The organism is Pseudomonas nitroreducens NBRC 12694 (genome assembly GCF_002091755.1).
GTDB lineage: Bacteria > Pseudomonadota > Gammaproteobacteria > Pseudomonadales > Pseudomonadaceae > Pseudomonas > Pseudomonas nitroreducens.
The window spans coordinates 556,541-613,119 of the sequence record NZ_BDAI01000003.1; the positions used below are offsets into that span (position 1 = coordinate 556,541).

Sequence of the window (56,579 nt, forward strand, 5' to 3'; positions counted from 1 at the left end):
GGCCAATATGGCCGACTACCTGGGCCTGAAGGGCTACACGGTGGATTGCGCCCAGGACGGCCTGTCCGGATTGCACCTGGCGGCGACCTCCCATTACGACCTGATCGTACTGGACGTCATGCTGCCGGGGTTGGACGGTTTCACACTGTGCCGTCGGCTGCGCGAAGACGCGCGCCGCGACACGCCGGTGATCATGCTCACCGCCCGTGACCAGTTGGACGACCGCCTGCAGGGCTTCCGCTCGGGCGCCGACGATTACCTGCTCAAGCCCTTCGCGCTGTCCGAGCTGGCCGCTCGCATCGAAGCGGTGCTGCGCCGCAGCCAGGGTGGTGGTCGTCGCGAGTTGCAGGTCGCCGATCTGAGCTACAACCTCGATACCCTCGAAGTGAACCGTGCCGGCAAACCGCTGAAACTCAATCCCATCGGTCTCAAGCTGCTGGCGGTGCTGATGCAGAAGAGCCCGCACGTCGTGCGACGCGATGTGCTCGAGGAAGCCGTCTGGGGCGACGACTGCCCGGACAGCGACAGCCTTCGCAGCCACGTGCACCAGCTTCGCCAAGTGATCGACAAGCCCTTCGCATCCTCCCTGCTGCATACGGTCCACGGTGTCGGCTACAAGCTGGCAGAGGAAACGCATGGAGTATAAGCAGAGCCTTTCCCGCCGGATTGTCTTTGCCTTCGTACTCATGACCGCCGCCGTCGGCGGCCTGTTCTCGGTGGGAATCGTCGGCGTCGTTCACATCGTCGAGGAGCGCCTGATTTCCCGCGACCTGGGTGGCGAACTGGATCGCATCATCAATGAGGACCTGGGCAACGGCCAGGCTCCCAAACTCGATCCGGGCATGCGTTTCTTCATCAGCGACGGCGTGGGCGTCTACGCCATGCCACCGGCACTGCGTCGGCTGGATGAGGGGTTCCACGAAGTCTTCGATGGGGAGTTGTCCTTCCATGCGCTGGCGCGCGATGTCGATGGTCGCCGCTTCGTCCTGCTGCAGGACCAGAGCGACTTCGAAGCACGCGAGCAGATTCTCTACGCGGCCGTGGTCACCGGCTATGTCCTGAGCCTGGCTTTGTCCGGGGTCCTGGGCTGGCTGCTGGCGCGCAAGGTCATGGAGCCGGTTGCACGCCTGGCGCGGCAGGTCCGGCATCGCGACCAGTTGCTCGAGCTGGCGCCGCCCATGTCGCCGGATTACGCCAACGACGAAGTGGGTGAGCTGGCGGCGGCTTTCGATTACGCCATGGGGCGGCTGCACGACGTGCTGACTCGGGAAAAGCTCTTCACCAGCGATGTCAGTCATGAATTGCGTACGCCACTGATGGTGATCGCCACCAGCTGCGAGCTGTTGGCAGAGGAGCCGGGGCTCAGCGCGCGGGCTCGTGCTCAACTGGCGCGCATGAACAGTGCCTGCGAGGAAATGCGCGATCTGGTGCAGACCTTCCTCATGCTGGCCAGGGCCCAGCGCAAGGACATGGCCATCGTTTCGCAGGCCGGGCTGCGGCAGATCGGGGATGAATTGGTAGCGCAGTGGCGTGGCCCGATCGAAGCGAAAGGTTTGACGCTGGTATACGAGGCAAACCAGGAGATGCCCGGGCAATTCAACGCGCCGTTCCTGCGCTCGGTGATGAGCAATTTATTGCGCAATGCCATGCATTACACCGAAAGCGGCAGCATCCGCTTACAACTTGGGCCGAACGGATTCTGGGTCGAAGACACCGGCGCCGGTATCCCGGAAGAACAGCGAGAACGGGTCTTCCAACCGTTCGTTCGAGGCCAGAACCCGCGTGGTGAGGGGCTTGGGCTCGGGTTGTCGCTGGTCAAGCGGATCTGCGCCTCCGAAGGCTGGGACGTCACGCTGCGTCCCGCGGAACCCCACGGCTGCCGCTTCGAAGTTCGCCTAGCCGTAGTTTGACAAAATCTTCACAAGTGCATGACCCGGCTGTGACAGGCTGATTTGTATCGTTCGCCCTGAATTCGGGAAAGGTAATAATCCGATGACTGAAAAACCCGTCAACCTGGAGTTCTCCCAGAAGTACGACCGCCAGCATGCGCAGCGTTACCTGCGCAAGCACCAGGCCGGACTGTCCCGGAAACTTTCCCATTGGCGCGATGTCCAGATAGCTCGCCAGGCACTCAAGCTTGCCGGCCAGCCTAACCTGGTACTCGACCTGCCATGTGGCGCCGGACGCTTCTGGCCGATGCTGGCCGAGAAGGAGAACCGGGTGATCATCGGGGCGGACAATTCGCCTGACATGATCGCCGTGGCCTGCGCCGGTCAACCGAATGAGGTTGTCAAACGCGTTCGACCTTTGCAGACTTCGGCGTTTGCCATTGATCTGCCGGACAACGCCGTCGATAGCATCTTCTCGATGCGTCTGATGCACCACATCGGCGAATCTGATGATCGTTTGACGATGTTGCGCGAATTTCACCGCGTAAGTCGCGATTCGGTGATCCTGTCGCTGTGGGTCGATGGCAACTTCAAGTCCTGGAAACGCGCGCGCGCCGAGTCGACCCGCAAGAAACACGCCTACCAGAACCGCTTCGTGATTCCCGCCAAGACCATCGAGGCGGAGTTCCGCCAGGCCGGTTTCAAGGTCCAGGATCACATTGATTTCGTCCCGCTCATCCATATGTGGCGGGTCTACATTCTGCGTAAGGAGTGATGGATGGCCGTTGATCTGGCTTCGCTGCAGCAAATTTCCGGTGAGAACGCCATCGACCGTTGGCTCCAGGTGCCCGGCAAATGGGTCGAGGAACCCAACCGTCGGCGCGGCGGCGAAAGTGGCGTGCAGCGAGTCCTGACTTCCGACGGCCGTATGCTCTACCGCAAACAGCAGATGGGGCATATCTACCGTGACCTGCTGCATCCCTTCGGCTACCCGACCGCCATTCGCGAGCGTAACGCCCTCAAGGCCGCCGAGGCGCTGGGCGTTAAAGTGCCGACCCTGGTCTATGCCGGTTGCCGCAAGGTGGATGGCGAATGGCAGGCGCTGCTGGTGACCGAATCCCTGGATGGTTTTACCAGCCTCGAAGACTGTTACGCCCGCGGCGACCAGGATCGCTGGGGTGAAGCCCTGCACCAAAGAATTCTGCAACATTACGGCAGTACCCTTGCAAAACTTAACGCCGGCCGCTGGCAACACGGCTGCCTCTACCTCAAGCACGTGTTCGTGAAGGTGGACGGCGAGAAGATCGAAGTGGCTCTGATTGACATGGAAAAAGCTCGCCAGCGCTTCAGCGCTCAGCGTGCTGCGCGTCATGATCTTCGCCAGGTGAAACGCCGCTCGTCGTGGACTGAGGCGCAATGGCAGGCCTTTGTCTATGGTTACCAAGCGGCGTTTGGCAGCGCCATCAAAGGGTTGCAGACATGAAGTTAGAAATTACGCGAGGTTTGCTCCTCGTTGGCGCGCTCGGGGTGGCAACCCTGGCGGCGGCGGCCTGGCATGAGCCGGGGCCTTCGGTCATCACCGGAAAAGGTGGCTTGGACAGCTGCCCCATCCCGCCCAACCTGCGCGCCAAGCAACAGGACATCCGCCCGGACGATGACCTGCTGCTTTTCCTCTTCGGGATGTCGCAGAGCAAAGCACGCTGATTTCTGATTCGAACTCAAAACCCCGCCTCGGCGGGGTTTTTTGTGGGCGGCCGGTTTAGACTGCCGATTCGAAGCCTGCAATGAGACGAGCATGAGCGACAGCGCATTTTCCCGGCGGATCGTGCAGAACCTGCTGGATACCGATTTCTACAAGCTGAGCATGATGCAGGCAGTGCTGCACAACTACCCCAACGCCGAGGTGGAGTGGGAGTTCCGTTGCCGCAATGAAGAGGATCTGCGCTCCTATCTGGATCCGCTGCGCGAGCAGATCGAGCGCCTGGTGGAGCTTTCCTTCGCGCCGCAGGACCTGGCCTTCCTCGAGCGCATCCCGTTCTTCAAGCCGGACTTCATCCGCTTCCTTGGCCTTTTCCGCTTCAACCCCAACTACGTCCGACTGGGTGTGGAGAATGAGGAGCTGTACCTGCGGCTCAAGGGCCCATGGCTGCACGTGATCCTCTTTGAAGTACCGCTGCTGGCAATCATCAGCGAAGTGCGCAACCGACATCGCCATCCGGGCGCCACGCTGACGATGGTCCGCGAGCGGCTGCAGGAAAAGTTCGACTGGTTGCGCGGGGAGGCCGGCGCGGAAGAACTGGCCGGCTTCAAGATGGCCGACTTCGGCACTCGCCGACGCTTCTCCTACCCGGTGCAGAAGGCGGTGGTGCGGGACTTGCGCGACGGCTTCCCGGGGCATTTCGTCGGCACCAGCAACGTTCACCTGGCGCGCGAGCTGGGCGTCAAGCCGCTGGGCACCATGGCGCACGAATGGCTGATGGCGCACCAGCAGCTCGGCCCTCGGTTGATCGACAGCCAGGCCGCCGCGCTGGACGCCTGGGTGCGCGAGTACCGTGGACAACTGGGCATCGCCCTGACCGACTGCATCACCATGGATGCCTTCCTGGCGGACTTCGACCTGTACTTCGCCAAGCTCTTCGACGGCCTGCGCCACGACTCGGGCGACCCGCTGGAATGGGCGGAAAAGGCTATCCGGCACTACGAGCGGCTGGGCATCGACCCGCAGACCAAGACGCTGGTGTTCTCCGATGGCCTCAACCTGCCGCGTGCCCTGGAAATCTATCGCTCGTTACGCGAGCGCATCGACGTCAGCTTCGGCATCGGCACGCATTTCACCTGCGATGTGCCGGGCGTGCAGCCAATGAACATCGTGCTGAAAATGACCGCCTGCAATGGCCATCCGGTGGCGAAGATCTCAGACGCGCCAGGCAAGACCCAGTGCAAGGACGAGAACTTCCTTCGCTACCTCAAGCACGTCTTCAAAGTACCGGGGTAGCCGATTGCGCGGCGCGCCGGGACGCGCCACTCTTGCTCAAGCACTCATCGCGACAGGCTTGCTGGCGCGACAGGCCCACTGAAGGGGAACAACGGATGTCAGCCACGAACGAACTCATCATCGGCGCGGGTCCCGACGGGCAGCCGGTCGGCCAGTCCTGGAAGCTCGCCAACCGCCACGGCCTGATCGCCGGCGCCACCGGCACCGGCAAGACGGTGACCCTGCAGCACCTCGCCGAGTCTTTCAGCGATGCGGGTATTGCGGTGTTCGCTGCGGACATCAAGGGTGACCTGTGTGGTATCGCCGCCGCCGGTAATCCCCAGGGCAAGGTGGCCGAGCGCATCGCCAGCATGCCGTGGCTGAACTACAAGCCCCAGGCCTACCCGGTCAGCATCTGGGACGTGGCCGGCAAGACCGGTCACCCGCTGCGCACCACGCTGTCGGAGATGGGCCCGCTGTTGCTGTCCAACCTGCTGGAACTGACCGAGAGTCAGCAGGCCGCGCTGTTCGCCGCGTTCAAGGTGGCTGATCGCGAAGGCCTGCTGCTGCTCGACCTGAAGGACCTCAAGGCGCTGCTCAACCACTTCAAGGAACACCCGGAAGTGCTCGGCGAAGACCGAGCGCTGTTCACCGCGGCTTCGTCCCAGGCGCTGCTGCGGCGCCTGGCGCTGCTGGAGCAGCAGGGTGCCGAGGACTTCTTCGGCGAACCGGCACTGCAACTCGAAGACCTGCTGCGCCCCGAGGCCGATGGTCGCGGGCGCATCCACTTGCTGGATGCCAGCAAGCTGGTACACGACGCGCCCAAGGTTTATGCCACCTTCCTGCTCTGGCTGCTCGCCGAGCTGTTCGAACAACTGCCCGAGCGCGGCGATGCGGACAAGCCGATCCTCGCGCTGTTCTTCGACGAGGCGCACCTGCTGTTCAACGGCACGCCCAAGGCTTTGCAGGACCGCCTGGAGCAGGTGGTGCGGCTGATCCGCTCCAAGGGCGTGGGCGTGTACTTCGTCACCCAGTCGCCCAGTGACCTGCCGGACGACGTGCTGGCGCAACTGGGCCTGCGCATCCAGCACGGCCTGCGTGCCTTCACGGCCAAGGAGCAGAAATCCCTGCGCGCGGTGGCTGATGGCTTCCGCCCGAACCCGGCGTTCGACACCCTGAATGTGCTCACCGAACTGGGCATCGGCGAGGCGCTGGTTGGCACGCTGGAAGAGAAGGGCACTCCTGCAATGGTCGAGCGCGTGGCCGTTGCGCCGCCGCAGTCGCGCATTGGCCCGCTGACCGATGCCGAGCGTGCGGACGTCATCCGTCGCTCGCCGCTGGCCGGGCGTTATGACCAGCCGATCGACCGCGAGTCTGCCTACGAAAAGCTCACCGGCCGCGCCGACGACAAGATGGCGCCGACGCAGGGGAAGGAAGAGAAGGGCACCGACTTCGGCGGTATGGCCGGCGAGATCCTCGGTTCCCTGGCCAGCCAGGTCAGCAAGACCGTGGTGCGCCAGGCGGCGAACCAGATCGGCCGGCAACTGGTGCGAGGGCTGATGGGCGCGCTGTTGGGCGGTAGCAAGCGGCGGTAGACCTCATTTCGATGCACACCCAAAAGGCGCCTGAAGGCGCCTTTCTTGTTTTCCGCTGCAGTCAGATGCGGAAGCTATCCACCAGGTGCCGCAGGCGGCCGGCCTGGTTCTCCAGGTCGGCGCAGGCGCGCAGGGTGGCCTGCAGGTTCTCCACGCCTTCCTGGTTGAGGGTGTTGATCTCGGTGATGTCCATGTTCAGCGAGTCGACCACGGCGGTCTGCTCTTCGGTGGCTGTCGCCACGGACTGGTTCATCGAGTCGATCTCGCCGATGCGGTGGGTGACGCTGGCCAGGCGCTCGCCGGCGCGATTGGCGATCTCCACACTTTCCAAGCTGTAGCGCTGGCTTTCGGTCATGGTGTCCACGGCTTCGCGGGCGCCGACCTGCAGTTCCTCGATCATCTTCTGAATCTGCTGGGCCGATTCCTGGGCGCGGTGGGCGAGGTTACGGACCTCGTCCGCCACTACCGCGAAACCACGACCGGCTTCACCGGCACGAGCGGCTTCGATAGCAGCGTTGAGAGCCAGCAGGTTGGTCTGCTCGGAGATGCCTTTGATCACCTCCAGAATCTGCCCGATGTTCACCGTGCGGCTGTTCAGCGCCTCGATGTTGGCGCAGGCCGAGCTGATCTTGTCGGACAGCAGGTTCATTGCGCTGATGGTCTGTTCGACTACCTGGCGGCCGTCGCCGGCCTGGTGCGAGGCGTCGGTGGCGTGGTGCGAGGCGTCGGCGGCGTTACGGGCGATTTCCTGGGCGGCGGCGCCCAGTTCGTTGATCGCGGCGGCGACGCTGTTGGTGCGGTTGGATTGCTCGTCGGAGTTGCTCATGGAGGAGTTGGAGGCATTCACTACCAACTGCGAAACGTCGTGCAACTGGCGCGCGGTGGAGGCCACCTCACGGATGGATTCGTGAATACGTTCGACGAAGCGGTTGAAGGCATTGCCCAGTACGCCGAACTCGTCGTTGCTGGCGACCTTCAGGCGCTTGGTCAGGTCGCCTTCGCCCTGGGCGATATCTTCCATGGCGCGGCCCATGGTGGTCAGCGGCTGCATCAGCACGCGGATCAGCATGCCCAGCAGGAGCAGGATGGCGACGATGGCGATGGCCGCGGCAACGATGGCCGAGGCGCGGAACTTGCTCAGCATGGAGTAGGCGGCGTCTTTGTCGATGGACAGGCCGATATACCAGTTCACCGACGGCAGGCCCTTCACCTGGGTGAAGCTGAGGATGCGCGTCTGGCCGTTGAGCTCGGCCTCGCTGAAGCCGCCGCCGATCTTCGGGGTGTTCTGCGGGTAGATGTCGGCCAGGGACTTCATGATGAAGTTCTTGTCCGGGTGCACCAGGATCTTGCCGTCGCCGCTGACCAGGAAGGCGTAGCCCATGCCGCTGAAGTCCAGCGAGTTGATGATCTGCACCAGGGTTTGCAGGCCAAGGTCACCACCGACCACTCCCAGGGTCTTGCCGCCGGCCCGGGCGGGGGTGGCGACGGTCATGATCAGTTCCTGGGTGGCGGCGTCGATGTACGGCTCGGTCAACGTGGTGCCGCCAGCGGCGACGGCATCCTTGTACCAGGGACGGGTGCGCGGGTCGTAACCGTCAGGCATGGCGCTGTTGGGGCGCATGGTGAAGGTGCCGTCTTCCTGGCCCAGGTAGGTGAAGTTGAAGGTCTTGCGCAGGGTGTCCTGTTCCAGCTGGGCGGCCAGGTGCTCCGGCGCGCTGTCGCGCGCCAGGGTCTGGGCGGTGCTCTCGATCAGCAGGATCCGGCCGCTGAGCCAGTTCTGGATGTTGCTGGCGCTCACGTCACCCATTTCCCGCAGGTAATCCTCGAGGTCTTCGCGGATCGCGTTGCGCTGCAGGTAGTCGTTGTAAAGGGTGAAGAGGGCGAATGCCGAGAAAACCACAAGAGAAGCGGCCAGGAGGATCTTATGGCTGAATTTCAGGCTCTTGATCATGCTGCGTCGAGTCCGGAAGTAGAGGGATGCCAGAACGGCGTTGGTCCGGGGCGACAGGTCCGATGTCGCCGCAGGGCGCCCGTTCCCGTGGTGTGAAACGGACGGCGCCGGCACGGCGGGTAGCCGGGCGGGCTTGGCCGGAACTCCCTTGTCCCGGCAGTGAAGACAGGCCCGGTTTGTTGGTTGCTATCAAAGGCCTTCACCCTTGATTTCGGCGTGGTCGGGGGAAGCTTGAAAGAGTCGGACGAACGGTAGGTGTGGCTCTGTGGCGGGTGTTTCAGTGGTGATACAGGTGGTGGCAGGCCTCCTGCAGGAGCGAGCTTACTCGCGAACAAAAAAGGCGCCCGTAGGCGCCTTTTTCGTTTCGCCGTAATCAGATGCGGAAGCTGTCCACCAGGTGGCGCAGGCGGCCGGCCTGGTTCTCCAGGTCGGCGCAGGCGCGCAGGGTGGCCTGCAGGTTTTCCACGCCTTCCTGGTTCAGCGTGTTGATCTCGGTGATGTCCATGTTCAGCGAGTCGACCACGGCGGTCTGTTCCTCGGTGGCAGTGGCGACCGACTGGTTCATCGAATCGATCTCGCCGATACGGTGGGTCACGCTGGCCAGGCGTTCGCCGGCGCGGTTGGCGATCTCCACGCTTTCCAGGCTGTAGCGCTGGCTTTCGGTCATGGTGTCCACGGCTTCACGGGCGCCGACCTGCAGCTCCTCGATCATCTTCTGGATTTCCTGCGCGGACTCCTGGGCGCGGTGCGCCAGGTTGCGCACTTCATCCGCCACCACGGCAAAGCCGCGGCCGGCTTCACCAGCACGAGCGGCTTCGATGGCGGCGTTTAGAGCCAGCAGGTTGGTCTGCTCGGAGATGCCTTTGATCACTTCCAGAATCTGGCCGATGTTCACCGTACGGCTGTTCAGCGCCTCGATGTTGGCGCAGGCCGAGCTGATCTTGTCGGACAGCAGGTTCATCGCGCTGATGGTCTGCTCGACTACCTGGCGGCCGTCGCCGGCCTGGTGCGAGGCGTCGGTGGCGTGGTGCGAGGCGTCGGCGGCATTGCGGGCGATTTCCTGGGCGGCGGCGCCCAGCTCGTTGATGGCGGCGGCGACGCTGTTGGTGCGGTTGGATTGCTCGTCGGAGTTGCTCATCGATGAGTTGGAGGCGTTCACCACCAGCTGCGAAACGTCGTGCAGGCTGCGCGCAGTCGAAGCCACTTCACGGATCGATTCGTGGATACGCTCCACGAAACGGTTGAAGGCGTTGGCCAGCACGCCGAATTCGTCATTGCTGGCGACTTGCAGACGCTTGGTCAGGTCACCGTCGCCCTGGGCGATGTCCTGCATGGCGCGGCCCATGTCGGTCAGCGGCGCCATCAGCACGCGGATCAGCATGCCCAGCAGGAACAGGATGGCGACGATGGCGATCACGGTGGCGATGATCGCGGTGTTACGGAAGTCGCTCAGCATTGCGTAAGCGGAGTCCTTGTTGAGCACCAGCGCAACGTACCAGGTCACGCCCGGCAGGCCTTTCACCGGGGTCATCGACACCAGTTGCTCCTCGCCGTTGATGCTGACTTCCTGCACACCCGGCTGCACCTTCGGCGCACCTTGCGGGTAGACCTCGCCGAGGGATTTGAAGATCTGGCTGCTGTCCGGGTGCAGGAGAATCTTGCCGGCGTCGCTGACCAGGAAGGCGTAGCCGTCGCCGTCGAATTTCAGCGAGTTGATGATCGCGGTGATGGTTTCCAGCTTCATGTCGCCGGCGGCCACACCCACCAGTTGGCCGTTGCGCATGACCGGCATGGACATGGCGAGGATCTGCTCGTTGGTGCCGGCATCGAGGAAGGGCTCGGTGACGATCAGCCGGCCGGCGGCCACGGCGTCCTTGTACCAGCCGCGGGTGCGCGGGTCGTAGCCGTCGGGCATCGGCGCATAGGGGCGCATGGTGAACACGCCGCTGGCGGCTTCACCCAGGTAGACCGATTCGAAGTTCTTCTGGAACACCGCCTGTTCCAGCACGTGCTGGATGCGCTCGGGCGTTGGTTCGCCATCGGCCAGCTGCGCGGCTTCGGCCTCGACCAACTGGATGCGGCCTTCCAGCCAGCTCTGGATGTTGCTGGCGGTCAGGCTGCCGACTTCGGTGAGATAGGACTCGGTGTCGGAGTGGATCGCCTCGCGCTGGCGGAAGTCGTTGAAGAGGATGAAGCAGGCGAAGGCGAAGGTGACGACGAGGGAGGCTGCCAGGAGGATCTTCCTGGAGAAGGACAGCGAGCGAAGCATGGGCAAAGCATCCTGCAGGTGGAACAAGGGTTAGGCAGGATGTATCGGCTGTCTAGCGCGGGACTTTAGCGGGGAATATCTGAAACGGAGCGACAGTGTTCCGCTCCGTTCCAGCATCTGACTCAGGTAGCGCCAATCGCGTTACGGATGATGTCCATCAGAGCGCCAACGCGGGTACCGATGGGAGTGGCGGCCAGTATGACGGCGATGGATATAAGCCCGGCGATAACGGCGTATTCGATCGCCGTAGCACCTTCGCGATCCAGGGCAAAAGTTCGGGCACGGCGGTAAAGGCGTCGAATCAGCGAAGGGATATCGAGGTCTCGGCTTTCCATGACTGAATCCTCTGAGGCGAACAGCAATGGCGAGGCTTTGCTTAGCCTCGCCCGATACCAAAAGCTCCAGTACGGGTCAGGCTGCGCCGATGGCAGTCTTGATTGTATTCATCAGTACGCCGATGCGCGCACCAATGGGCGTCGCTGCGGTGAGCACCGCAATGGAAATAAGCCCGGCGATGACCGCGTATTCAATCGCGGTGGCCCCTTCGCGGTCACGCAGGAAGGACTTGGCTTTGCTGAGGATATTCTTCGAAAGTTGTTTTGCTGAGGTTTTGATCTTCATGGCCGTCGCTCCGTGCACGCCCGACTACAAACAGGGCGGTTGCCCTGACTTCATCGTCAGGCTAGGCGCAGTGTGGCCGAATGCAATTGATCAAATAGCGCTAATACCAAAGTTATAGTTACGGATAAGTATAACTAACTGGAGATTGGAAATTTGCAGTTAGCATTTGACGCTATTACCGCAGCTACTAAATTCTGCTTTGGAACAAGTAGAGCCTGATTATCAGGAAAGGTTCTTATCGAACTTTCCTGTTCGGCCGAAATAACAATAAAGGTCTGAAGGATGTACTCCGGCAGGCATTTGTTTCGCGGAGTCGGGCCGGCGGCACGACTTCCCACTTGTGCACAAGGATGGGTTCATGAATAGCAAGGTGCTGATGGTATTCGCCGGGCTGTTGTTGGTGTGCGCAGGGGTAGTGGGTTACCTCGGGCTACAGATCGGCAAGCCGGCTCAGCCGGCAGTGGGTGTGGTCCAGGACATGGCGCCCGCGGCAGTGGCCGAGGCCGACAAGCTGCAACGCACGCCGGTGGTCGTCGCCGCACGCGATCTGCCGGCGCTGGCGGTCATCGGCAAGGAAGATCTGGCCGTCGAGCAGCTGCGCACCGCGCCCAGTGGAAGTTTCCCCAAGCCTGAAGCGCTGATCGGCCAGCGCGTCTGGGTCGCGGTGCCGGCCGGCAGCATCATTTCCTCCTCGATCACCGAACCGGGCGGGCCGCTGGCGCGGACTATCCGCCCTGACGAGCGCGCCATGGCCATCGCGGTAGACGAAGTCATCGGCGGCGGCGGCTTTGTCCTGCCCGGCGACTATGTCGATGTGATGCTCTTCGTCCAGGACCAGCAGACCGGCGAGCGCAACGTCAGCGCCCAGGTGGTGCTGCCCGGCGTGCGCGTGCTCACCTACGGCGAGCAGATTGCCGTGGCGAAGGATGGCCAGGCGCGCAACGCCGGCGACCCCAAGGACCAGACTCCGCGCCCGCCGCGCACTGCCGTGCTGGCCGTGCCGGCCGAGGCCACCTCTCGGCTGATGCTGGCCAGCCAGGCCGGCTCATTGCGCCTGGCAGTGCGCAGCAAGGACGAAAAGCTCTACGAGAAGGAACAGGAGGGCCGCTACCTCCAGGCCTCCCTGGGAACGGGCAGCAGCCAGCCGATCACCCTCGAACAACTGATCGGCAAGCCGCGGCCGACCACGGCGCCTGCCACTCGCCAGATTTCCGCGCCGGCGGTGAGCCAGGGCGTGGTGGTCTATCGCGGTACCGAAGTCACCCGTGAAGCACATTGAGCAAGGAGTGCATCGATGTCCAAGCGCTTCATTCTGTCCCTCGCCGCCCTGCTGGCCTGCGCCGCTCACTCCACTGCGCAGGCCGTGCCCAGCGCCTGCGCCGGGCTTGCCGGCCAGCAGCTGAATCTCGATGTGGAGCAGGGCGCCCAGCGCGACCAGCAGCTCCCGGTGCCGATCAAGCGCCTGGCCATCGGCGACCCGAACATCGCCGACGTGCAGGTGCTGGACAAGCGTGACTTCCTCATCACCGGCAAGGCCGAAGGCCTCACCAGCCTGCTGATCTGGACTACCTGCGGCGACCAGCCGCTGCGCAGCGTGGTGCGCGTGGGCGGCCGTGCAGTCGGCGATGTCGCCGGTGCAGCGGGCGTGGCCGCCAGCGGCCTGCCCAACCAGGTGCAGACCGACATCCGCTTCGTCGAAGTCAGCCGCAGCAAGCTCAAGCAGGCGAGCACGTCGCTGGTGCGGCGCGGTTCCAACACCTTTGTACTCGGTGCGCCGGGCAGCCTGGGAAACCTCGAGGTTGGCGTCGACGGCGGCCTGGGCGGCAACTTCGGCACCAACCAGAGCGGCTTCAACATCATCTGGGGCGGTGGCAGCAGCAAGTGGCTGGGCTTCATCAATGCCCTGGAAGGCAGCGGCTTCGCCTACACCCTGGCGCGCCCCAGCCTGGTCGCCACCAGCGGACAGAGCGCATCGTTCCTGGCCGGGGGCGAGTTCCCGATCCCGGTGCCCAATGGCGATAACAACAACATCACCATCGAGTACAAGGAATTCGGCGTGCGCCTGACGCTGACGCCCACGGTGATGAACGACAAGCGCATCGCCCTGAAGGTCGCCCCCGAGGTCAGCGAGCTGGACTTCTCCAACGGCATCCGCACCGCCGACATCACCGTGCCGGCACTCAACGTTCGCCGCACCGACACCAGCGTGATGCTCGCCGACGGCGAGAGCTTCGTGATCAGCGGCCTGATCAGCAGCAACACCATCAGCAACATCGACAAGTTTCCGTTCCTGGGCAGCATCCCGGTGATCGGCGCGCTGTTCCGTTCCTCGAACCTGGACAAGGACGACCGCGAACTGCTGATGATCGTCACCCCGCACCTGGTCCAGCCGCTGGCCGCCAATGCTGCACTGCCGAGCCTGCCAGGCGAGGGCCTGCGCAACTATGACCCGGGCTTCGCGGAGTTCTACTTCCTCGAAGACGGCCGGTTCGACCGGCGCAAGGCCAACAGCGGGATGTCGCGCTGATGGATACCTACGAAGCGCTGACCCGCCACAGAGCGGGAGGCAAGGCAAAGCAAGGGAGCATGGGCATGAGTCAGACGTTCGTGGCACTGATCCAGCATCCTGGCGAGCAGGAATGGTTGCAGAGCAGCCTGGCCGGGTGCGGGCAGGTGGTTCTGGCCAACAGTGGAACCCTGGAAGAGTTGTTGTCGCTGCTGGACGTCACCGGCGCGACGGTGCTCTTCACCAGCCTGAACAAGGCCAATCTGGTTGCCCAGGGTTCGCTGATCGAGGGGCTGGTTTCCGCGCGTCCGCTGCTGTCGGTCGTTGCCGTCGGCGATGGCCTGGACAACCAGCTGGTGCTCGCCGCCATGCGCGCTGGCGCAAGGGATTTCGTCACCTACGGTGCCCGCGCCAGCGAGCTGAGCGGGCTGGTCCGGCGTCTTGGTGGGCGCCTGCCCACGGTACCGGTGAGTGCCACCCAGCAGGGCGAGCTGATCAGCCTGGTCAGCGCCCGGCCCGACGCCGACGGCGCCTTCGTCGCCCTGCACCTGGCGCTGGCGCTGCAACGCCAGCCCGAGCACCGTGTGCTGCTGGTGGACATCGGCCAGCCTACCGGAGAAGCGCTGGCCATCCTCGGCATGGAGCCGGCCTTCACCTTCGCCGACGCCATGCGCAACCTGCGGCGCCTCGACCAGACGCTGATCGACAGCGCCTTTACCCGCCACGAATCCGGCCTGCGGGTGCTGAGCCTGTCCGACGAGCCCGGCGTGCTGGAGCGCGTCACCACGGCCGAGTTGTACCTGCTGCTGGGCAACCTGCGCAGCGCGTTCAGCCACATTCTGGTCAACCTGACGGGCGTTGCCGAGGGCGAGTTGAGCTCGCAGTTGCTTGGCCAGGCCAACCGCGTGCTGTGGCTGGTGGACCAGAGCGTGCCGTCGTGCAAGAAGGGGCTGGAGCGCCTTCGTCGCTTGCGTGAGCGCAGCCCGATGCTGCCACGCATGGAGCTGCTGATCGAACGCTACTGGCCCTCGGTACCGCCGGATGCGCCGGCGCTGGGCAAGATGTTCGGGCTGGAACTGTTCGGTGTGCTGCCGGCATCCCCCGAAGCGCGCCTGCGTTCGAAGAATGTCGGCCAGAGCCTGTTCGAGCTGTCGCCGCGCGATCCGCTGACGGTCAAGCTGCGTGACCTCGCAGAGGGACTGGGCGCCGGCGTCGTGGAGAAACGCGGCCTGTTCGGCTGGATCGGTCGCGCCAGGGCCGTGCGCCCATGACCCAGCATTACGGCGGCAGCGGCCACGGCGCAAACCACGACCGGGATCTGCAGGCGCTGAAGATGCGCCTGCACCGCTACATCATCGACGAGATCGACGAAGACGGCATGAACCTGCTGGAGGGCGCGCGGCCGGCGGTGGCGCAGTACGTCTCCGAGAAGGTCAGCGAATATGCTGCGCGCCGCCAGTTGGCGATTTCCCGCTATGAACTGGACCGCCTCGCCGAAGAGGTGGTGGACGAGCTGACCGGCTTCGGCCCGCTGGAAATCCTCCTGCGCGATCCGGGCATCTCGGAAATTCTGGTCAACGGCCCCGACCGCGTGTTCATCGAGCACGAAGGCCGGCTGTACCAGAGCGACCTGCGCTTCATCGACGACCACCATGTGCAGCGCGTGATCCAGCGCATCCTCGCGCCGCTGGGCCGGCGCCTGGACGAGTCCAGCCCGATGGTGGACGCGCGCCTGCCCGATGGCAGCCGGGTCAACGCCATCATCCCGCCGGTGGCGCTGGACGGTCCGTGCCTGTCGATCCGCAAGTTCAGCAAGGACCTGCTCAAGAGCGCCGACCTGCTGGGCTACCAGAGCGTCAACGAGGAGATGCTGGCGTTCCTCCGCCAGGCCGTGGCGAGCCGTTGCAACATCCTCATCAGCGGCGGCACCGGCACCGGCAAGACCACGCTGCTCAACGTCATGAGCAGCTTCATCGACGAGCGTGAGCGCATCGTCACCATCGAAGACACCGCCGAGCTGCAACTGGGCCACGACCACGTGGTACGCCTGGAAACCCGCCCGCCGAATGCCGAGGGTTTCGGCGAAGTCACCGCCCGCGACCTCATCCGCAACGCCCTGCGGATGCGCCCGGACCGCATCATTCTCGGCGAAATCCGCGGCGTGGAAGTACTTGACGTGCTGCAGGCGATGAACACCGGCCATGACGGTTCGATGAGTACGGTGCACGCCAACTCGGCCATGGATTCGCTGCTGCGCCTGGAAATGCTCGTCGGCCTCACTGGCCAGCGCGTGCCGGAGCAGACCCTGCGGCAGATGCTCTGCTCGGCGCTGGATGTCGTCGTGCAGATCACCCGCCTGTCCAACGGCCGCCGCTGCATCAGCGAGATACTCGAAGTGCTGGAAGTGCGCGATGGCGTCTACGTCACCAACTCGCTGTTCAGCCTGGATCGGCGCGGCACCGGGCAGTTCGTCCGTACCGCCCAGCCGAGCGGGCTGAAATTCCGCCAGGTGCTGTTGTGAACGGCGCGCTCTGGCTGATTCTCGCCAGCCTGGCGCTGGCGGCGATCGGCGTCGTGCTCAGTGGCATGAGCTGGCGCGCTCGGCACAACGAGCAGGTGATGCGTCGCTTGAGCGGCGAGCCCATCGTGCAGAGCGGACGTGGCCGCAGCAGCCACTGGCTGGCGCGACGCATGCGCCGCGCAGGCATCGCCGACATGCGTATCTGGCTGCTGGGCGCGGCCCTGGCGGCGTTCCTGCTGGGGGTGCTGTGCGAGCGCATCCTCGGGCCAGTCGGCCTCCTGTGCGGCGTCGGCCTGGCCCTGGCGGGTTTCCACATCCTGCTCAACGCGCTCTACCAGCGCAGGTTGCAGAAGATGATCCGGCAGATGCCCAATTTTCTTGACCAGGTGGTGCGCAGCCTGCACTCGGGCCGCACCCTGGGCGATGCCATCTCCCAGGCGGTCAGTGCCGCCGACGATCCGCTGCGGGAAATCTTCTCGCTGGTCACCCATCACGTTCAGTTGGGCATCAGCCTGCCCGAGGCGCTGCAGGAAGTCGCCGAGCTCTACGACGTGGAGGAGTTGCACGTGTTTTCCCTGGGCGTCGCGGTGAACCACCGCTACGGCGGCAACACCACCGACCTGCTGGAAAACATCATCAAGGTCATCCACGAGCGCGAGAAGCTCAGCCGCCAGCTGCGCGCCATGACCGGCGAAACACGCCTTAGCGCCTTCGTGCTGGCGGTGCTGCCGATCAGCCTGGGCGGCTACATCCTGTTCACCAACCCGGGCTACCTGATGAACATGTGGCTCGACAGCGGCGGCCGCTGGATGCTGCTGACGTCCCTCGGCCTGCAGGTGCTGGGCGTCTACACGCTCTGGCGCATGCTCAAGAGCATATGAGGAGTTCGCCATGCCACTGATGTACGGCCTGATGGCGCTGATCCTGCTGCTGGCGGCGGTCCTGCTGATGCTCTCGCAGAGCCGTGCGGCGGGGCGCGAGCAACGACTGATCGAGCAGCGCCTGGGCGGCCAGCCGCTGCCGCGTTCCGGCAATCGCGTGGCGGACCTGTTCGACCGCCTCGGCAGCAGCGGGCTGGGCAAGCGCCTGCACCTGCGCGACGAGGAAGTCCGCGTGCTGCTGCACCAGGCCGGCTGGAGCGGCAGCACGCCGCGCAGCGTCTACCTGATGACCCTGATCGCCTGCCCGTTCGTGCTGATGGGGATCACCATCGTCTACCTCGCCATGCAGGGCCACGCCGCTACCTCGCCGGTGGTGCCGCTGCTGTTCGCCGCGGGCATCGGCTTCCTGCTGCCCAAGCGGGTGCTGGCCTATCTCGCCGAGAAGCGCCGGACGCGCCTGGCTGGCGAAGTGATCCTGTTCATCCAGCTGATCCGCATCCTCTTCGACTCCGGCCTGACCGTCGAGCAGAGTCTGCGGGTGGTCTGCCGCGAAGGAAGGAACATCGTCCCGGTGCTGGCCTCGGAGCTGGAAACCGTGCTGGCCCACACCGACAGCGGCCTGGAGCTGGCCGAAGAGCTGGAGCAACTGAGCCGCCGCCTGATGGTCGGTGAGCTGACCGACTGCTGCAACGTGCTGCGGCAGATGGTGCGCCAGGGTGGCAGCGCGCGCAGCTCGTTGCTCACGCTCAAGCAATTGTTCGAGGACCGCCGTCTGACTGCCCTGCAGGAAAAGGTCAGCAAGCTGTCGGCGAAGATGAGCCTGGTGATGATGGTGCTGTTGTTCCCGGCACTGCTGATCATCCTCGCCGGGCCCGGGTTCCTCGCCATTACCAAGGCCATGGGGGGTATGGGATGAGAAATGCCTGCGCGATCGGACTGTTGAGCCTGGCGCTCGGCGGTTGCGCCAACTTCGACACGCTGGGCGGCCCGACCGTCGGCCAGCGTTGCGACGAGAACCTGGGCCAGTCGGTGGAACTGCAACTCAATCTGGCTCGCGAAATGCTCGACAACGGCCGCGCCCACGCTGCGCTGGCCAACCTCGAAACCCTGCCGCCGAACTCGCTGGAAGTGCGCGAAAGCAAGGCCCTGGCCCTGCGTCGTATCGGCGACCCCAAGGCGCGGATCGTCTATGAAGGCCTGCTCGGTACCTGCAAAACCGCCGAGGCCCACCATGGCCTGGGGCAGATCGCCATGCGTGCCGGCAATACCGTGGAGGCCGAGCGCGAGTTGCGCGAAGCGGCACGCCTGCAGCCTACCGACAGCGCTCTGCGCAATGACCTGGGTTACGTCCTGCTGCGCCGTGGCGAGCTGGAGAAGGCGCGTTTCGAATTCATCACCGCTATGGAACTGGACGAGCACGACAAGCTGCCGGCGACCAACCTGCTGAGCCTGATGTTCATGCAGGGCGAGACTCCCGAGGCGACTCGCCTGATCCAGAGCGTCGGTCTGTCGGCCGAGCAGGTGCGTGCAGCGCAGGATCAGGCGCGTGACCTGGGCCATGGCAGCCCGGCAAGCCAACCCAAGGTGGAGGCGGACACCGTCAGTTACGTGGACGAGCCCGTCGTCGATGCGCATCCGGCGCTGGCCGACTCTACGCCCGCCGTGGCGCACGATGCGAAGTTGCTGTTCAAGGCTCGCTGAGGCGAGCAGGGAGAATGCGATGAAGGCATGGATTCTGGTCGGCGCCCTGCTGGCTGCGCCGATGATGACGCTGGCCGCCGAACGCGCAGCGGTACCCACCAAGGCGGGCACCACGGCCCGCGACCAGCAGGAAGTTCTCAGCTGGCTGGAGTTGCAGTCCAGTGGGCGCGCCGCCTCGGCCAATCACCAGAGTGCGACGCCAGCCGAGCGTGACCGCGCCTACCAGCGCTACCTGAAGAGCTATACCCGCGAAATCCCCGAGTATCTGCTCGACGACAACAGCTTCAGCACCGACAAGAAGTAATCCTTCGGGAGCGTGCCATGGGACGCGAACGGCAGCGGGGCGCGATTGGAGTCATGGCGGCCGGCACCTTGTTGCTGGCGCTGATCTGCCTGGCGCTGGTGATCGACACCGGGCGTTTGTACTACGAGCAGCGCAAGTTGCAGCGGGTCGTCGACATGGCGGCCCTGGAGGCGGCGTCCCAGGGCGGGTTGTGTGGATTGCCGTCGGGCGTGCAGGGGTACGTCACGACCAGCGCGGCCCGGAACGGGTTCGTCCCGGCCACCGGCGATTCCCTGGTGGCGACGCTGGGCAGTGTGACCTTCGATGGCGGCTATGGCTCGGCGTCGTCGCGGCGGACGTTCATCGCCGGTGGCGACCCTGGGGACTCCGTGCGCGTGCAGGCGACCCACACGGTGCCCTCCAGCTTGCTGCTCAATGTCGCCAGCCTGTTCAGCGGCGCGAGCAGCAATACCGTGCTCAGCGCCCAGGCGGTGGGCCGGCGCACGGCGATGGCGGGGATTTCCGCCGGCAGCGGCGTGCTGAGCCTGGACTCGACCAACTCGCCGCTGCTCAACGCGTTGCTTGGCGGCCTGCTCGGCACCACGATCAACCTCGACCTGGTGACCTACCAGGGCATTGCCGGTGCCAACGTCTCGCTGCTTGCCCTTAGCCAGCAACTCAAGGCGGCTGGCGTGAACCTGGAGCTGGGCAAGATCGACAGCCTGTTGGGCGCCAACGTCACCGCCGCGCAGTTGCTCCAGGCGATGGTCAACGCGGCGGACGCCTCACAGCTGGCCAACGTGAATACCTCCCTGCTGCGCACCGCGCTGGCGAACATCAACGTGCCGACGGCCAACCTGACCCTCGGACAGATCCTCAGCGTGGTGGCGCCTGACAGCGTGCGCGATACGGCGCTCAACGCGGGGGTCAATCTGCTGGACCTGCTGATGGCGACTGCAATGGTGGCGAACAAGAACAACGCGGTGAACGTCGACCTCAAAGGCAAGAACATCGCCGGCGTGGTGCCGACGGTGAAACTGCAGGTCATCTCGCCGCCGACCATCGCCATCGGCTATCCCGGCAAGGACAGCGCGGGGAATTGGCGAACCGTCGCCAAGAATGCCCAGGTGCAGATGATCGTCGGCGCCAACGCCAACCTGCTGGGGCTGAACCTGGTGAACCTGGCACTGAACCTGAGGGTGGGCGTGGCGGAGGGCTATGCGGCGCTGGATAGCATCCAGTGCGGCGGCGTCGGCCAGCCGACGACGGTCAACGTCAAGGCGCGGCCGGGGGTGGCGAGCGCCAATATTGATGCCAACGTCAGCCTGCTGTCCGGCGCCAGTGGCAGTTTGCTGGGGGTGACGATCACCAATACCGCGACCGGGGCGAGCGGCAGCAGCGCCTCGGCCGGCACGCAGTTCGCCATTCCTGGCGAGCAGTCGCTGAGCTTTACGGTGAACGGTCCGTCGGATCTGCCCAGCGCGGTGACGCGGGTGCAGAGTCCACTGGGCTCTTCGCTCGGGGCGGGGCTGGCCAGTCTTGGAAACTCGCTGAGCATCAAGGTCACTGCGGGTGGTAATTGCAATGCCATTATTCTCGTCAGCTGGTTGCTCTGTGCGCTGAGCAGTATCGTCAACTCGCTCGCTGACCTGATGCTCAACCTGACATCGGGGTTGGGAACGCTCGTCAGTGCCCTCGGCCAGCAACTGATCGACCCGCTGCTGTCGCTGCTCGGCATCCAGACCGGCATCCTCGACGTACGCCTGATCGACCTCCAGACCGGCGGGGCCGAGCTGCTGATCTGAAGGTCGTCAGGAGCGGCGCGGTGCTCAGTGCACCGCGCTGCTTTGGGAGGCGCTGGGGGAAATGGCGAGGGCAAGCTGCGTGCGGTTGTGCATGTGCATCAGCCGCAGCACCTGCGAGACGTAAAGCTTCACGGTGTTCTCGGTGATCCCCAGGTCGTAGGCGATCTGGTAGTTGGTCAACCCCTTGCTCACCAGGCGCGCCACCGCCTGCTGGCGCGGCGAGAGCTTGTTGAACAACGGGTTGTTCACCACTGGCGCGATCTGCTCGGCGTTGTTCGGCGCGGCGCTGGCCGCAGGCTCGGTTTGCTCCTGCTTGAGCGCGCCGCCGCCGGCGGGCTGGCCGCCACCGTGAACCTCGTACTTGATCTTGTGGATATCCCGCGAAATTGAATTGAGCGATTCGGCCAGGTACTCCAGGCGCTGGTTCACATGGCTCAGGCTGAGCTGGCTGCGAATGCGCTCGTGCAGGCGCGCCTCCAGGCGCTCCAGGCCCTTGAGCAGGTCCATCGGCGCCACCGGCTTCTGGTAGTAGTCGGCAACGCCCACGCGCATGGCCTCTATCACTTCCTGGCTGCCCTGCTGGCCGGTGAGGATGATGGTTTCGAAGAACCGCGCCGTGCCGGCCGCCTCCTTCAGCGCCTCGACCACTCGGATGCCGTTGTCGCGCCCCAGGCCCAGGTCGCAGATCACCAGGCCGATCGAGGGATCGTCGCGGAATTTCTGCAGGGCGCTGTCCTTGCTGTCGCTGACCACGCAGTGGTAGCCGCTGTTTTCCAGCAACTCGGAAAGCTCGGAAGTGACCTGCGGCTCGTCATCGATGACCAGCACGCTGAAACGGCGATTGGCCGTTTTGTCCATGACTGCACGCTCCTTGAAAATACATATCCATTATTTTTATCGTCCGGTTGTTCGATAACCGCAGCCGGATCGTTCCATCAGGCGATGGGTGGTATTAACCCTTAGCATATAGTCGTTAAGTTTGCATCGCGCCAATAAAAGGCGAGGCATCAGTAAGGCAAGGAAAAGGCCGTCAGAAGACCGACGAATAGCGTGAATATGAAAGGGAATGACTTGAACTTTGACGGTTGCAGTCTGGCTAATTTCTTTTTGCAATTAATCGCCACGCTGTCCGAATCAATCAAAAGTTTGCTGGCGAGCATCAGCAGTACGCAGAACAGGCTGGCCAGGGCCAGGGTATAGAGCACCGTCAGCGGGTCGCTGGCCAGGCCCAGAGCGACCAGCAGCTTCACGTCGGCCGCGCCCAGCTTCCCCAGCCAGTAGCCCGGTACGGTGAGCGCTGCCGCCAGCAACGCCGCCAGTGCCGCGGTCTGTGGGGTGTGTCCGGTCAGCGTGTGACCGGTGGCCAGCAGGAACAGCAGGGCGAGCAGGGCGCCGCCAAGGGTCAGCCAGTTGCTGACCCGCAGCCGGGTGAGATCCTGGTAGGCACAGACCGCGAACCAGGCCAGAAGGCAGAGTTTGAACAGCATCGAGAATATCCTCATCCCGGAGGCGGCGATGTCGAAGCAGATACGAAGAGTCTTAAGGTATTCGCTATTGCAGCGCTATATTGCAATTCAAGCCAGATAAATTCGAATTTGGCTCGCAACGTTAACCCGACAGGACATCCGGCGAATCCCGGAAGACCGCCTAGTATTGCTGGGTAGCGGTAATTATCCGACGGCGCGTATCTTCAGCAAAGTTTAGCCGTGCCGATAAGTTGAACGATCATTCAAGTTGCATGTTGGTCCGGGAGTATTGCGCATGAACGGAGTCGGCGGTCGCAGCACGCAGCGGGGCGCGGTAGCTATCGAGTTCGCCGCCGTGTTCGTTCTGTTCTTCGCGGTTCTTTACGGGCTGCTGGGTTATTGCGTACCCCTGCTGATGCTGCAGTCCTTCAACGATGCGGCGGCGGCCGGCGCGCGGGTGGCCGTTTCGGTGAATCCACAGGCGGCGGGCGGTTATAACGCCGCGCTCAAGGCTGCCGTGGACAGCGCCGTGACCCAACGCCTGAGCTGGATGCCGACGAGCTGGCGCAATGGCTGTTACGGCGGGCAGTTCATGGATACCCCGGTGACGCAAACGGTGTCGGGCCGCCAGTACACCCGTGTGCAGGTTTGCATCAGCTATCCCTATGCCACCTCGCCCATCGTGCCCCTGCTGACCCTGCCAGGGATCGGCACCGTGCCGCGCTTGCCGGACGTGCTCAGCGGCACGGCCAGCGTCCTGCTCTGAGGCGCTGGATGTTCGATTTCTGGCGCTCCAGGCCCCGTGGCCAGCATGAGATGAACGAAAACCCGCTGCCAAGCCGGCCCCTGGCCGCACGGCGGCGCCCGGCTCTGCCGGCGGAAGAGCTGGCCGAGCCCGTGGTGACCGGCCACTGCGACCTGTGGCTGGAGCTGGACAGTCGTGACCGCGTCATCGCCCGTGGCGGCAGCCAGGCGCACAGGTTGCTGCCGCCGGTGCCGGGCAATGGGGATCTGCCAGGCCTCGGCGATTACCTGGACCGCCGAATTCCCGGCGGCATGCAGGTCTCCAGCCTGCGCGGCGGCGAGCGCCTCGACCTGGTGCTGCGCAGCACCGGCGACCTGCCGCTGGTCTGCCGCTTCCGCGCCGTCCTGCAGGCCAACGAGCATTGCCTGTTGCTGGGTACGGACATCTCCGACCTGAACTGGCAATCCGACAACCAGCAGCACAAGTTGCAGTGCCTGAGCCTCAGCAAGCTCCTGCTGGCGCGCCTGCGTCATAGCTCGCAGCGTCGCCTCAGCGAGGCGGTCGGTGAGGTACTGGAGGCCTTCTGCAGCAACTTCCACATGCGCAGCATGGCACTCTTGCTGGAAGCTCCGGACCAGAGCCTGAGGGTCTTCGCCTGCTATGTGCAGCCCGGATTCGACAGCCTGCTGCGGGAAAACCTTGCGCTGCCAGGCGACGAGCTGCGCGCGGCCAGCGGTGCCTGCCTGCTGGGGGCGGATGACAGGCCATCGGAGCTGCTGCGTACCCTGTGCTGCGCCCAGCTCTACCTGATTCCGGCGCCCGTACGGGGCGGGCGCCTCGCCGGCCTGCTGGCCGAACCCATGGAGCACGGCGGCACCTGGCCAGGGCTGGCCCCGAGCGACTGGCAGTACCTGGCGGAAATCCTCACCAACCTCGTTCACGAGCGCACCGAACTGCACAGTCTGCGCGATAGCAGCCGACGCCTGAGCCTGTTGCAGGACATGGTCGGTGGTGGCTGGTGGCGGTTACGGGTCGACGAAAGCATGTTCGAACTGTCGCCGGCCGTCGCAGCGAGCCTCGGCCTGGCGGAAGGGCAATTGCAGCTGGCACTGGCCGACCTGTTGGCCCTGCTGCACCCGGCCGATGCCGACGAACTCAGCCTGCGCCTTCGCAACCTGCAACCGGGCGGGCGGCTGGTCCAGGATCTGCGCCTGCGCAGTGCAGCGTCGACCCAGACGCGCCGATGGCTGCGCCTGCAGGGACGACGACAGGCCCGCGTCGGGGACCAGCTGATGGACGGCGTGCTGTTGGACATCAGCGAGGGCAAGTTGCAGGAAGAACAGGCGCTGGCGGCCCATGCCCGGCTGCGCAACCTGATCGACAGCGCGCCGGTGGTGATCTATGTGCAGCGAGTGGAGGAGGGGCACCTGATCCCCGAGTTCTACAGCGAGAGCGCGGGCAACATTCTCGGCCTGGACCTGCAGGGGCAGAGCTGGCAGGCGCTGGCTGAACGGGTGCATCCCGACGATCTGGAGGCCTTCCTCGACCGTGGCCGCGAACTGCTGCGCGAAGGCCGCGTCCGCACCGAGTACCGCCTGTGCGACAGTAGCGGCGAATGGCACTGGCTGTATGACGAGGCCAAGCTGCTGCGGGATATCCAGGGCATTCCGCAGGAGGCTGTCGGCCTCTGGCTGGATGTCACCGAACAGCGTCTTGCGGCGATGCAGATCGCCGAAAGCGAGGAGCGCTACCGCGTATTGGTGGAGGATTCGCCGGCGCTGATCTGCCGCTACGACCCGGACCTGAGGCTGACCTTCATCAACCGCACCTTCGCCCAGGTGCTGGGCGAGCCGGTGGACGCATTGCTCGGTCGACGTCTGGACGAGTGGCTGTCGCAACAGGATTGCAGCGCCTTGCGAGCGCGCCTGGTGGGCGGTGGCCAGGGCGCGGCCGACGATTCCTGGGAGCTGCGTTTCTGCCTGCCCGGCCAGCGCAATCTCTGGTTGATCTGGTCGGACCGGCCGCTGCTGGATGCCGAGGGCCGGCTGGTGGAAGTCCAGGCCGTAGGTCGCGATAACACGGCCGTGCGCCATGCACAGCAACAGTTGGCCCAGGGCGCGAAGATGGCCAGCCTGGGCGAGATGGTCAGCGGCATGGCCCACGAGATGAAGCAGCCGCTGCACGTCTTGCGCATGTCCCTCTACAACGCCCGGCAGAAGCTGGGCGAACCGGAATACCTGAAGGAAAAACTGGAGCGTGCCGACGCACAGATAGACCGCCTGTCACGGGTGATCAGCCATATGGGCGTGTTCAGCCGTAAATCGGAGCTGGAAGCCGCGCCGTTCGATCCCTACGACGCCTGCGAAGGCGCCATTGCGCTGCTGGGCGAAAGCCTGACCCAGCAGGGCATCAGTCTGGAGTGCCGGCCGCCGGCCCAGCGGGTGGTGGTGCGCGGCTACTCCGACCAGCTCGAGCAGGTGCTGATCAACCTGCTGGCCAACGCGCGCGACGCGCTGCTCGGGCGCGGCGAGGAGGGCGCCCGCTGGGTCGGCGTGGCGCAGGAGCCGTGCACCGACACCGATTGGGTGGAATTGCACGTGCGCGACAACGCTGGCGGTATCGACCCGGCGGTGATGGAGCGCATCTTCGAGGCCTTCTTCACCACCAAGCCTATCGGCAAGGGCACCGGCCTGGGCTTGTCGGTGAGCCACGACCTGATTCGCAACATGGGCGGCAGCCTGTCTGTGGATAACTACAAGGGCGGTGCTCGCTTCATCATCCGCCTGCCGCGGCAGGTCGTGAGTCTGTGAGGGATCGGAAATGAAAAACGCCTGCGGATGCAGGCGTTTTTCGGGGGGGCGTGTCGCGGAGTCAGCCGATGAAGCGCGAGGACAGCCAGAACAGGCCCGCAGCCAGCGCGATCGACACGGGCAGGGTCAGTACCCAGGCCATGAGGATGTTGCGGATCGTGCTACCTTGCAGGCCGCTGCGGTTGGCCACCATGGTGCCCGCCACGCCCGAGGACAGCACGTGCGTCGTGGAGACCGGCAGGCTGTAGATGTTGGCCATGCCGATGGCGGCGGTCGCGGTGAGCTGGGCGGCGATGCCCTGGGCATAGGTCATGCCCTGCTTGCCGATCTTCTCGCCGACGGTGAGCACCACGCGCTTCCAGCCGACCATGGTGCCGATGCCCAGGGCCAGGGCCACGGCGATGATCACCCAGAAAGGTGCGTACTCGGTGGTGCTGGTCAGGTCCTTGCGCAGCTTCTCCAGGTCCGCCTTTTCGCGGGACGGCAGCTCGGACAGCTTGCCGACCTTCTTCGCGGTGTCGTCCAGGCACAGCAGATAGCGGCGCACCTGCACGCGCTCATCGTCGTTCAGGTCGGTGTAGCTGGAAACGCCGTGCAGGTCGCTCAGCAGACCCTTGAGGGTCGCCTCGGTCTGCTTCGGCTCGCAGCGGTACAGATCGGGCAGGTCCGTTTCGCTGGCCTTGCCCAGGGCGAGCATCTCGCCGAGGGTGTCGGAATGGCGGTTGTAGAACTGCTGCAGGTGGATGGCGGCGTCGCGGGTGCGCTCGATCTGGTAGGTGGTGCTGTTCAGGTCGAGGACGAACTTCGCCGGGACGATGCCGATCAGCACCAGCATGATCAGGCCGATGCCTTTCTGGCCGTCGTTGGAGCCATGCACGAAGCTCACGGTCATGGCCGAGATCACCAGTACCAGGCGGTTCCAGAACGGCGGGTGCTTCTTCTCGTCGACGTCGCGGCGGGTTTCCGGCGTCTTGTGCATCTTCGACAGCGGATACAGCCACTTCAGGCCGATCAGCAGGGCGCCGGCGACCAGGAAGCCGGCCAGTGGCGAGAAGATCAGCGACAGGCCGATGTCGATGGCCTTGCCCCAGTTGATCCCGTCGGCCACCGGCACGCCGGTGATCAGAGCATTCGCCAGGCCCACGCCGAGGATCGAGCCGATCAGGGTGTGCGAGCTGGAGGCCGGGATGCCGAAGTACCAGGTGCCCAGGTTCCAAGTGATGGCCGCGGCAAGCAATGAGAACACCATGGCCAGGCCGTGGCCGGTATTCACGTTGATCAGCAGTTCCACCGGCAGCAGGTGGACGATTGCGTAGGCGACGCCAACGCCGCCGAGCAATACGCCGAGGAAGTTGAAGATGCCGGAGAGGATCACCGCGCGGTACGGGGACATGGCCTTGGTATAGATGACCGTGGCCACCGCGTTGGCGGTGTCGTGGAAGCCGTTGATGAACTCGAAGGCCAGGACGAATGTGAGTGCCAGCACCAGGCTGATACCCACCCAGACATCGAGTCCGCTGAAGAGATCGAACATGAAAATTCTATGACCGGTCGGAGACGGGGCGGCGATTATGCCAGAAGCTTGGAGCACCGTATTCAGCCTGAAACGGTTTCTCCAATTTGCGCGACGCCACGTCGCACGGCGCTTTCAGGCAGGGTGGAAAAAGTTTGCAATGCTTCCACGCGGGCCGCCGGCCCATCGGATGAGTGTTTGCAGGCCAACTGGCGGGCTCCCCCACGGAGCACTGCTCGCCCATCGCCTCGAGATTTTCCCCAACGGATTCCGGGGGGAGTCTCTTGGCCTGGGGCCGTACCTGCGATTAAAGGGACGGGGCTTCCAGATCCTTTTTCAGTCGTTCTTCTTCGATTCTTTCCAGCTCCCGGTCGAAGGCCTTGTCCTGCACGCTGGGTCGCTTGCGCCAGGGTTTCTTGCCGGGTTCGGGCTGAGCGGCATAAAGGGTCACTTCGCCGCCTTGTTCATCCTTGAAACGTTGCTCCTGGCGCTCCAGTTCCGCGCGCAGTTCGTCTTTGGTCACGATCATTCCTGATGAATAGCTGATGACTTGAAGCTTTGAAGATGGGCCTCGCACGGGCAATCCACACCGAGCCGGGGTGTCGTCCTGGCAGTGTAGACGTTCAGGGGGCGCTGGCGTGCCGGCCGGAAAACGGCGCGGATTATAACCTTTGCCGGGGGGCGACCGGGCGAGAAGCGCCGACGGACGGTTTCAGCCCAGCGCCGGCGCGGGCTGAAACCACCTCAGCCGGTGCGGCTGAGGTTCAGCTCGCCGATCTTCTCCAGGCGCGCCCGGACGATGTTGCGGCTGATGCCCAGCAGACGGCCGGTCTGCAGCTGGTTGCCGTGGCAGAAGTGGTAGGCGGTGCGGAACAGGACCTCTTCGACATGCTCGTAGAGGTCGGGCTTGTTGCTTTCGAACAACTCCAGCAGCGCCTGCTCCAGCGTCGCCTCGACTCGCGGGGCGAGGGCGTGGGGGAGGTGGTCCTGGCGCAGCAGGTCGTGGCGCGGAGCGGAGGGCAGCTCGGCCAGTTGCAGATCGCCCGGCTGCACCTGCTGGTTGCGGCACACCAGCAGGGCGTGGTGGATCGCGTTCTCCAGCTCGCGGATGTTGCCCGGCCAGGTGTGGCCCAGCAGCTTGCGTTCGGCCTCGGGGCTCAGCGAGGCACGGTTGTAGCCCAGGCGCTGGCAATGTTCCTCGAGGAAGAACTCGGCCAGCGGCAGGATGTCGCCGGGGCGCTCGCGCAGTGGCGGCAGGCGAATGGTCGCGACGTGCAGGCGGTAGAACAGGTCCTCGCGGAAATGCCCGGCTACCACGGCGTCGGCCAGGTTGACGTTGGTCGCGGCAACCACCCGCACGTTGATCGGTACCGGCGTGCGCGAACCCAGGCGCACGACTTCGCGCTCCTGCAGCACGCGCAGCAGTTTCACCTGCATGTTCAGCGGCAGGTCGCCGATCTCGTCGAGGAACAGGGTGCCGCCGTTGGCCGATTCGAACCAGCCGGCCTTGCTGCTGGTGGCGCCGGTGTAGGCGCCTTTCTCGTGGCCGAACAGCTCGCTTTCCACCAACGTCTCGGAGAACGCGCCGCAGTTCACCGCCACGAAGGGGGCCGTGCTGCGTCGGCTGAGCTTGTGGATATGCCGGGCGACCAGTTCCTTGCCGGTGCCGGTCTCGCCGATGATCAGCGCGTTGGCCTCGCTGGGCGCCAGGCGCTCGATGCGGTTGAGCAGCTCCTGCGAGCGTGGGTCCTTGAACACCAGCACCGTGGCGCGGACCGACTTGGTTTGCTCGCGGGCATTGGGAAGGGTCAACAGCGACATGGCAGGTTCCTGGCGTACCGGATGGGTGGCAGCGCCATACTGCGGCATTTTTGTTATTTCAAAAAATTATCAATTAGAATTTATATATAACCATTTTATTTTTTATGCCGTGGTAAACGTCACGCGGATTGCGCCAGAAGCTCCCGGATCGCGTCGCAGGCCTCGCGAATGCTGGGCTGCGAGCTACGCTCAGAGTGGCAATTCCATCCTGGGAGACCACTCCATGACCACCGTTCGGATTCCGCTGCTCGTCCTGGCTCTGCTTTTCTCGGCGCAAGGCTTCGCGGCCACCGCCGCGCAGACCGCGCAGCAGGAGAAGATGAAAACCTGTAACGCCGATGCCACCACCAAGGCGCTCAAGGGCGACGAGCGCAAGGCGTACATGAGCACCTGCCTGAAGGCGGGCAGCGACGCCAAGAAGATGACCCCGCAGCAGGAGAAGATGAAGTCCTGCAATGCCGACGCCACCAGCAAGGCACTCAAGGGCGACGAACGCAAGGCGTTCATGAGCACCTGTCTGAAGAAGTGAGGATGGGGCGCGGCAGGGCCGCGCGTGACGACAAGGGCAGCTTCGGCTGCCCTTGTCGTTTGTGAAGGGCTCGCGAGCAAGCTCCCGAGCATCCTGTCGATAACGAGTGCCGGCGGGCGATATTGGCCCCGCGTTATAGGCCGGAGAACACCAGCCAGGCCGCAGCCAGTGCGTAGAGGACGATCACCGCATCCATGCGCAGCGCAGGCGGGAGTCGCCGCACCAGATTCATTTCTTGGCCACCGCGGACCAGAAACCCTGGGCATTGCGGAAGGGCTGGCGGGCCATCTGTTCGGGACGGGTGATGCCGTCGGCACGCAGGGCGTTGACGAGGGCGGAAAAGGACTTGGCGCTGTAGCTCATGGTCGGCTCCCGATGCTTTCTCTCCTTGGGGTGGAGCTATGAAAACACCGGGGCCACTATCGACGGAAATGGATCGTCTTAAGGGTGACCATCGATGAAATTGATGGAAGGCCAGGAGAGCTCCAGCTGGCTCCTGAAATGCCGCGCCTCACCGGTGACCGGGTCGATGAACTCCAGTTGCCGGGCCAGCAGCTTCAGCGGCTTGTCGAAGTCCTCCGGCGGACGTTCGCCGCGTGGTGGCAGCGTCGGGTACAGGGGATCGAAGCACAGCGCCGCACCCAGGCCCGACATGTGCACGCGCAGCTGGTGACGCTTGCCGGAGACGGGGTGCAATCCATAGCGCCACAGGTCGCCGCGCTGTTCGAGCACCTCGATGCGGGTTTCGCTGTTGGGCGTGCCGTCCACTTCCTGCATGCGGATGAAGGGATCGCCCTCGACCATTCGCGAACGATGCACAAGGGGAAACTCCCGTTCCGGCAGCGCTGGCGCGATGGCTTCGTACATCTTGTGGATGCGCCGCTCGCGGAACAGCGCCTGGTAGGTATCGCGGTTGTCCGGATTGGCGGAGAACAGCACCAGCCCGGCGGTTAGCCGGTCGATGCGGTGCAGCGGTACCAGCAGCGGGTTGTCCAGGCGCCTGGTGAGACGGGCGAGGAGGGTTTCCTCGACGTATTGACCGGCTGGCGTCACCGGCAGGAAGTGCGGCTTGTCCGCCACCACCAGGTGTTCGTCGGCATACAGGATGCTTTCCTGGAAGGGGATCGGCGTTTCCTGCAGCACCTCGCGGAAGTAGTGGATGCGCAGCGCTTCGCGGTAGGGATGCTCGGGGCCGATGGGCTGGCCGTCGTTGTCCAGCACCTTGCCGCGCGCCATGCGGTCCAGCCAGGTGTCGCGGCTTATCGCCGGGAAGCGCGCACACAGGCAATCCAGCACCGTCGTCCAGGGGCCGGCAGGCAGGTGCAGGATGCTGGCGCGTTGCTGGGCGGTGGAGAAGCGGGAGCTGGACATGCGGGCGGGCGACCGGGGTTCGACAGGCTGCGCATTAGGCCGCAGCGGCGTAGCGGACGTCAAAGCCGCCACGACTTCCGGTCGTTCACGCGGGGAGGGTGTTGATCTCCACCGTGATGTGCGCCAGTTCCTCGTGGACCTGCAGGCGTCGGCGCACCAGCTCCGGCGTCAGGTTCCCGCTGCTGGCGAGGCTGAGGATGCAGGCATAGCGCGACTTGCCCACGCGCCACAGGTGCAGGTCGGTGATCCGCGCCGGTTGCGGCAAGCCGGCGACCACCTCGCGGATTTCCTCCACTACCGGGTCGTTCATTTCGGCATCCAGCAGCACCCGGCCGCTCTGCCTGAGCAGGCCGATCGACCAGACGGCCACCAGTACGGCGCCGACCATGCCCATCAGCGGGTCGAGCCAGGCGGCGCCCCAGATCAGGCCGCCGATCAGCGCGATGATCGCCGCTACCGAGGTGGCGGCGTCGGCCAGCACGTGCAGGTAGGCGGCGCGCAGGTTCAGGTCGTGCCCATGGTCATGATGTTCATGGTCGTGGTGATGGTCATGACCGTGATGGTGATCGTGGCCATGGTGGTGCTGCTCGCCGCGCAGAAACCAGGCGCAGGCCAGGTTCACCAGCAGGCCGATGACCGCGATGGCGATGGCTTGCTGATAATGGATCGGCGAAGGGGAGAGCAGTCGGGCGACGGACTCGAACATCATCAGCGCCGCCACGCCCAGCAGCAGGATGGCGCTGGTGTAGCTGGCGAGGACCTCGATCTTGAAGGTGCCGAAGGCGAAGCGTGCGTCGCCCTTGAAGCGCCGCGCCGCCACGTAGGCGAAGAACGCCAGGCCCAGCGCCAGGGCGTGGGAACTCATGTGCCAGCCGTCGGCGAGCAGCGCCATGGAGTTGAACACCCAGCCGCCGGCGATCTCCACCACCATCATCACGACGGTCAGCAGCGCGGCGCGCAGGGTGTTGCGCTCGGCCAGGGGGTTGCCTTCGTGGAACTGGTGTTCGTGGCGACCGTCTTGCGAGGGGGCGGCAGGCTGCATGATGATGGTCCGTAGGATCAGTCTGGATACTATACCCCAGTATGCCTTTGGAGCTTTTGACGTGGGACATACCATCAAGGACCAGAAGAAGCTGTTGACCCGGGTGCGCCGCATCAAGGGCCAGAGCGAGGCGCTGGAACGGGCGCTGGAGGCGGGCAGCGAATGCGCGGCGATCCTGCAGCAGATCGCCGCCATCCGCGGCGCGGTGAATGGCCTGATGGCCGAGGTGCTCGAAGGCCACCTGCGCGACCATCTGGGCGCCGAGGACCGTACCGCGGCGCAGCGCCACGAAGACCTGGAACAGGTCATGGGCGTGCTGCGCTCCTATCTCAAGTGAGGTAGCGGCGGATCAGTTGGACAGCCGAACCGCCAGTTCGTCGGCTTCCTCGGTCCAGTCCGAGTCCTGTTGCAGCGCCTCGCGCAGGAACTGCGACTGGGCCTCGTTCCAGAACGGCGCGTCCGGCAGTTTCTGGCCTTCGGCGAGGCGGTGGCTGCCGAGGAAGGCGTCGATCTCCTTGCGCCCGTCGGGCAGGCCCAGTTGCTTGAACAGGGCGCCCAGGCTGTGCTGGCTGGTATCCATGACGATCTCCTTGCTGCAGGTGGAGCGCACCGCTGCGGCGCGCGGCAATGGAACAACTATAGGAGCATCGAACGGCGCGCGAGGTTCGGATTGGCAATCGGGGCGGAAATAGATAGCCTGCTTTCAATCGTTCCCGCACATGCTCCGCCACCCACCGTCAGGCCCGTCCATGAGCTCGTCCGAGCAGCGAACCGCCTCCGTCACCCTGCGCATCCTCGCGACCGTCGTCTTCACCTTCGTCCTGTTCCTGAGCATCGGACTGCTGCTGCCGGTGCTGCCCGGTTTCGTCCATGAAGGCCTGGGCTACTCGACGGTGATCGCCGGCGCGGTCATCGGCCTGCAGTACATTGCCACCCTGGTATCCCGGCCGTTGGCGGGCCACATCGCGGACACCCACGGCGCCAAGCGCGCCGTGCTCTATGGCCTGGGTGTGCTGGGCATCGGCGGAGCCCTGGTGCTGGCTTCCACCAGCCTCGAATCGGTGAACTGGCTGAGCCTGACGCTGCTGCTCGGCAGCCGCCTGCTGTTCGGCCTGGCGCAGGGACTGCTGGGAATCGGCACGGCAAGCTGGGGCATTGCCCTGGTGGGGACGCAGAACACCGCCAAGGTGATTTCCTGGAACGGCATCGTCAGCTACGGCGGCATTGCCATCGGTGCTCCGCTGGGGGTGACCATGTCGGCCTCGCTGGGGCTGTGGAGCCTGGGTGTGAGTGTCCTGGTGCTGACCGCGCTGGGCTGGCTGGCGGCCCGAAACCGCGCGGAAGTGCCGACCATTTCCGGTGCGCGCATGGCCTTCCACGCGGTGCTGGGGCGCGTGCTGCCCTACGGGATGTGCGTGATGCTTGGCTCCATCGGCTTCGGCACCCTGGCGACCTTCATCACCCTTTATTACGGCAGCCAGGGCTGGGCCAATCCGGCCTGGTGCCTGACTGCCTTTGGCGTCTGCTTCGTCGGCGCGCGGCTGGTCTTCTCGGGCATGGTCAATCGCTTCGGCGGCTTTGCCGTCGCGGTGGTCTGCCTGGGTGTGGAAGTTTTCGGCCTGCTGCTGCTCTGGCAGGCGCCGGGGCCGGGCTTCGCGCTGCTGGGCGCTGCGCTGACCGGCTGTGGCCTGTCGCTGGTCTATCCGTCACTGGGTGTGGAGGCGGTGCTGCGCATCCCGGCCAGCAGCCGCAGCGCGGGGCTGGGCGCCTACGCACTGTTCTTCGATCTGGCGATGGGCGTCGCCGGCCCATTGATGGGGCTGGTCGCTGCCCGTCATGGCTATGCGTCGATCTTCCTTGTCGCCGCCGGGCTGGCGCTCTGCGGCTTCGTCATCTGCTTCGTGCTGCTGCGCTTCACTCGCCAACAGCACGAGGAACTGCCGAAGGACTAGGTCTCAGTGGGTAGGAGCGGGCTCTGTTGGCGATGTCTTGCCGGTCGCTCCGTCAATAGGCCTGGCGTGGGGGCAGCCGATTGCGGACGGAGCGCGCTCCTGCGCTCGGTGAAAGATCACACCGGCGGGAAGGCCTTGAACACTTCCAGCGCCTCGGCCTGCTGCGCCCAGTCGCCCACCGCCGGATAGCTGTCCGCCGGGATGTCTTCCGAGTGCAGCAGCTGCACGAAAGTCCAGGCCACCGCGATGCTCAGGCCGGCCTGGTCCAGCGGCGCGGCGGCGTCCAGCGACATTTCGCGCAGTTCGCTCTCCAGTTGTGCCAGGGCGGCATGCAGTTGCTGGTCGACCCGCTCCTGCCAACTGGCCAGCTGCTTGTCATCCGGCCGCTGCTGCTCGTAGTAGCGCTGCACCGCCTTCTCCATGACCGCCAGCGCGAGGCCCAGCAGACGCGTGGCGCGCACCCGTGCGGCCGGTTCGGCTGGCATCAGGCTGCGGCCGGCCAGGTGTTCGAGGCAGTCGATGATCAGGGTCGAGTCCATCAGCACCTGGCCATCGCCCAGTACCAGGGTCGGTGCCTTGACTACCGGGTTGATGCCGCGGAATTCCTCGTAGGTGCGGAATACCGACAGCGACTGGTGGCTGAACTCGATGCCGAGCAGGCGCAGGGTAATGGCGACACGGCGCACATAGGGCGAATCGAGCATGCCGATCAGGTGCGGAAGCTTCTGTTGCATGGGTACATCCTGTTAGTGGAAATTGCATGGTGGCTGACGCGGTCATCCGCGTAATGGCCATGAATCTAGCGGCTTTGACCCCTGGGTAATAGCGACGATTAGTGACCGATTAGGTTAGGGAAACTTACATGAGCGCATTTCCACCGCTTTCCGCCCTGCGCAGCTTCGAAGCCGTCGCCAGGCTTGGCAGCGTGACCCTCGCCGCCGGTGAGCTGCACGTCACCCACTCGGCCATCAGCCAGCAGGTGCGTCAACTGGAGGGCCTGTTGGGCATCACCCTGCTGCAGCGCGAAGGCCGGGGGTTGCGGTTGAGCGAGGAGGGCCGTCTGTATGCCCTGCAGATTCGCGGCGCGCTGCGCGATATCGCCGAGGCCACTCGTCTGGCGAAGGCCCGCCCGGGGGAGGACGAACTGGTGGTGGCGCTCACGCCGTCCTTCGGCCAGAAATGGCTGTTGCCACGTTTGCCCGGATTCCGTGCGGCTTATCCACAGTACCGCCTGCGCCTGCTGGCCAGTCTGGAAGTGATGGACCTGCGCCAGGGATTGGCCGATGTGGCCATTCGCATCGGCCAGGGACACTGGGAGGGGCTGGCACGGCAGCGCCTGTTCGAGGACGAAGTGGTGCTCGTCGCTTCGCCGGACTTCAACGGAGGGCACCTGCCGACAACGCCGGAAGCGATTCTTCGTTGCCCGCGCGTCACGGGGTTCGAGTCCTGGCTGGGCTGGTGCCAGGCGGCGGGAGTGACAGTGCCCCAGCAGCCTGCGGAGTTCGTGGTGAACGATTCCAACCTGAGCATCGAGGCGGTACGCATGGGCCAGGGCATCGGCCTCGAGCGTCGCAGCCTGGTGGCCGCTGCGCTGGAAAGTGGCGAACTGGTGGCGCTGAGCGATCTGCGCGTGCCCTACGGCTTTCCCTACTGGCTGGTGTGGCCCGAACGCGACGCGGCCCGGGCCAAGGTGGCGGCATTCGCCGGGTGGCTTTCCGGCGAAGTGGAGGCCTATCTCCAAAGCATTGCGTGAACCGCTCCCGAGCAACTGCAGCTTCCGTGGACAGGTGATCCCGGGCCGGCGTGTGCCGACTCCGGTTGGCCTCAGAATTTCTCTTCGATGTAGTGGATCGGATAGTCGGGGCTCTTGTACTTGCCGATCTTGCCGCGCTTGGGCAGCTTCACTTCCTCACGCGGGATTTCCTTGTACGGCACGTGCTTGAGGACGTGGCTGATGACGTTCAGGCGCACGCGCTTCTTGTCCTCGGAAGGGGCCACGATCCAGGGCGCCCAGGGCGAGTCGGTGGCGGCGAACATCAGGTCGCGGGCGCGGGTGTATTCGTCCCAGCGGGTGAACGACTTCACGTCCATGGGCGAGAGCTTCCAGATCTTGCGACCGTCGGTGATGCGGTCCTTGAGGCGGCGCTCCTGCTCCTCGGGGCTGACCTCCAGCCAGAACTTCAGCAGGATGATCCCCGACTCGGTGAGCATGCGCTCGAACAGCGGGGTCACAGCCAGGAACTTGTCCGCCTGTTCTTCAGTGCAGAAGCCCATCACCCGCTCGACGCCGGCGCGGTTGTACCAGCTGCGGTCGAAGATCACCACTTCACCGGCCGACGGCAGGTGGCGGATGTAGCGCTGGGCGTAGAGCTGGGATTTCTCCCTTTCGGTGGGCGTGGGCAGCGCCACCACGCGGAACACCCGCGGGCTGACGCGCTCGGTGAGCGCCTTGATGGTGCCGCCTTTGCCGGCGCCATCGCGGCCCTCGAAGATGATGCAGACCTTCAGGCCCTTCTGCACCACCCATTGCTGCAGCTTGACCAGCTCCACCGACAGCTTGCGCAGGTGCTCTTCGTAATCCTTGTTCTTCATCTTCCCGGCCTGTTCGGGAGCCGGGTTCTTCGCTTTGCTCTTCTTGCCCATTTTTTCCTCCATGGCGGGCCTGGAACGGCCGTGGGATGAGCATAGCCGCTGGCCGCACGGACGGGCTGTCATGCAGTCAGTTTCGTAAATGTGGGAGGTTGCCGAGAGCCTGCAGGCCTTTGTCAGGTTCCGCGTCGGCTCTTTCCATGCGGCGGAGATTCCGCCGGCAGGAATGGGAAAAAGGCTGCTCGCAGCCGGACTTTTTGGTCAAATGCCGCTCATCCCATGCGGCGTATGCGAAGTGCCCGCCCGACCCAGGAGATCCGATGAGCGAGCAGCGACTGACCCCCGGCCTGATGGTGATCCACGGCAACCATCCGGAAGCGCTGCGCGACCTGCTGGTGCAGTGGATGAGCCTGCATCCGCTGGCGCCGTTGGAGAACGAAGTCATCCTGGTGCAGAGCAACGGCATCGCCCAGTGGCTGAAGCTGGCGCTGGGGCGTGACGTGGAGGAGGGCGGTTGTGGCGTCACCGCCGCGCTCGACGTGCAACTGCCGGCGCAGTTCCTCTGGCGCGCCTATCGCGGTGCGCTGGGCCGCGACGAAATCCCCGAAGTCTCGGTACTCGACAAGGGCCCGCTGACCTGGCGCCTGATGCGCCTGCTGCCGACCCTGCTGGAGCAGGGCGAGTTCGCCACCCTGCAGCGCTTTCTCGCCGACGATGCCGACCTGCGCAAGCGCCACCAGTTGGCCGAGCGCCTGGCCGACCTGTTCGACCAGTACCAGGTGTACCGCGCCGACTGGCTGGAGGACTGGAGCCGCGGCGTCGACCAGCTGCGCCTGGCCAACGGCACCGTGAAGGAACTGGACGCTGACAACCGCTGGCAGGCCGCCCTGTGGCGCGCGCTGCTCGACGACGTCGGCGCCGAGGGCCTGGCCACCAGCCGTGCCGGCGTGCATGGCCGCTTCATCCAGAAGCTCAAGTCCGCCGAGAACCCGCTGCCGGGATTGCCGCGCCGCGTGGTGGTGTTCGGTATCTCCGCGATGCCCGCGCAGACCGTCGAGGCGCTTGCCGTGCTGGCGCGCCACGCCCAGGTACTGCTCTGCGTGCACAACCCCTGCCGCCACCACTGGGCCGATATCGTCGCCGACAAGGACCTGCTGCGCCACGAATACCGCCGCCAGCGCCGCCGCGCCGGCACCCCGGAACTGCTCTCCGACGACCAGCAGCACCAGTACGCCCAGCCGTTGCTGGCCGCCTGGGGCAAGCAGGGGCGCGACTACATCAACCTGCTCGACCAGTACGACGACCCGGAAACCTACCGCGCGCGCCTGGGCGCGGTGAGCAATGGGCGTATCGACCTGTTCAGCGAGGTCGAACCGACGAACCTGCTCGGCCAGTTGCAGGACGACATCCTCGAACTGCGGCCGATCAACGAGACCCGCGAGCACTGGCCGGCGGTCGACCCGCAGGCCGACGACTCGGTGCGCTTCCACGTCGCCCACAGCGCCCAGCGCGAAGTGGAAATCCTCCACGACCAGCTGCTCGCCCGCTTCGACGCCGATCCGACATTGTGCCCGCGCGACGTGATCGTCATGGTCCCGGACATCAACCCCTACGCACCGCACATCGAAGCGGTGTTCGGCCAGTTGCCGCGCGACGACAGGCGCTTCATCCCCTACACCCTGGCCGACCAGGGCCAGCGCGGCCGCGAGCCGCTGCTGGTGGCGTTGGAACATCTGCTGCGGCTGCCCGACAGCCGCTTTGCCGTGAGTGAAATCCTCGACCTGCTGGACGTCGCCGCCGTGCGCGCGCGCTTCGGCCTGGCCGACGCCGACCTGCCGCTGCTGCGCCGCTGGATCGACGGCGCCGGGGTGCGCTGGGGCCTCGACGGCCAGCAGCGCGAACGCCTTGGCCTGCCCTCCGCCGCCGAGGCCAACAGCTGGCGCTTCGGCCTGCGGCGCATGCTGCTGGGCTTTGCGGTGGGCGAGGGCGAGGCCTTCCAGGGCATCCAGCCCTATGCGGAAATCGGCGGGCTCGACGCCGCCGCGCTCGGTCCCTTGGCCGGGTTGCTCGGCGCGCTGGAAAAGGCCTGCGAGCTGCTCGCCGAGGAAGCGGCCCCCACTATCTGGGTACAGCGCCTGCGCACCCTGCTGGAAGACTTCTTCCAGGTCACCGATGACCACGATGAGCTGCTGCGCCAGCAACTCCTGCAACTGCTGGAGGGCTGGCTGGAAACCTGCGGCCACGCCGGCTTCAACGATCCGCTGCCGCTTTCGGTGGTGCGCGAGGCCTGGCTCGGTGGCCTGGACGCAGGCGGCCTGAACCAGCGCTTCCTCGCCGGCGCGGTGAGCTTCTGCACCCTGATGCCGATGCGCGCGATTCCCTTCCAACTGGTCTGCCTGCTCGGCATGAACGACGGCGACTACCCGCGCCCGCAGTCGCCGCTGGATTTCGACCTGATGCGCAACGACTACCGCCCCGGCGACCGCTCGCGCCGCGAGGACGACCGTTACCTGCTGCTCGAAGCGCTGCTCTCGGCACGCCGCCAGCTCTACGTCAGCTGGGTCGGCCGAAGCATCCGTGACAACAGCGAACGGCCGCCGTCGGTGCTGGTCGGCCAGTTGCGCGACCACCTCGCCGCGGGCTGGCACAACGCCGACGGCGGCGACCTGCTGCACGGCCTGACCCTGGAGCATCCACTGCAGCCTTTCAGCCGCGCCTATTTCGATGCGCCATCCGCGCACGGTGTCGATGGCCTCTACACCTACGCCCGCGAGTGGCGTGACGTGCACCGCGAACACCACGGCGAAACCGATGCAGCGCCGCTGCCGCCGCTCGCGCTGGATGCGCCCATCGGCCTGCGTGTGCTTGCCGATTTCCTCGCCAACCCGGTCGGCGCCTTCTTCCTGCAGCGCCTCAAGGTGCGCTTTGCCGAGGAGCAACTGACCGGCCAGGACGAAGAGCCCTTCGAGCTGAACGGGCTGGACGTCTGGCAGCTGCAATTCGAACTCTGCGAGCGCCTGCGCCCGTGGGTCGAGCAGCACTGGCAGGCCGATCAACTGGCCGCGCAACTTAACGGCCAGGTCGAACGCCTGCGCCGCGAAGGACGGCTGCCGCTGGCGGCCTTCGGCGACTTTTCCGCCCAGGCGCTGGTGGCGCCGCTGCATGACCTGCTGGCCCGCTACCGCGAACAGCTGGAGCACTGGTCGCAGGTGGAAGAGGAACAGCGCGAGCTCAACCACGAGCATGCCGGCATCGAACTGGCCGACTGGCTCGGTGGCCTGCGCCGCAACGCCGATGGCCAGCTCGCCAGCCTGCAACTGGTCAGCGGCAAGCTGCACGAGGGCAAAGGCTACAAATGGCACGGGCTGGTGCGTCCCTGGGTGCGCCATCTCGCGCTGCAGCTGTGCGGCGAGCCGGTGACCAGCGTGCTGGTCGGCCTGACCGGCACCCTGGAATTTCCACCACTGCTGGCACAGGAAGCGCGCGCCGAACTGGACGCGTTGCTGGACGCCTGGTTCCAGGGCATGAGCCGCCCGCTGCCGGTGGCGTGCAAGGCCGCCTTCGCCTGGCTGGCCGCCGGAGAAGATGAGGAACGTGCCGCCCGCGAAGCCGCCAAACGCTATGACGGCGGCTTCAACCTGAGTGGCGAGGCTGCTTCGTCGGCAGCGCTGGCGCGGGTCTACCCGGATTTCGCCACGCTCAATGCGAGCGAGGAATTCGCCGCCTGGGCCGAAGCCTTGTACGGGCCGCTGTTCGCGATTCTGCAGCGCAAGGAGGCGCAAGCATGAGTGCAGTCGAGCTCAACCCTCTCGAATTCCCGCTGCATGGCAGCCGGCTGATCGAGGCCAGCGCCGGCACCGGCAAGACCTTCACCATTGCGCTGCTCTACGTGCGCCTGGTCCTCGACCATGGTGGCGAACAGGCTGCCTTTGGCCGACCATTGAGCCCACCGGAAATCCTTGTGGTGACCTTCACCGAAGCCGCGACCCAGGAATTGCGCGAACGCATCCGCGCGCGCCTGGGCGAGGCCGCGCGCTGCTTCGCCGAGCCCGAGCAGAAGCACGACGGCCTGCTGGTGAAGCTGCGCGACAGCTATGCGCCCGAGCGCTGGCCCGGCTGCGCACGCCTGCTGCGCCTGGCTGCCGAATGGATGGATGAGGCTGCTGTCTCGACCATCCACAGCTGGTGCTACCGCATGCTGCGCGAGCACGCCTTCGACAGCGGCAGCCTGTTCACCCAGGACCTCGCTGCCGACCAGAGCGAACTGCTCGCCGAAGCGGTGCGTGACTACTGGCGGCGCAACTTCTACCCGCTGGATGTGGCGGCGGCCAACGCCGTACGCCATTGCTACGCCGGCCCCGAAGCGCTGGCCCGCGCCCTGCAACCGCTGCTGGCGGCGCAGGAAGCCGGGTTCCGCTATGCCGATCAACCGCTGACCGCCCCGGCCTCCCTCAGCGAGCTGCTGGAGACCACCGGTCAGTTCTACGACGAACTCGATGCCGCCGAGACACGCGCCCGCGAAACCTGGGCGGCGGACCGCGCCGGCGTCGCCGAGCTGCTGCGCAACCTGCGTGGCGACCTCAACGGCAACAGTTATCGCGGCAAGGATGACGACAGCGTCTTTGCCGGCTGGATCGAAGCGCTCGATGCCTGGAGCGAGGGCGCCGATGCGCCGGACAATCTGGCCAAGTTCGGCCAGACGCGGATCAAGGTGAAGGCCAAGGCCTTGGTGCCGGAACACCCTGCGTTGCTGGCCATCGACGCCTGGGTCGAGCGCGCCGAGCAACGCCCGGAGATCGCCCCGCAACTGCTGCTGCATGCGCTGAATGAAGTACGGCAGAACCTCGAAGCGGAAAAGCAGAAACGCGCCGAGCTGGGCTTCGACGACCTGCTGGTTCGCCTCGACCGTGCCCTCGCCGGCAGTGGCGGCGAGCGCCTGGCCGAGCGTATCCGCGAGCAGTTCCCGGTGGCGCTGATCGACGAATTCCAGGACACCGACCCGCTGCAGTACCGCATCTTCGAGCGCGTCTACCGCATCGCCGAGAACCCTCGGAGCCTCGGTCTGTTCATGATCGGCGACCCCAAACAGGCGATCTATGCCTTCCGTGGCGCCGACATCCACACCTATCTGCGCGCCCGCGCCGCCACCGCCGGGCGCCACTACACGCTGGGCACCAACTATCGCTCCACGTTGGCGATGGTCAATGCAGCCAACCGCTGTTTCCTCTTCGCCGAAAGTCATCCGCGCGCGGCGTTCCGCTTCGCGGTGGAAGGGCAGGAGAACCCCGTGCCCTTCCTCGAAGTCGGCGCGCGCGGGCGTGACGAGACGCTGTTGCTCGAAGGCGCCGAAGCATCGGCCATGACCTTCTGGCAGTTGGACAACGACGGCCAGGTCTGTGGCTCCACGCTGTATCGCCAGGAGATGGCCGCGCGCAGCGCCAGCGCCATCCAGCGCTGGCTGAGCTCCGCACAGAGCGGCTTCCGCGATGCCGAGGGGCAATGGCGCGCGCTGCGCCCGGCGGACATCGCCATCCTCGTGCGCGGCCGCAGCGAGGCCGAGGCCATCCGCGGCGAACTGGCCAGGCGCCGGCTCGCCAGCGTCTACCTGTCCGACCGTGACTCGGTGTTCGACAGCCCCGAGGCCGTCGACCTGCTGCACTGGCTGCGCGCCTGCGCTGACCCCGGCGACGATGGCGCCCTGCGCATCGCCCTGGCCACCCGCAGCCTGGCGCTGGACTGGGCGACCCTGGAGCGGCTGAACCAGGACGAGCGCTTCTGGGAAGCCATGGTGCTGCGCTTCCGTGACTATCGCCTGCTCTGGCAACAGCAGGGCGTGCTGCCGATGCTGCGCCGCCTGCTCGCCGACTTCGCCCTGCCGGCGCGACTGCTGCGCGAGACCGATGGCGAGCGCAGCCTGACCAACCTGCTGCACCTGGCCGAATGGCTGCAGCGCGAGGCCGTGGAAGTGGACGGTGAACATGCGCTGCTGCGGGTGCTCGCCGAACAGCTGGAGAGCCCGACGAGCGAAGAAATCCTGCGCCTGGAAAGCGACGCCGACCTGATCAAGGTGGTGACCATCCACAAGTCCAAGGGCCTGGAATACCCGCTGGTGCTGCTGCCCTTCATCTGCACCTGGCGCGAGCTGGACGGCAAGAGCGGCACGCCGCCGAGCTTCCAGTCCGGCGAATCGCGGGTCGTCGAGTTGTCCCGCGACAAGGAGCAGGCCAAGGCGGCCTTCCAGCAGGCCAACGACGAGCGCCTGAGCGAGGACATGCGCCTGCTCTACGTGGCACTGACCCGCGCACGTCACGCCGTGTGGCTGGGCATGGCGCCGCTGGTGATGAGCAACAGCAAGAGCCCGGAGCTGCACAAGGGCGCCATGGGTTACCTGCTCGGTGGCGGCAACGCGCTGAGCGTCGAGGAGGTGACCACGCGCCTGGGCGAGTTGCAGGCAGGAGCGCTGGAGATCGCCCTGGAGCCGGCGCCCGAGATCGGCACCGAGCTCTTCGTCGGTGCACAGGCCGGTGAGCTGGGCGCTGCCCGTGAGCCGCGCCGCCGGGTGGCGGAGAAATGGTGGATCGCCAGCTACTCCGCCCTGGCGACGCTGGCCAGCGAGGACGACAGCGACATCGCCCCCGCGCCGGCTGCCGATGAGCCGATCAGCGCCAGTGAAGACCTGTTGCGCGAAAGCAGCCTGGAAGACCTGCGCGAGGTGGAAGTCGTCCCGGCACCTTTCAGCCTGCACGCCTTCCCCCGCGGCGCGAACCCCGGCAGCTTCCTCCATGGCCTGCTGGAATGGGCCGCCGACGAAAACTTCGACGTCGATGAAGAACAGCTGCGTGACCAGATCGCCCGGCGCTGCGCCCTGCGCGGCTGGGAGGAGTGGATCGGACCGCTCACCGGCTGGCTCGGGCAATACCTGCGCACGGCTTTCCGCGTGCCCGATGCGACGCCGGTCAGCCTCGCCGGCCTGGTGACGTTCCAGAAGGAAATGGAGTTCTGGTTCGCCACCCGCAACGTCGACAGCCAGCGCCTGGATGCCGCCGTGATCCGCCATACCCTGGGCGGCGTGGCGCGGCCGACGCTGCAGGCGAACCTGCTCAACGGCATGCTCAAGGGCTTCATCGACCTGGTGTTCGAACACGAAGGCCGCTACTACGTGGCCGACTACAAATCCAACTGGCTGGGCGCCGACGATGAGGCCTACACGCAGGAGGCGTTGCGCGAAGCCTTGCTGGAGCACCGTTACGACCTGCAGTACGCGCTCTACCTGTTCGCCCTGCACCGGCTGCTGCAGGCGCGCCTGCCCGACTACGACTATGACCGCCACATCGGAGGCGCGATGTACCTGTTCCTGCGCGGCAGTTCCTCGGCGACCCAGGGCATGTACCTGGAACGCCCGCCGAAGGTACTGATGGACGAGCTGGACCGCCTGTTCCGCGCGGAGGTGCCGGCATGAAGAGCTCCACTGAAATGCGCGAACTGATCGGCCGCTGGGCTGAGCGCGGCTGGCTGCGCGAGCTGGACCGTGCCTTCGCGACCTTCCTCGTCGAGCGCGCGCCGGATGCCCACCCGCTGCTGATTCTCGCCGCCGCCCTGGCCAGCCACCAGCTCGGCCGTGGGCACGTCTGCCTCGACCTGGATGCGACCCTGGCCGACAGCCGCTTCGCCCTGTCACTACCGCCCGAAGGCGACTCCGCCAAGGACGCGCCGGAGCTGCCCGGTGTGCTGCTCGATGGTTTCGATCTCGACGCCTGGCGTGCCGTGCTGAACGATCCGCGCCTGGTCGGTGACGGGCCGGGCGAGACGCCGCTGGTGTTGTCCGGGCGCCGCTTGTATCTGCGCCGCTACTGGCAGTACGAACGGGAAGTGCGCGCCGGCATCGACCAGCGCCTGAAGCAGGGTGAGGCGCTGCGGGCCGCCTTGCCCGCCGCCCAGCTGCGCCGGGCGCTGGATGCGTTGTTCCCGAAGAAGCCCGGCAATGTTCAGACGAGCCAGGGGGCGGACTGGCAGAAACTCGCCTGCGCACTGGTTGCCGGCAACGCCTTCGGTATCGTCACCGGCGGCCCCGGCACCGGCAAGACGACCACCGTGGTGAAGCTGCTCGCCCTGCTGCAAAGCCTGGCGCTGGGGGAGGGCGGAAGAGCGCTGCGCATTCGCCTCGCCGCGCCCACCGGCAAGGCCGCTGCGCGCCTGAACGAATCCATCGCTGGCGCCGTGCAGCGCCTCGACCTCTCCGGCCTGGCCAATGGCGAAGCAGCGCGTGAGGCGATCCCCACCGAAGTCACCACGCTGCATCGCCTGCTCGGCAGCCGCCCGGACAGCCGCCAGTTCCGCCACCACGCCGGCAACCCGCTGGCGCTGGAGCTGCTGGTGGTGGACGAAGCGTCGATGGTCGACCTGGAAATGATGGCCTCGCTGCTTGCCGCTCTGCCGCCGCGCGCGCGATTGATCCTGCTGGGCGACAAGGACCAGTTGGCCTCGGTGGAAGCCGGTGCGGTGCTGGGCGAGTTGTGCAGCCGCGCCCGTGAGGGCCATTACCGCCCGGCCACCCGCGACTGGCTGCAAGCCGTGACCGGCGACGCCATCGACGACGTGCTGATCGACAGCGCCGGCAGCGACCTCGACCAGGCCGTGGCCATGCTCCGTCACAGTCATCGCTTCAGCGCCGACAGTGGCATCGGCCAGTTGGCCGAAGCGGTCAATGCCGGCGATATCCCGGCGTTGCGCCAGGTGTGGAAAGCGCAGCACGAAGACCTCGCCCGTATCGCCGTGGATGCCCAGGAAACCCGCAGCCTGCGCGATCTGGTGATCGACGGCGGGCGAGGCGGTGACCTTTTCGGCCCGGTCGGCTACGCCCACTACCTGCGCGTGGTCAGCGGCTCGCGCCCGGCGGACAACGCCACTCAGGACGCACTGGATGCCTGGGCAAGGCAGGTGCTCGGAGCCCACGGCCAGTTCCAACTGCTCTGCGCATTGCGTCGCGGACCCTGGGGCGTGGAAGGATTGAACACGCTGATCGGCGAGCTGCTGCAACGCGAAGGGTTGATTCCCATGGCGAACGGCTGGTTCGCCGGCCGCCCGGTGCTGGTCACCCGCAACGACTACGGCCTGGGCCTGATGAATGGCGATATCGGCATCACCCTGGCGTTGCCGCAGACGGCTGACGATGGTTCGGTGCGCTGGGTCGCGCGCGTGGCTTTCCCGGCGGGCGATGGCACCGACGCCATCCGCTGGATCCTGCCGAGCCGCCTGCAGGCGGTGGAAACGGTGTTTGCCATGACGGTGCACAAGTCCCAGGGCTCGGAGTTCACCCACGCCGCGCTGCTGCTGCCCGACAGCCTCAACCCCATCCTCACCCGCGAGCTGGTCTACACCGGCATTACCCGCGCGCGTCAATGGTTCACCCTGGCCAGCGCCGGGCGCGGCTGGCAGGTGCTGGAGGCGGCCACGGAGCGGCGAGTACAGCGGGCGAGTGGGTTACTGAGTGGCATTTGACCGGATGAAGCGTGCCGGGGACTGGGCTGGTGTACCGTCAGGCCGGTTCGCTGTTGCACCAGTCTTCGACGACAAGCCCCGGTACTCGCCGAAATTCGCGGGTGTTGTTGGTCACGATGACGCAATCGGTTGCCAAGGCATGGCCGGCAATGCCCGTATCGTTCGGCCCAATGGGCGTTCCTGAGTCGAGCAGGAGCCTCATGAGCTTCGCGGAGCTATCCACCGCGTCGATATCCCAGGGCAGCACATCGTCCAGGCGTTGCACCAATGCGTCGATCCATGCTGCCAACGCCTTCGGGGCTTTCGGTGACGCTGCGCCGTAACGAAGCTCCGCATGAGTGATAGCCGAAATCACCAGCCTGTTGCCGGACTCCGCGGCCTTTTGCAGACGCTGCAAAACCTGGGGTGGGTTCTGGCGCATGATGAAGGAGCAGATGTTGGTATCCAGCATATAGGTGACGGGCGTGGCCACCGGGTCAACCCTCGTCATCGCCGAAGCCCAACCGGCCGGGGGCAATCACGTCGGGCCGATCTCCCAGAAAATCGGCATCGACAGGTTCCAGCTCGGCGAGGCTGCTCCAGGTGGGCCGCGACGGGCGCAGGATGAGCGTATCGCCTTCGCGAGTCATCACCAGTTCCGTCACTCCCTTGAATTCCATATCCCGAGGGATTCGGACTGCCTGATTCTTGCCGTTGCGGAACAAGGAAACGGTCGTCGTGGGCATGGGCGCCTCCAGATCAGAGAGCATTGAACGGTTGCTCATGGCTTGGCATATGTCAGGCATATGCCTGAATCCGAAAGGTTGGGTGCCAAGCCGCGTTTCCACACTTTTTAGATTTGTCTGATGTTCGTGTGGCCCGCTTTTCGCCAGGCTGGCGGCCATGAAACTCAAGCAGTTCCTTCGTCCTCAGGATTCGTCCTTTTCCACCCCGAAGGCGGCCCGAAAGCTCCTTCGTCTGCTGGCCTGGGTGGTGATCGCCTGCCTGTTCTTCACCCTCAGCCTGTTCCTCGCGGCGAGCTTCAATACCGAGGTCTCGCAGCTGCGCCGGCAGATGAATGCAGCCATGTACGAGGCCCAGGACTACCTCGGTCAGCGCGAGTCGCTGCTGGAGCACATCAGCCGGGGCGTGACCTGGAAGGCTCGCGAGCCCATGGTCCAGTGGCGCCAGCTGAACGTGCCGGTGGCACCTCACGAGCAGGTGTTCGTTACGCTGGGCGAACCGCGCTCTGACTGGAGCCTGGCACTGTCCGGCCGCGATCTGTCGGAGATGGAAGCCAAGCGGCTGAACCTGATCTATGTCTCGCCAGGCCCGGAGCGGGCCGTCACGCGCCTGTACGGCGCGCCTGCGCTCAATGCCGTGGTGCCGCCTTCGGTTCTGGAAGCGCTGGGCCAGCCCGGTACTCCGAAGGAGGAACAGCAGGTGCGTTGGCTCGCCGATCCGACCGACCCGCAGTCCCGGCAGTACCTGTTCACCCGCGTGACCAGCGAAAGCGACAACGGCTGGCTGGGGCTGGAACTGTTCGGTGCCGATCTCGCCGCCGCGCTCGGTGTTCCCGAGGCCGGACGCTTCCTGCTGCTGGACCGCGATCACCGGGCGATCCTCGGTAGCGCCGTGGCGCCGCAGCTCGGCCTGCAGTTCAGCGACCTCTGGGTCGGAGACAACTTCGCCTTCAGCGGGCCCGGGCTGATTCCCAGCCATCTGGCGCTGCTCAAGCACCTGGGCAGTTCCGACTGGTCGCTGATCTACTACTTCAACCTCTCCGACCTGCTGGTGCCGCTCTGGCCGCGCCTGTTCGGCTCGCTGGCTTTCCTGCTGGGCTGCTCGGTGCTGATCTGGGCCATGTGCCGGCGCATCAACCGTCGCCTGATCGGCCCGGCGCAGCACCGTCTCAATGCCCTGGTGGAGAACGAAAGCTTCTCCCGCGCGATGATCCAGACCGCCCCTGTCGCGCTCTGCGTGCTGCGCCGCAACGATGCCGAGGTCGTGCTGGAGAATCGCCTCGCCCAGCAGTGGCTGGGCACTGGGGATGAGCGCCGTTACTGGAGTCACGGCTGGCTGGAACGGGGGTTCAACAGTGGCGAGGAAGGCGGTTCGGAGGAGGTGGAAACCCACACCGGACGGCATCTTTACCTGAGCTATACGCAGACTCGCTACAAAGGCGAGGAGGTGCTGTGCTGTGCCTTCAGCGACATCAGTGCGCGCAAGCAGACCGAAGCTGCGCTGGCCGAAGCCAAGCACCTGTCCGACACTGCCAACGAAGCCAAGACGCTGTTCCTGGCGACCATGAGCCACGAAATCCGCACACCGCTCTACGGCGTGCTCGGCACCCTGGAACTGCTCGGCCGTACGGCGCTGGACCACCAGCAGTCCGGCTACCTGCGTGCCATCCAGCGCTCGTCTTCGACCTTGCTGCAACTGATCAGCGATGTGCTCGATGTCTCGAAGATCGAAGTCGGCCAGCTGGGCCTGGAACCGGTGGAGTTCTCGCCGCTGGAACTGACCCTCGACAGCGTCCAGTCCTACGCCGCCGCCGCCCGCGCCAAGGGCCTGCAGATCTATGCCTGCTGCGACCCGCAGATGCCCGAAAGAATGCTGGGCGACGCGACGCGCATCCGCCAGATCCTCAACAACCTGCTGAGCAACGCGGTGAAGTTCACCGACAGCGGGCGCATCGTCCTGCGTGTGCGTTCGGAGCCGGGCGAGGGGTGGCATGACACGCTGCACTGGCAAGTGGCCGATACCGGCATCGGCATCCCGGAGGACCAGCAGACGCACCTCTTCGACGCCTTCTACCAGGTGTCCGGCAACGCCCGCGTGGCCGGTGGTACCGGCCTGGGCCTGTCGATCTGCAAGCGGCTTACCGAATTGATGGGTGGGCAATTGCGGGTCGTCAGCGACGTCGGGCTGGGCAGCAGCTTTTCCCTCAGCCTGCCCCTGCAATGCGTTGACCGGCAGCTTTTCAGCGAGCCCCGGCTGCACAACTCGATGGTGTGGGTGCATGCGCCGACCCGCGAGCTGGCCGAAAGCCTCTGCGGCTGGATTGCCCGCTGGGGCGCGCGGGCCCAGGTGGTGGCCTGCGACCAGCCGGTCGAGGAAGAAGCCTCCAGCGTACTGGTGGACCTGCGCTTCAATCCCCATGACCGCAAGCCGCTGCCCACCTGGCGGGGCTGCCGGGTGCTGGTGACCGACCTGGGCGGCGAGCAGCCGCGCCAGGAAGGCTGCGACTGGCATGTCGGCCGCTACAACTTCGAAGGGCTGCGCCGGGCCCTGGCGGTGGCGCAGGGCTGCCTGGGCGGCGAGGCCGCGCGCCTGGCTGAAGCCCTGCCGGATATCGGCCTGGGCCTGCGCGTGCTGCTGGTGGAGGACAACCCGATCAACCAACTGATCCTGCGTGATCAGTTGGAAACCCTCGGCTGTACGGTGGAACTCGCCGTCGACGGCCGGCAGGCGCTCACGCGCTGGCAGCCGGATGCCTTCGATGTGGTGCTCACCGACGTCAACATGCCCCATCTCAATGGTTACGAGCTGGCCCGGGCGCTGCGTCAGCGCGGCTATCGCGGGCCGATCATCGGCGCCACTGCCAACGCCATGCACGAGGAGAACGAACGTTGCCTCGCCGCTGGCATGAACCTCTGCCTGCTCAAGCCGGTGGACCTGCGCACCTTGCGCCAATGCCTCACCAGCCTGCCCGCGGAGGTGCCGCCATGCGACATCAGCGAATCCTGATCGTCGAAGACCAACCCTTCCAGCGCGAGTACCTGCTCAACCTGTTCCGCGAGCAGGGCGTCGTGGAGCTGCGCGCTGCCGAGGATGGCGCCGAGGCGCTGCGCTGGCTGGAGCAGGAGGGCTTCGATCTGGTGGTCAGCGACCTGATGATGCCCGGTCTTGATGGCGTGCAACTGATCCAGCGGCTCGCTGCGCTGAGACATCCCCCGCTGCTGGCGATCATGAGCTCGGCGTCGCGCTCGCTGATGGGCAGTGCCTGCATGGTCGCCCGCGCCCACGGCATCACCGTGCTCGAGCAGATCGCCAAGCCGGCCCGCGCGCCGGTGATTCGCCGGCTGCTGGAGAAGCTCGTCTCGCGGCAGGTGCGCGCGGAGCAACACCGTGCGCCGGTGATCGCTGCGCCGACCCGCGGCGAGCTGGAGCAGGCCCTGGCACAACGGCAGTTCTGCGCCTGGTTCCAGCCCAAGGCCTCATTGATCGATGGCCGCATCGTCGCGGCGGAAGCGCTGGTGCGCTGGGAGCATCCGCTCCATGGCGTGTTGCAGCCGGGCAGCTTCATGGCTGCACTGACCGCAGCGGGGCTCGACGAGCCGTTACTCTGGACGGTGCTCGAACAGGCGTTGCAGGCGCAGGCCGACTGGGGCCGGCAGGGTTTTCACCTCTCGGTGGCGGTGAATCTGCCCACTCATCTGCTGGACGATCCCGAGCTGCCCGATCGCCTTGCCGCCTTCGTTGCCGCCCGTGGCGGGGTACCGGCACACATCGTCTTCGAGCTGCTCGAGTGCAGCAGCACGGCGACCCCGGCCAACTACTACGCCGGCACCTGCCGCTTGCGCATGAAGGGTTTCGGCCTGGCGCAGGATGATTTCGGCCAGGGCTACAGCTCGCTGTACAATCTGGTCTCGACGCCGTTCACGGAGCTGAAGATCGACCGCGCGCTGGTCCATGGTTGCCTGGATGACGACGGACTGGCAGCGGCGCTGGAAAGCATCGTCAAGCTCGGGCGGCAGTTGGGGCTGGAGGTGATCGCAGAGGGCGTCGAACACCCCGACGAACTGGCGCTGCTGCGCCGGCTGCGTTGTGATTGCGCCCAGGGCTTCCTGTTCTCAGAGGCAGTGCCGCCGGCGGTATTCACCCGTCAGTTGCTCCAGGAGCGCTCCGCCATGGCTCATTGATCCACGGCAGATACATCGCAGATGCAAGAACGATCGTCGGCCTTCCGAGCGCTGTCGGGTCGCCTTATCCCGTACTCACATCTACAGTCTGCTGGTATCCGGCGGGCCCTCCGCCGCCACTTTCCGCGATACCGGACGCTTTGCATGAAGGAACATGACCACGGCTCGATTCGTAAACTGGCCAGCTCCTCGCTGCGCCTGAATGTCGTGCTGCTTTGTGCCGTTTCCCTCGCCCTGATGCTGGTGGGCGCCTGTTACTGGGCGCTTGGCCGGGTCGTGCAGGAAGAGCGTGACAAGGTGCACTTCCATTTCACCCGCCTGGTGGGTGATATCCATGAACACGAGGCTTTCCTGGCGCGCATCGCCCAGCAGAGCGATGAGTCGACCCAGCGCGAAGACCTGAACGTCATCCCTCTGCAGCGCCGCATGCTGGTCCGAGAGAGGGGCATGGAAATCCATGAGGGACGCGAATTCTCTTTCGCCATGCCCTTCACCCTGGCGCAGCAGGTGCGCCACATCGGCCCGCAGGAAAAGCCGGGGCCGTTCTCCTTCGGTGTGATGCTGGCGAACTTCTACAGCAGCTACTGGAGCACGTCGGTATTCCCGTCTCCGCAGGTGCTGGTGATCGATCTGCGCGGACCGACCAGCCTGGCGGTGCCGTCCATCGGCAACTTCCGCGGCCAGCGCCCGCTGACCCGGCGCAGCTACCTGACGGTGGTCGACCAGGTACGCCATCGCCTGGAAATCCGCCAGCCGGAGCGCGGCGACACGCAAGTGCACTGGGCCCAGGCGGAGTCCTACACCGGCGGGCCAGGGCGTGAGCTGCTCGGGTTCGTCAGCGTCGATCTGCCGGACAAGCTCTGGTGGGATTCGGACCTGGATCGCCAGGTGGTGGCGGTGTCCCTGCTCGACCTGGAGCGGATCAACGACTTCGAGCAGATTCTCGACCGTCCGGTGTTCGACCAACTGGAGCTGATTTCGCCCAATGGGCGGGTATTGATCGACTCTGTGGGCTCGGCGGGGGATTACGACGAGGGCTTGAACCTGAGTGCCGGGGGCATGGTGTTCAAGGTGCACAGCGGTGCAGACGGCGGCTGGACCGCACTCTATCGCCTGAGCTACGCCAGTTTCTTCCGCTACGCCAAGTGGCAGTTCCTTGGCGGCCTGCTGCTGGTTCTCGGCAGCCTGGCCGGCGGCTGGTTTGCCATCCGCTGGTATTCGCGACGGGTGATCAGGCCGGCGCGCCGCGCGCACCTGGAAATCGTCGAGAGCGACGCTTTCAGCCGCGCGGTGATCCAGACCGCGCCGGTGGCGCTGTGCGTGCTGCGCCACGGCAGCCACGAGGTGGTGATGCAGAACCGGCTGGCCAAGCTCTGGCTGGGCGATGCCGAGGCCATTACCCGCGTCAGCCGGGAGTGGGACCTGGATGATCGCAGCGGCGAGATGAGCGGCGAAGTGGTCTTCGAGGTGGAAGGGCGCGCATTGCATGCCAGTTTCGCACCGACCCGCTATCGCGGCGAGAACGTGGTGCTCTGCGCGTTCAACGACATAAGCGCGCACAAGCAGGCACAGCAGATGCTGGCCGATGCCAAGCTCTCGGCGGATGCCGCCAGCGAGGCGAAATCGGTGTTCCTCGCCACCATGAGCCATGAAATCCGCACGCCGCTGTACGGCGTGCTGGGCACGCTGGAACTGCTCGGGCTGACCGAGTTGACTCACCAGCAGCGCGACTACCTTGCCACCATCCAGCGCTCGTCCTCGACCCTCTTGCAGTTGATCAGCGACATCCTCGACGTGTCCAAGATCGAGGCCGGACAGATGGCGCTGGAGGCAGTGGAGTTCAACCCGCTGGAGCTGGCCGAGGAAGTGGTCGCCGGGTACGCTGGAGTGGCCGAGGGCAAGCAGTTGCAGCTCTACGCCTGCATCGATGCGAACGTCCCGGGGCTGGTGCGCGGCGATGCGGTGCGCATCCGGCAGATTCTCGCCAACCTGCTGAGCAATGCGCTGAAGTTCACCGACATCGGCCGTGTGGTGCTGCGCTTGCGTACCGTCATCGGTGAGGCTGGCGAAACAAGCCTGCAGTGGCAGGTGACGGATACCGGCATCGGCATGTCCGACGCCCAGCAGCAGCGTCTGTTCGAGCCCTTCTACCAGGCCCATGGCCATGAGCACACTGTCAGCGGCACCGGCCTGGGGCTGTCGATCTGCGCGCGGCTCAGCCAGTTGATGGGCGGCCAACTGCGCGTGGTGAGCGAAACCGGGCTGGGCAGCAGCTTCACCTTCACCCTCGCACTGCCGATTCTGGAGCGCGTGCAACCGCTGGTCGATGGCTCATCCCTGTTGCCGCAACCGATCTACGTGCGGGCACCGGTGAAGGAGCTGGCACAGAGTCTGGCGGCGTGGATCGAGTGCTGGGGAGGCTCGGCGCTGGTTCAGGACGAACTGCCGCCGGCCGTTCCGCCCGGCGCGGTGCTGCTGGACCTGCTGAGTGCCGAAGATGAGCCTCTATGGAACGGGGCGCGGGTCTGCGCACTGACCGAGGCCGGTGCGCAGCCACAGGCCTCGGCGCAGGGCTGGGAGGTCAGTCTCTATCACCTCGCCGGCATTGCCCAGGCCTTGCGCCTGGCGCAACAGGGAGGGGATGGCGAGGTCCGACAGACGCCGCGCGTTGCCCGGCTGGGCAAGCTGGGCCTGCGGGTACTGGTGGCCGAGGACAACCCGATCAACCAGGCGCTGCTCAAGGAACAGCTGGAAGAGCTGGGGTGCCGCGTCACGCTCACCAGCAACGGCCGCGAGGCCTTGCAGCGCTGGGCGCCGGGCGCCTTTGATGCGCTGCTGACCGATGTGAACATGCCGGTGATGAATGGCTATGAACTGGTGGGGGAACTGCGCCGGCAAGATAGCTGGCTGCCGATCATCGGCGTCACTGCCAACGCCCTGCGCGAGGAGGGCGAGCGCTGCATGGCGGTGGGCATGAATGCCTGGCTGGTCAAGCCGATGAGCCTGCGTACGCTGCATGACGGGCTGCTCAAGGTTTGCGGCCATGCTGCGGTCGAACCGCCGGAAAGCCAAGAGACGCCCGTGGCGCCGGCACAGGACCGCATTCAGGTCTCGGAAAAGATGCACGACCTGTTCCTGCGTACCATGCGCCAGGATATGCAGGGCGTAACCGATGCCTTGCAGGCCGGTGACCTGGCCACCGTCCGTCAGCAGGTGCACCGCCTGCGCGGCGCGCTGGCTGTGGTCCAGGCCCATGGTCTCAGTGATGCCTGCGGTGCGGTGGAGGAGGCGCTGATTGCGCAGCCCGCCGGGCCGGAACTGTCCGCGGCGGTGACCATACTGTTGGGACGAATCGAGGCGGCCCTGGCCAGCCTCTGAGAGCCTGTCCGGAAACCGGGGCTACTCTGGAATAGTGGTCGTGCCCTGTGGCCGACCGACGATCGCAAACGTTGGGACTCAAGAAACTCATGGAAAAAGTCAGAGTGGCACTAGCGGACGACCATCCCATCGTCCTGATGGGCGTTCGCGAGGTGATCGAGAGGGACGATCGCTTCGAGGTGATCGGCGAGGCGCACAACTCCAGCGAGCTGGTGGCCCTGTACCGCGAGCAGCGCCCGGCCATCGTCATCACCGACTACAACATGCCGGGCGACCAGACCTATGGCGACGGGATCAAGCTGATCGAGTACCTGCTGCGCAACTTCCCCGACACGCGCATCCTGATTCTCACCATGCTGTCCAACCCGCTGATCCTCTCCAGCCTCTACGACCTGGGGGTCTCGGGGGTGATCCTGAAGAACGGTGACCTCAACGAGATCCTGGTGGCGCTCAAGGCGTTAACCCAGGACCGCATCTATCGTGGGCCGGGCATGCAGTCCTCGAACAGCGTGATGGCCAGCGGGGACGACGTGGAGGGACGCATCGCCAGCCTGTCGGTGAAGGAGTACGAGGTGCTGCGCCATTTCGTATCGGGGATGAGCGTGCGCGATATCGCCCTGCTCCTCAACCGCAGCGTGAAGACCGTGAGCGCGCAGAAGATCTCCGCCATGCGCAAGCTGGACGTGGACACCGACCAGGCACTGCTGACGTTCTGCGTGATGGCCAATCTGTTCCAGTAAGCCGGGCCCAGGATGCGCCTGTAGGAGCGAGCTTGCTCGCGAACTGCCCCGATGCTGAAGTCCATGGTAGGCCAACTGTCCTCTTCCTGAGGCTCCGCACCTGCCAGATCAAGAGCCCCTCACCCTAACCCTCTCCCGCAAGCGGGAGAGGGGACTGTTCGGTGCAGAAACAAACGATGGCGTCAGCTGGCACGGACGGGTGCCTCTCTCTCAGCGCAGCTCGGCCTCGCCCTGCTGGCTGTTCCCGCCATCGTCGATCCACAGGTAACGCACCTCTCCAGCGTTCGCCGGCAAGCCCTGCGCGGGCGTCAACATGCGCTGCGAAAATGGCGGGAGCAGTTCGGCCGGCAGCAGTGAACCTGTGTTGCCCTGGCGTACTTCGGCGCCGGCGAGGGTGATGAAGTAGGCGGTGGGATTTTCCACCTGCACGGAATTGCCGGCCCGCCGGAAAACCAGCTGGCGCGGAGCCTCTTTAGCGTCTTTCGCCAGCGAGTGCGGCCGGGAGATGACCTTCATCTGGGTGCGCAGCGTGACGGTCAGGCGCGACTGCCCTTCGGCCAGGGGCTCGTTGGACTGCGGTGGAATCTCGTAGAGGTTGAGCCAGTACAGCGATTCGCGGTCAGTGGGGAGTTTTTCCCCGGTATGGAGCAGGCGCAGGCTGCGCTGCTGGCCGGGGTTCAGGCGGAACACCGGCGGCAGCGGCATGATCGGCGCCTGGGCGGTCTGCGGTGCACTGTCGAGGTCGCCGTCGTCGATCCAGGTCTGCACGATGACCGGGTAGCTGTTCTGGTTCACCAGTGCCAGCGAGGTCTCGCGCTTGCCTTGCTCGAAGATGACCCGCGTGCGTTCGGCGGTGACGCCGGCATGGGCACTGGTCCCTGCCACTATCGCCAGGCCGAGCAGGGCGGCGCGCAGCCAGCTACTGGACACGGATCACCACCTGCGCGGTGGCCTCCACGCGGCCAGGGGTGACGGTGGGCTTGCTGCCGAGGCTGAGCTTTTCCAGGCGGGCGCGGAACGTCTCGCTGTACTGGGAGATGCCGCCCACTTCGCCGGTCTTGTTCGAGGCGTTGCCGATTACCGGGTACCAGCCACGCGCTTCGGCGTTGCTGCCGTTGGCGGAATCCTCGCTGGCCAGCAGGTTCATCGCGCTGCCGTTGCGCAGCAGGCGGATGCCGACGCCCTGGGCCATGCCCGGTTCGCCGTAGCGGTCGGAAACCAGATA

At 65.5% G+C, this 56,579-nt stretch carries 48 protein-coding genes (2 of these 48 running past the window's edge); 29 read left to right on the plus strand and 19 right to left on the minus strand.

Annotation, left to right across the window (positions count from 1 at the left end; translation table 11 throughout):
• The 7 genes from PNI01S_RS11690 to PNI01S_RS11720 all read left to right on the plus strand — a co-directional run.
• Window positions 1-646, plus strand: the 3' portion of a protein-coding gene (locus PNI01S_RS11690; protein WP_024764087.1) for a response regulator transcription factor. The gene continues 38 nt to the left of window position 1, outside the view; only the last 646 of its 684 coding nucleotides appear in the window; its start codon lies off the left edge, out of view; its stop codon occupies window positions 644-646.
• On the plus strand, window positions 636-1,910 hold the full coding sequence (locus PNI01S_RS11695) for a sensor histidine kinase (protein WP_024764088.1): 1,275 nt from the start codon (window positions 636-638) through the stop codon (window positions 1,908-1,910). Before PNI01S_RS11690 ends, PNI01S_RS11695 begins: the two co-directional genes overlap by 11 nt.
• An 82-nt stretch (window positions 1,911-1,992) precedes the next feature.
• Window positions 1,993-2,664 (plus strand): class I SAM-dependent methyltransferase, encoded by a 672-nt coding sequence (locus PNI01S_RS11700; RefSeq protein WP_024764089.1) that lies wholly within the window; start codon window positions 1,993-1,995, stop codon window positions 2,662-2,664.
• Between the two features lie 3 nt (window positions 2,665-2,667).
• Window positions 2,668-3,372, plus strand: coding sequence for a lipopolysaccharide kinase InaA family protein (locus PNI01S_RS11705; RefSeq protein WP_037016334.1), 705 nt, complete (start codon window positions 2,668-2,670; stop codon window positions 3,370-3,372).
• On the plus strand, window positions 3,369-3,593 hold the full coding sequence (locus PNI01S_RS11710; RefSeq protein ID WP_024764091.1) for a hypothetical protein: 225 nt from the start codon (window positions 3,369-3,371) through the stop codon (window positions 3,591-3,593). Before PNI01S_RS11705 ends, PNI01S_RS11710 begins: the two co-directional genes overlap by 4 nt.
• A gap of 91 nt (window positions 3,594-3,684) precedes the next feature.
• Complete coding sequence (gene pncB / locus PNI01S_RS11715) at window positions 3,685-4,884, plus strand: nicotinate phosphoribosyltransferase (RefSeq protein WP_084358287.1); 1,200 nt, start codon at window positions 3,685-3,687, stop codon at window positions 4,882-4,884.
• A 95-nt stretch (window positions 4,885-4,979) separates the two neighbouring features.
• Complete coding sequence (locus PNI01S_RS11720; RefSeq protein WP_084358288.1) at window positions 4,980-6,458, plus strand: helicase HerA-like domain-containing protein; 1,479 nt, start codon at window positions 4,980-4,982, stop codon at window positions 6,456-6,458.
• A gap of 61 nt (window positions 6,459-6,519) precedes the next feature.
• Here the strand turns inward: PNI01S_RS11720 and PNI01S_RS11725 are convergent, their stop codons facing one another.
• The 4 genes from PNI01S_RS11725 to PNI01S_RS11740 all read right to left on the minus strand — a co-directional run bounded on the left by PNI01S_RS11725 (window position 6,520) and on the right by PNI01S_RS11740 (window position 11,299).
• Window positions 6,520-8,409: a methyl-accepting chemotaxis protein gene (locus PNI01S_RS11725; RefSeq protein ID WP_084358289.1), complete on the minus strand. Its 1,890-nt coding sequence runs from the start codon at window positions 8,407-8,409 to the stop codon at window positions 6,520-6,522.
• Between the two features lie 373 nt (window positions 8,410-8,782).
• Entirely contained in the window at window positions 8,783-10,678 is a 1,896-nt protein-coding gene (locus PNI01S_RS11730) for a methyl-accepting chemotaxis protein (RefSeq protein ID WP_084358290.1), read from the minus strand.
• Between the two features lie 122 nt (window positions 10,679-10,800).
• A complete protein-coding gene (locus tag PNI01S_RS11735) occupies window positions 10,801-11,013 on the minus strand; it encodes a Flp family type IVb pilin (RefSeq protein ID WP_024764096.1) in 213 nt (70 codons plus the stop codon).
• 76 nt (window positions 11,014-11,089) lie between these two features.
• Window positions 11,090-11,299 (minus strand): Flp family type IVb pilin, encoded by a 210-nt coding sequence (locus tag PNI01S_RS11740; RefSeq protein ID WP_037006964.1) that lies wholly within the window; start codon window positions 11,297-11,299, stop codon window positions 11,090-11,092.
• A 358-nt stretch (window positions 11,300-11,657) separates the two neighbouring features.
• Between PNI01S_RS11740 and cpaB the strand changes: the two genes are divergently transcribed.
• From cpaB to PNI01S_RS11785, 9 genes are all read left to right on the plus strand, one after another.
• Window positions 11,658-12,578, plus strand: coding sequence for a Flp pilus assembly protein CpaB (cpaB, locus tag PNI01S_RS11745; protein ID WP_084358291.1), 921 nt, complete (start codon window positions 11,658-11,660; stop codon window positions 12,576-12,578).
• Window positions 12,579-12,593: 15 nt separating this feature from the next.
• Window positions 12,594-13,826 (plus strand): type II and III secretion system protein family protein, encoded by a 1,233-nt coding sequence (locus tag PNI01S_RS11750; protein WP_084358292.1) that lies wholly within the window; start codon window positions 12,594-12,596, stop codon window positions 13,824-13,826.
• 65 nt (window positions 13,827-13,891) lie between these two features.
• On the plus strand, window positions 13,892-15,076 hold the full coding sequence (gene tadZ, locus PNI01S_RS11755; protein WP_065083893.1) for a type 4b pilus Flp biogenesis protein TadZ: 1,185 nt from the start codon (window positions 13,892-13,894) through the stop codon (window positions 15,074-15,076).
• Complete coding sequence (tadA, locus tag PNI01S_RS11760; protein ID WP_024764100.1) at window positions 15,073-16,326, plus strand: type 4b pilus Flp biogenesis ATPase TadA; 1,254 nt, start codon at window positions 15,073-15,075, stop codon at window positions 16,324-16,326. Before tadZ ends, tadA begins: the two co-directional genes overlap by 4 nt.
• Window positions 16,323-17,207 carry a type II secretion system F family protein gene (locus PNI01S_RS11765; protein ID WP_024764101.1) on the plus strand — a complete coding sequence of 295 codons (885 nt, stop codon included), beginning with the start codon at window positions 16,323-16,325 and terminating at the stop codon, window positions 17,205-17,207. The genes tadA and PNI01S_RS11765 overlap by 4 nt, the downstream gene beginning before the upstream one ends.
• 10 nt (window positions 17,208-17,217) lie before the next feature.
• A complete protein-coding gene (locus tag PNI01S_RS11770) occupies window positions 17,218-18,123 on the plus strand; it encodes a type II secretion system F family protein (protein WP_083195967.1) in 906 nt (301 codons plus the stop codon).
• Entirely contained in the window at window positions 18,120-18,908 is a 789-nt protein-coding gene (locus PNI01S_RS11775) for a tetratricopeptide repeat protein (protein WP_084358293.1), read from the plus strand. Before PNI01S_RS11770 ends, PNI01S_RS11775 begins: the two co-directional genes overlap by 4 nt.
• Before the next feature lie 19 nt (window positions 18,909-18,927).
• Window positions 18,928-19,212 carry a DUF3613 domain-containing protein gene (locus PNI01S_RS11780; protein ID WP_054906556.1) on the plus strand — a complete coding sequence of 95 codons (285 nt, stop codon included), beginning with the start codon at window positions 18,928-18,930 and terminating at the stop codon, window positions 19,210-19,212.
• Between the two features lie 17 nt (window positions 19,213-19,229).
• Window positions 19,230-20,996 (plus strand): pilus assembly protein TadG-related protein, encoded by a 1,767-nt coding sequence (locus tag PNI01S_RS11785; protein ID WP_084358294.1) that lies wholly within the window; start codon window positions 19,230-19,232, stop codon window positions 20,994-20,996.
• A 24-nt stretch (window positions 20,997-21,020) separates the two neighbouring features.
• Here the strand turns inward: PNI01S_RS11785 and PNI01S_RS11790 are convergent, their stop codons facing one another.
• The gene (locus PNI01S_RS11790) at window positions 21,021-21,854 is read right to left on the minus strand and encodes a response regulator transcription factor (RefSeq protein ID WP_024764106.1); all 834 of its coding nucleotides are present in this window, start codon (window positions 21,852-21,854) and stop codon (window positions 21,021-21,023) included.
• 149 nt (window positions 21,855-22,003) lie between these two features.
• Window positions 22,004-22,483, minus strand: a complete 480-nt coding sequence (locus PNI01S_RS11795) for a prepilin peptidase (protein WP_081753990.1) — start codon at window positions 22,481-22,483, stop codon at window positions 22,004-22,006.
• Between the two features lie 274 nt (window positions 22,484-22,757).
• Here PNI01S_RS11795 and PNI01S_RS11800 point away from each other — a divergent pair, with 274 nt between their 5' ends.
• Together PNI01S_RS11800 and PNI01S_RS11805 are read left to right on the plus strand one after the other, a co-directional pair.
• The gene (locus PNI01S_RS11800) at window positions 22,758-23,228 is read left to right on the plus strand and encodes a TadE/TadG family type IV pilus assembly protein (protein WP_024764108.1); all 471 of its coding nucleotides are present in this window, start codon (window positions 22,758-22,760) and stop codon (window positions 23,226-23,228) included.
• A gap of 8 nt (window positions 23,229-23,236) precedes the next feature.
• Entirely contained in the window at window positions 23,237-26,017 is a 2,781-nt protein-coding gene (locus PNI01S_RS11805) for a PAS domain-containing sensor histidine kinase (RefSeq protein ID WP_084358295.1), read from the plus strand.
• A 61-nt stretch (window positions 26,018-26,078) separates the two neighbouring features.
• Here PNI01S_RS11805 and PNI01S_RS11810 read toward each other — a convergent pair whose 3' ends face one another.
• From PNI01S_RS11810 to PNI01S_RS11820, 3 genes are all read right to left on the minus strand, one after another.
• Window positions 26,079-27,551, minus strand: a complete 1,473-nt coding sequence (locus PNI01S_RS11810; RefSeq protein WP_084358296.1) for an inorganic phosphate transporter — start codon at window positions 27,549-27,551, stop codon at window positions 26,079-26,081.
• 286 nt (window positions 27,552-27,837) lie between these two features.
• A complete protein-coding gene (locus PNI01S_RS11815) occupies window positions 27,838-28,053 on the minus strand; it encodes a hypothetical protein (protein WP_024764111.1) in 216 nt (71 codons plus the stop codon).
• 221 nt (window positions 28,054-28,274) lie between these two features.
• Window positions 28,275-29,351: a sigma-54 interaction domain-containing protein gene (locus tag PNI01S_RS11820; RefSeq protein ID WP_024764112.1), complete on the minus strand. Its 1,077-nt coding sequence runs from the start codon at window positions 29,349-29,351 to the stop codon at window positions 28,275-28,277.
• Window positions 29,352-29,574: 223 nt separating this feature from the next.
• Between PNI01S_RS11820 and PNI01S_RS11825 the strand changes: the two genes are divergently transcribed.
• Complete coding sequence (locus PNI01S_RS11825; RefSeq protein ID WP_024764113.1) at window positions 29,575-29,880, plus strand: PsiF family protein; 306 nt, start codon at window positions 29,575-29,577, stop codon at window positions 29,878-29,880.
• A gap of 228 nt (window positions 29,881-30,108) precedes the next feature.
• Here the strand turns inward: PNI01S_RS11825 and PNI01S_RS28635 are convergent, their stop codons facing one another.
• From PNI01S_RS28635 to dmeF, 3 genes are all read right to left on the minus strand, one after another.
• Window positions 30,109-30,243, minus strand: coding sequence for a hypothetical protein (locus PNI01S_RS28635; protein ID WP_017519380.1), 135 nt, complete (start codon window positions 30,241-30,243; stop codon window positions 30,109-30,111).
• A 78-nt stretch (window positions 30,244-30,321) separates the two neighbouring features.
• Window positions 30,322-31,251 carry a pseudouridine synthase gene (locus PNI01S_RS11830; protein WP_084358297.1) on the minus strand — a complete coding sequence of 310 codons (930 nt, stop codon included), beginning with the start codon at window positions 31,249-31,251 and terminating at the stop codon, window positions 30,322-30,324.
• Window positions 31,252-31,336: 85 nt separating this feature from the next.
• A complete protein-coding gene (gene dmeF, locus PNI01S_RS11835) occupies window positions 31,337-32,293 on the minus strand; it encodes a CDF family Co(II)/Ni(II) efflux transporter DmeF (RefSeq protein WP_084358298.1) in 957 nt (318 codons plus the stop codon).
• A 61-nt stretch (window positions 32,294-32,354) separates the two neighbouring features.
• On the opposite strand from dmeF, the gene PNI01S_RS11840 reads away from it, so the two are divergent.
• Window positions 32,355-32,630, plus strand: coding sequence for a metal/formaldehyde-sensitive transcriptional repressor (locus PNI01S_RS11840; protein ID WP_024764116.1), 276 nt, complete (start codon window positions 32,355-32,357; stop codon window positions 32,628-32,630).
• A 12-nt stretch (window positions 32,631-32,642) separates the two neighbouring features.
• Here PNI01S_RS11840 and PNI01S_RS11845 read toward each other — a convergent pair whose 3' ends face one another.
• Window positions 32,643-32,873, minus strand: a complete 231-nt coding sequence (locus PNI01S_RS11845; RefSeq protein ID WP_024764117.1) for a DUF2789 domain-containing protein — start codon at window positions 32,871-32,873, stop codon at window positions 32,643-32,645.
• Window positions 32,874-33,042: 169 nt separating this feature from the next.
• On the opposite strand from PNI01S_RS11845, the gene PNI01S_RS11850 reads away from it, so the two are divergent.
• Window positions 33,043-34,245: an MFS transporter gene (locus PNI01S_RS11850; RefSeq protein ID WP_084358299.1), complete on the plus strand. Its 1,203-nt coding sequence runs from the start codon at window positions 33,043-33,045 to the stop codon at window positions 34,243-34,245.
• Window positions 34,246-34,361: 116 nt separating this feature from the next.
• Here PNI01S_RS11850 and PNI01S_RS11855 read toward each other — a convergent pair whose 3' ends face one another.
• Window positions 34,362-34,979 (minus strand): glutathione S-transferase family protein, encoded by a 618-nt coding sequence (locus PNI01S_RS11855; protein WP_084358300.1) that lies wholly within the window; start codon window positions 34,977-34,979, stop codon window positions 34,362-34,364.
• A gap of 128 nt (window positions 34,980-35,107) precedes the next feature.
• Between PNI01S_RS11855 and PNI01S_RS11860 the strand changes: the two genes are divergently transcribed.
• On the plus strand, window positions 35,108-35,998 hold the full coding sequence (locus PNI01S_RS11860; protein ID WP_024764119.1) for a LysR substrate-binding domain-containing protein: 891 nt from the start codon (window positions 35,108-35,110) through the stop codon (window positions 35,996-35,998).
• Between the two features lie 71 nt (window positions 35,999-36,069).
• Here the strand turns inward: PNI01S_RS11860 and ppk2 are convergent, their stop codons facing one another.
• Window positions 36,070-36,888, minus strand: coding sequence for a polyphosphate kinase 2 (gene ppk2, locus PNI01S_RS11865; protein WP_024764120.1), 819 nt, complete (start codon window positions 36,886-36,888; stop codon window positions 36,070-36,072).
• 266 nt (window positions 36,889-37,154) lie between these two features.
• Here ppk2 and recC point away from each other — a divergent pair, with 266 nt between their 5' ends.
• The 3 genes from recC to recD are packed head-to-tail and all read left to right on the plus strand — an operon-like array spanning window position 37,155 to window position 46,332.
• Window positions 37,155-40,622 (plus strand): exodeoxyribonuclease V subunit gamma, encoded by a 3,468-nt coding sequence (gene recC, locus PNI01S_RS11870; protein WP_084358301.1) that lies wholly within the window; start codon window positions 37,155-37,157, stop codon window positions 40,620-40,622.
• Window positions 40,619-44,293: an exodeoxyribonuclease V subunit beta gene (recB, locus tag PNI01S_RS11875; RefSeq protein ID WP_084358302.1), complete on the plus strand. Its 3,675-nt coding sequence runs from the start codon at window positions 40,619-40,621 to the stop codon at window positions 44,291-44,293. The genes recC and recB overlap by 4 nt, the downstream gene beginning before the upstream one ends.
• Window positions 44,290-46,332 (plus strand): exodeoxyribonuclease V subunit alpha, encoded by a 2,043-nt coding sequence (gene recD, locus PNI01S_RS11880; RefSeq protein WP_084358303.1) that lies wholly within the window; start codon window positions 44,290-44,292, stop codon window positions 46,330-46,332. Before recB ends, recD begins: the two co-directional genes overlap by 4 nt.
• A gap of 37 nt (window positions 46,333-46,369) precedes the next feature.
• Here the strand turns inward: recD and PNI01S_RS11885 are convergent, their stop codons facing one another.
• Window positions 46,370-46,804 (minus strand): type II toxin-antitoxin system VapC family toxin, encoded by a 435-nt coding sequence (locus PNI01S_RS11885; RefSeq protein WP_256576610.1) that lies wholly within the window; start codon window positions 46,802-46,804, stop codon window positions 46,370-46,372.
• A 4-nt stretch (window positions 46,805-46,808) separates the two neighbouring features.
• A complete protein-coding gene (vapB, locus tag PNI01S_RS11890; protein WP_084358344.1) occupies window positions 46,809-47,057 on the minus strand; it encodes a type II toxin-antitoxin system VapB family antitoxin in 249 nt (82 codons plus the stop codon).
• Between the two features lie 157 nt (window positions 47,058-47,214).
• On the opposite strand from vapB, the gene PNI01S_RS11895 reads away from it, so the two are divergent.
• The 4 genes from PNI01S_RS11895 (at window position 47,215) to PNI01S_RS11910 (ending at window position 55,354) form a co-directional block, all read left to right on the plus strand.
• Entirely contained in the window at window positions 47,215-50,061 is a 2,847-nt protein-coding gene (locus tag PNI01S_RS11895) for an ATP-binding protein (protein WP_084358305.1), read from the plus strand.
• Window positions 50,040-51,236, plus strand: coding sequence for a response regulator cyclic di-GMP phosphodiesterase PvrR (pvrR, locus tag PNI01S_RS11900; RefSeq protein ID WP_024767535.1), 1,197 nt, complete (start codon window positions 50,040-50,042; stop codon window positions 51,234-51,236). Before PNI01S_RS11895 ends, pvrR begins: the two co-directional genes overlap by 22 nt.
• Before the next feature lie 144 nt (window positions 51,237-51,380).
• Window positions 51,381-54,614 carry a hybrid sensor histidine kinase/response regulator gene (locus PNI01S_RS11905; protein ID WP_084358306.1) on the plus strand — a complete coding sequence of 1,078 codons (3,234 nt, stop codon included), beginning with the start codon at window positions 51,381-51,383 and terminating at the stop codon, window positions 54,612-54,614.
• A gap of 89 nt (window positions 54,615-54,703) precedes the next feature.
• Window positions 54,704-55,354: a response regulator gene (locus PNI01S_RS11910; protein WP_024767537.1), complete on the plus strand. Its 651-nt coding sequence runs from the start codon at window positions 54,704-54,706 to the stop codon at window positions 55,352-55,354.
• Window positions 55,355-55,564: 210 nt separating this feature from the next.
• On the opposite strand, the gene PNI01S_RS11915 is transcribed toward PNI01S_RS11910, so the two are convergent.
• Window positions 55,565-56,284: a fimbrial biogenesis chaperone gene (locus tag PNI01S_RS11915; protein ID WP_084358307.1), complete on the minus strand. Its 720-nt coding sequence runs from the start codon at window positions 56,282-56,284 to the stop codon at window positions 55,565-55,567.
• On the minus strand, window positions 56,274-56,579 hold the 3' portion of the coding sequence (locus tag PNI01S_RS11920; protein ID WP_024767539.1) for a fimbrial protein. It continues 1,068 nt past the right edge of the window; the window shows 306 of its 1,374 coding nt (coding positions 1,069-1,374); its start codon lies beyond the right edge, outside the window; it ends in the stop codon at window positions 56,274-56,276. Before PNI01S_RS11920 ends, PNI01S_RS11915 begins: the two co-directional genes overlap by 11 nt.

Excerpts from the sequence above, each read along its gene's own strand:
- PNI01S_RS11695 (WP_024764088.1), top strand. The coding sequence starts at position 636 with ATGGAGTATAAGCAGAGCCTTTCCCGCCGGATTGTCTTTGCCTTCGTA.
- PNI01S_RS11700 (WP_024764089.1), top strand. The coding sequence starts at position 1,993 with ATGACTGAAAAACCCGTCAACCTGGAGTTCTCCCAGAAGTACGACCGC.
- PNI01S_RS11705 (WP_037016334.1), top strand. The coding sequence starts at position 2,668 with ATGGCCGTTGATCTGGCTTCGCTGCAGCAAATTTCCGGTGAGAACGCC.
- PNI01S_RS11710 (WP_024764091.1), top strand. The coding sequence starts at position 3,369 with ATGAAGTTAGAAATTACGCGAGGTTTGCTCCTCGTTGGCGCGCTCGGG.
- pncB (WP_084358287.1), top strand. The coding sequence starts at position 3,685 with ATGAGCGACAGCGCATTTTCCCGGCGGATCGTGCAGAACCTGCTGGAT.
- PNI01S_RS11720 (WP_084358288.1), top strand. The coding sequence starts at position 4,980 with ATGTCAGCCACGAACGAACTCATCATCGGCGCGGGTCCCGACGGGCAG.
- PNI01S_RS11725 (WP_084358289.1), bottom strand. The coding sequence starts at position 8,409 with ATGATCAAGAGCCTGAAATTCAGCCATAAGATCCTCCTGGCCGCTTCT.
- PNI01S_RS11730 (WP_084358290.1), bottom strand. The coding sequence starts at position 10,678 with ATGCTTCGCTCGCTGTCCTTCTCCAGGAAGATCCTCCTGGCAGCCTCC.
- PNI01S_RS11735 (WP_024764096.1), bottom strand. The coding sequence starts at position 11,013 with ATGGAAAGCCGAGACCTCGATATCCCTTCGCTGATTCGACGCCTTTAC.
- PNI01S_RS11740 (WP_037006964.1), bottom strand. The coding sequence starts at position 11,299 with ATGAAGATCAAAACCTCAGCAAAACAACTTTCGAAGAATATCCTCAGC.
- cpaB (WP_084358291.1), top strand. The coding sequence starts at position 11,658 with ATGAATAGCAAGGTGCTGATGGTATTCGCCGGGCTGTTGTTGGTGTGC.
- PNI01S_RS11750 (WP_084358292.1), top strand. The coding sequence starts at position 12,594 with ATGTCCAAGCGCTTCATTCTGTCCCTCGCCGCCCTGCTGGCCTGCGCC.
- tadZ (WP_065083893.1), top strand. The coding sequence starts at position 13,892 with ATGAGTCAGACGTTCGTGGCACTGATCCAGCATCCTGGCGAGCAGGAA.
- tadA (WP_024764100.1), top strand. The coding sequence starts at position 15,073 with ATGACCCAGCATTACGGCGGCAGCGGCCACGGCGCAAACCACGACCGG.
- PNI01S_RS11770 (WP_083195967.1), top strand. The coding sequence starts at position 17,218 with ATGCCACTGATGTACGGCCTGATGGCGCTGATCCTGCTGCTGGCGGCG.
- PNI01S_RS11775 (WP_084358293.1), top strand. The coding sequence starts at position 18,120 with ATGAGAAATGCCTGCGCGATCGGACTGTTGAGCCTGGCGCTCGGCGGT.
- PNI01S_RS11780 (WP_054906556.1), top strand. The coding sequence starts at position 18,928 with ATGAAGGCATGGATTCTGGTCGGCGCCCTGCTGGCTGCGCCGATGATG.
- PNI01S_RS11785 (WP_084358294.1), top strand. The coding sequence starts at position 19,230 with ATGGGACGCGAACGGCAGCGGGGCGCGATTGGAGTCATGGCGGCCGGC.
- PNI01S_RS11790 (WP_024764106.1), bottom strand. The coding sequence starts at position 21,854 with ATGGACAAAACGGCCAATCGCCGTTTCAGCGTGCTGGTCATCGATGAC.
- PNI01S_RS11795 (WP_081753990.1), bottom strand. The coding sequence starts at position 22,483 with ATGCTGTTCAAACTCTGCCTTCTGGCCTGGTTCGCGGTCTGTGCCTAC.
- PNI01S_RS11800 (WP_024764108.1), top strand. The coding sequence starts at position 22,758 with ATGAACGGAGTCGGCGGTCGCAGCACGCAGCGGGGCGCGGTAGCTATC.
- PNI01S_RS11805 (WP_084358295.1), top strand. The coding sequence starts at position 23,237 with ATGTTCGATTTCTGGCGCTCCAGGCCCCGTGGCCAGCATGAGATGAAC.
- PNI01S_RS11810 (WP_084358296.1), bottom strand. The coding sequence starts at position 27,551 with ATGTTCGATCTCTTCAGCGGACTCGATGTCTGGGTGGGTATCAGCCTG.
- PNI01S_RS11820 (WP_024764112.1), bottom strand. The coding sequence starts at position 29,351 with ATGTCGCTGTTGACCCTTCCCAATGCCCGCGAGCAAACCAAGTCGGTC.
- PNI01S_RS11825 (WP_024764113.1), top strand. The coding sequence starts at position 29,575 with ATGACCACCGTTCGGATTCCGCTGCTCGTCCTGGCTCTGCTTTTCTCG.
- PNI01S_RS28635 (WP_017519380.1), bottom strand. The coding sequence starts at position 30,243 with ATGAGCTACAGCGCCAAGTCCTTTTCCGCCCTCGTCAACGCCCTGCGT.
- PNI01S_RS11830 (WP_084358297.1), bottom strand. The coding sequence starts at position 31,251 with ATGTCCAGCTCCCGCTTCTCCACCGCCCAGCAACGCGCCAGCATCCTG.
- dmeF (WP_084358298.1), bottom strand. The coding sequence starts at position 32,293 with ATGCAGCCTGCCGCCCCCTCGCAAGACGGTCGCCACGAACACCAGTTC.
- PNI01S_RS11845 (WP_024764117.1), bottom strand. The coding sequence starts at position 32,873 with ATGGATACCAGCCAGCACAGCCTGGGCGCCCTGTTCAAGCAACTGGGC.
- PNI01S_RS11850 (WP_084358299.1), top strand. The coding sequence starts at position 33,043 with ATGAGCTCGTCCGAGCAGCGAACCGCCTCCGTCACCCTGCGCATCCTC.
- PNI01S_RS11855 (WP_084358300.1), bottom strand. The coding sequence starts at position 34,979 with ATGCAACAGAAGCTTCCGCACCTGATCGGCATGCTCGATTCGCCCTAT.
- PNI01S_RS11860 (WP_024764119.1), top strand. The coding sequence starts at position 35,108 with ATGAGCGCATTTCCACCGCTTTCCGCCCTGCGCAGCTTCGAAGCCGTC.
- ppk2 (WP_024764120.1), bottom strand. The coding sequence starts at position 36,888 with ATGGGCAAGAAGAGCAAAGCGAAGAACCCGGCTCCCGAACAGGCCGGG.
- recC (WP_084358301.1), top strand. The coding sequence starts at position 37,155 with ATGAGCGAGCAGCGACTGACCCCCGGCCTGATGGTGATCCACGGCAAC.
- recB (WP_084358302.1), top strand. The coding sequence starts at position 40,619 with ATGAGTGCAGTCGAGCTCAACCCTCTCGAATTCCCGCTGCATGGCAGC.
- recD (WP_084358303.1), top strand. The coding sequence starts at position 44,290 with ATGAAGAGCTCCACTGAAATGCGCGAACTGATCGGCCGCTGGGCTGAG.
- vapB (WP_084358344.1), bottom strand. The coding sequence starts at position 47,057 with ATGCCCACGACGACCGTTTCCTTGTTCCGCAACGGCAAGAATCAGGCA.
- PNI01S_RS11895 (WP_084358305.1), top strand. The coding sequence starts at position 47,215 with ATGAAACTCAAGCAGTTCCTTCGTCCTCAGGATTCGTCCTTTTCCACC.
- pvrR (WP_024767535.1), top strand. The coding sequence starts at position 50,040 with ATGCGACATCAGCGAATCCTGATCGTCGAAGACCAACCCTTCCAGCGC.
- PNI01S_RS11905 (WP_084358306.1), top strand. The coding sequence starts at position 51,381 with ATGAAGGAACATGACCACGGCTCGATTCGTAAACTGGCCAGCTCCTCG.
- PNI01S_RS11910 (WP_024767537.1), top strand. The coding sequence starts at position 54,704 with ATGGAAAAAGTCAGAGTGGCACTAGCGGACGACCATCCCATCGTCCTG.